This window comes from Streptomyces sp. NPDC002306, from assembly GCF_053593435.1.
The window spans coordinates 283,113-339,255 of sequence record NZ_JBSFCK010000001.1; the positions used below are offsets into that span (position 1 = coordinate 283,113).

A 56,143-nucleotide genomic window follows, 5' to 3' on the forward strand; every position below is an offset into this window, starting at 1 on the left:
CGTACCGGCGACCTTCTCCGTCACCGCGTATCCGGCCGCGCGCAGCCGTCCGGCGAGCAGGTCGGCGGTGCGGTGTTCCTGGAAGGAGAGCTCGGGGTGACGGTGCAGGTCCCGGTAGAAGTCCTCGAGTTCGGCGGTCTTCAGCCCTGAGGTCAGCTCCAGGGCGAGGCGGGCGACGGCGGCGGGCTCGGTCATGCTGCTCCCTCTCGTCGGGGGGTCCGCTGCTGCGCGCAGCTCGACGCGGCCCACCTTGGCACAGGACCGCACCCGCGTGACCACCGCCGGTGACCGCGGGGCCCTGCCGCCCGGCGGCCGGGGCATCCGCGGCCTGGGCGGACTAGCCCCTGGCGACGGGGAGTCCCAGCACGCGGGCGATGGTGCGCAGGACGCCGTTGTCGTTGTTGGAGGGGGCGAGGTGCCGGGCCCGGCGGACGACCTCCGGGTGGGCGTTGGCCATGGCGAACGACCACTCGGCGGTGTCCAGCATCTCCAGGTCGTTGAGGTAGTCGCCGAACACCATGGTCTGCGCGGGGGTGATGCCCAGGTCGCGCTGGAGCCGGCGGACGGCGGCGCCCTTGTCGGCGGTGCGGTTCATCACGTCGACCCAGTGCTCGCCGGACACGACGACCTGGTGGGTCGCGGCGAACGGCGCCAGAGCCGGTGCGGTGGTCCGCTCGGCGGCCCCGAAGTCGAAGAGGGCCACCTTGATGATGTCGTCGTCGACGGCGGTGACGTCCTCGACGATCCGCAGCTCCAGGTAGTACCGGCGCACCTCGGCGAGGAACGCCTCGTCGGTCCGCTCCACGTACGCGGACTTCTTGCCGCACAGCACCGCGCCCATGTCGACACCCTCGGCCACGAGCCGGCGCGCCGCCCGTACGACCTCGTGGGCGACGGCGGTCTCCAGCGGGTCGGAACTCAGCTCGACACCGTCGCGTACGACGTAGGTGCCGTTCTCCGCGATGAACACCATGCCCTCGGCGACCTCGGCGAACTGCCGCTCCAGGGTGGCGTACTGGCGTCCGCTCGCCGGGCTGAACAGCACGCCCCGCTCGCGCAGCAGCGCCAGCGTCTCCCACAGCCCCGCGGGTGGCCGCTTGTCGTCGTCCAGGAGCGTGCCGTCCATGTCCGTGACGATGAGCCGGATGTCGGCGCACGCGGCCGCGGCCGGGGGCTCGGAGGGGGTGACGAGGGGCGCGTGCGAGTACGGCATGTCCTGCTTTCCGGGGCGGGGGCTGTCCTTCCAGCCTACCGGGGCACCCGCCGGGGACTCCCTGCCCCCGGACGGGCACCGCTCGGCCGAATCCCGGGACACGCTGATCACCGGGCGGCACCATGACGGCGGTGTCCGCGGGTGCGGCCGAGGGGGAGCTACGTGAGCGAGGGCGGCGGCCGGCCGGGCGGCGCGTTAGCACTGGACATCCGCGTGGCGTCACCGGCCCCCTCGTCACCGACCACCTCGACACGGACGCGCCCGCCCCGGACGCGTCGCCCGAACGCGGCGTCGCGACGCCGGACTTCACCCCGCCTGTCGCCGCGTTCCCCGACCCGCCCGACCGGGGGCCGGTGCCGTGCCCGCACCGGTGAACCGGCTCCGGCCTGCCGGACGCGGTACCGCTGTTCGGCGCGGTGGCCGTGCGACCCTGACAGGGGCCGCCAGGGCCCCCGGGCCGAGGCCCCCCGAGCAGAGTGTGCCGAGCCGGGCCCGTCGAGCCGGGTCCGCCGAGGAGGACGCCCATGACCACCCTCGCCGATCCCGTCCCGGGCGGGCGTCCCGGTGACGTCGAGCGGGCCACCGCGCTGAGCGCCGAGCTGACCGGCCGGGGCGTGCACGGCGTGGTGCTGGCCTACGTCGACACCGCGGGCATCACCCGGGTGAAGACGGTCCCGACCGCGAAGCTGGCGTCCGCGGTGGCCTGGGGCGTCGGCATGTCACCGGTGTTCGACACCTTCCTGGCCGACGACCACGTCGTCACCACCGACGTCCTCGGCTCCCCCGACGGCGACCTGCGCCTCTTCCCCGACCTCGACCGGGTGGTCGTGCTGTCCAGACAGCCCGGCTGGGCATGGGCCCCGGTGGACCGGATCACCCAGGACGGCGAGCGGCATCCCGGGTGCGGCCGTACGCTGCTGCGCCGGATCGTCGCGGACGCCGAACGCGACCACGGCATCACCTTCCGGGCGGCCGTCGAGGTCGAGTGGGCCGTCGGCCTCGGGTCGGCTCCCGACGGGGAGTTCGTGCCCGCCGTCTCGGGTCCGGCGTACGGCGCCACCCGGCAGGTGGAGCTCAGCGACTGCGCGGCCGACCTGCTGGCGGCGTTCGCGGCGCAGGGCGTCGAGGTCGACCAGTTCCATCCCGAGTACGCGGCCGGGCAGTTCGAGGTCTCCGTGGGCGCGCTGGACCCGGTGGCGGCGGCCGACCGCAGTGTGCTGGTGCGCCAGACGATCCGCGCGGTGACCCTGCGGCACGGACTGCGGGTCTCCTTCGCCCCCGCGGTCTGTGCCGAAGGGGTCGGCAACGGCGGCCATGTCCACCTCTCCGCCTGGCGCGACGGGGCGAACCTGCACGCGGGCGGCGACCGCAGGCACGGTATGACGGCCGACGCGGAGGCGTTCGCGGCCGGGCTGCTCGCCCGTCTCCCGGCCCTCACCGCGGTGACCGCGCCGAGCCCGGCCAGTTATCTGCGGCTCAGGCCGTCCCAGTGGGCGGGGGTGTTCACCGCCTGGGGCCTGGAGACCCGGGAGGCCGCCGTGCGGGTCGTCCGCGGGACGGCGGGACGGCGGGCCCAGCAGGCCAACCTGGAGGTGAAGCCGGTGGACCTGGCCGCCAACCCCTACATCGCCCTCGGCGCGCTGATCGCGGCCGGACTGGACGGGCTGACCGCGGGCGCGGCGCTGCCCGGGGAGATCACCGGGGACCCGGCGAAGCTCACCGCCGAGGAGGCGGCGGCGCGCGGCGTGCGCCGGCTGCCGGTCTCGCTGGCGGAGGCGGTCGCCGAGTTCCGCGAGGACGAGGTGCTGCGCACGGCACTGGGGCCGGTCCTGGCCGACGCGGTGATCGCCGTACGGCAGGGGGAGGTCGCGGCCGCCGACGGACTGGACGACGCCGGGCTGGCGGCGGCCTACCGCTGGAAGTACTGAGATGGGCGCGTCCGAGGGACCCGTCCACGAGGCGCTCGCCGCACTGCCGCTGACGGATCATCACTGCCACGGGGTGCTCACCGGCGCCCCGGACGCCGAGGAGTTCGCGTCCTTGCTCACCGAGGGCGAGGCGTGGCCCGGCAGCGGCATCACGCCGTTCGACAGTCCGGCGGGCATCGCCGTACGCCGCCACTGCGCGCCCCTGCTGGACCTGCCCCGGCACACACCCGCCGAGCAGTACCTGCGGCGCCGCTCCGCACTGGGCCCGCGCGAGGTGAACCGCCGCTTCCTGACCGCCGCGCACACGGACGTGTTCTGCGTCGACACCGGGTTCGCCCCGCAGCCCGTCACCACCGCGGCCGAGCTCGCCAAGTGCGCCGGCGGGGGCGCGGTGGCGTACGAGGTGGTGCGGCTGGAGAGCGTCGCCGAGGCCGTGATGGCGCGGGGTGTGGATCCTGACGGGTACGGGCAGGCGTTCCGGTCCGCCGCGGAGGAGGCCGTGCGGCGGCCGGGCGTGGTGGGGGTGAAGTCGGTGGCCGCCTACCGCACGGGATTCGACCTGGACCCGGCGCGGCCCGGGACGGCGGAGGTCACGGAAGGGGCCCGGCGCTGGTCGGCGCGGGGCGGCCGGCTGGCCGACCCCGTCCTGGTACGCCACCTGCTGTGGACCGCCGTCGACCTCGGCCTTCCTCTCCAGCTGCACACCGGTTTCGGCGACGCCGACATCCGGTTGCACCGGGTGGACCCCACCCGCCTGACCGACTGGCTCCATCTGGTCGCCGGTACCGTGCCGGTCCTGTTCCTGCACTGCTGGCCCTACCAGCGTCAGGCCGGATACCTGGCGACGGTGTTCGAACAGGTTTACCTGGACGTGGGCCTGACCCTGCATCATGTCGGGCCGGCCCGGGCGCGGGCGGTCCTGGAGGAGGCACTGGAGATCACACCACCACGCAAACTGCTGTACAGCTCGGACGCCTACGGTGTGGCCGAGTTCTACTGGCTCGGCGCGCTGGCGTTCCGCCGGGGCCTGGCCGAGCTGCTCCAGGACCGGGTGGACGCCGACGAACTGAGCCTGCCCGACGCGCTGCGGTTCGCGCGATGGGCGGGAGCCGACAACGCCCGCCGGGTCTACCGGCTTTCCGACAGCCACTGAAAGTATGATCGAACAATGTCTGACATGACCGAAACCACGCCCGGTTGGCTGAGTTCCGACGACCTCGAACAGGCGCGTGCCCGCATGCCGATCCTGTACGTCGAGGCCGTGCCCGTCCGCGTCGCCGACAACGGGGAAGTCGTCAGCATCGGACTGCTGTTGCGCATCGGACCGGACGGTACGGTCAGCCGGACCCTCGTCTCCGGCCGGGTGCTGCACCACGAGCGGGTCCGGGACGCGCTGCTGCGCCATCTGGAGAAGGACCTCGGCCCGGTGGCGCTCCCCCGGGTCCCGGTGTCCCTCCAGCCGTTCACCGTCGCCGAGTACTTCCCGACGCACGGCGTCACGCCCTACCACGACCCGCGCCAGCACGCGGTGTCCCTGGCCTACATCGTGCCGGTCACCGGCGACTGCCGGCCGCGTCAGGACGCCCTGGACCTGGTCTGGTTCAGCCCCGAGGAGGCCGCGTCGCCCGCGGTGCAGAGCGAGATGCCCGGCGGTCACGGGTTCCTGCTCCGGCAGGCGCTCGCGCACGCGGGTCTGTCGGCGTCCTGACCGGCCGCGTCGCCGTACGCCGCGGACCCGGCACGGTCCCGCCCCGCCGGCGGGCGGGGCCGGGTCCGGCGCGGGTCAGTGCAGGTCGGCCTCCGCGGGCTTGTCGTGGACGGGCCCGTCACCGACGGGCCGGTCGCCGAGGAAGCCGCCCGACTGGTGCTGCCACAGCTTCGCGTACGCGCCCTCGGCCGTGAGCAGCTCCTGGTGCGTGCCCTGCTCGACGATCCGGCCGCGATCGAGGACGACGAGCCGGTCCATGGTGGCGACCGTGCTCAGCCGGTGCGCCACCACGAGCGCCGTCCGCCCCTCCATCAGCCGCCACAGCGCCTCCTGGACGAGGATCTCGCTCTCGGAGTCCAGGGCGCTGGTCGCCTCGTCGAGCAGCAGGATCGGCGCGTCCCGCAGGATCGCCCGGGCGAGGGCGACCCGCTGGCGCTGTCCGCCGGAGAGCTTGACCCCGCGCTCGCCCACCATGGTGTCGAAGCCGTCCACGAGCCCGTCGACGAACTCCGTGACGTGCGCCGCCTCGGCCGCGCGCCGGATCTCGGCGTCGGTGGCGTCCGGCCGGGCGAAGGCGATGTTGTCCCGCAGGGAGCGGTGGAACATCGCCGGGTCCTGCGGCACGTAGGCGATCTGGCCGCGCAGGTCGGCCTGGCTCAGCCGGCTGATGTCCTGGCCACCGATCAGGATCCGGCCGGCGTCGATGTCCGTCATCCGCAGCAGCAGCCGGGTGAGCGTGGTCTTGCCGCCGCCGGACCGGCCGACGAGACCGATCCTCGACCCGCTGGGGACCGTCAGGTCGAGGCCCTCGAACAGCGTCCCCGCGCCGGTGTGGGCGAACGTCACCTGTTCGTACCGTACGTCGGCGGACCGGGGCAGCAGCGGCTCAGGCGACACCGGGTCGAGCACGGTCGGCGAGGTCAGCAGCAGTTCGGTGAACTGCGCGGCCTCCGTCAGCGAGCTCTCCACGCGGCGGTAGATCTGATTGAACTCGAACATGATCCGGGTCGCGTTGGAGTAGTACGTGAAGGCGACCACGACGGTCTCCACGCTGTGCCCGCCCCCGCCGAGGGCGACCGCGAGCAGCAGACCCAGCGCGTTGGTCAGCACCGACATCGGCGCGACCAGCGTGTCGATGCGCAGGTTGCCGTAGTCCCACGAGCGCAGGGTGAGGCGCCTCGACTCCGCGACGCGGGAGCGGTGTTCGGCGGCCTCGCTCCTCTCGGCGGCGAACGCGCGGACCGTGTCCATGTTCATCAGGCTGTCGGCGACATGCCCGGACACCCGGGCGATCGCCTCCTCGCGCTGGGCGACGAGCGCCTGACGGCGCCGGATGAGGGGCACCACGCACACCGCGGTCAGCGCGATCATCGCCAGGAGTCCGACGACGAGCAGCGGTTCGTAGCGCCACAGCACCACCGATCCGAACAGCAGCGGCACGAAGCTGCCCATGATCTGGAAGGTCACCGTGTCGACGAACTCCTCGAACCGGGAGGCGAAGCTCAGCACCCGCTTGGTGAGCGACCCGGCGAAGTTGTCGTGGAAGAACGCCGCGTCCTTGGCGAACAGTTCGTCCATGCCGATCACGTAGAGGTGCTCGATGCCGAGGGCGTCGAGGCGGTTCAGGCAGTGCAGGCCGGCCCGCCACAGCGCCTCCGCGCCCAGCAGGGCCCCGGCGAACGCGAGGACGTACGGCAGTGTCGAGCCGACGTCCATGCCGGCGCCGGAGCCGTCGGCGATATGGCCGACGAGCTTCGCGACGACCAGCGGCGCGAGGTAGTTGATCCCGATGTTGCCCAGCGCGGGCAGCAGCATCGCGGGCACCGCGAGCAGCCTGAGCCGGACCAACTCCCGTCCGTAGTAGCGAAGGGCGAGCAGCACCGAGCCCTTGCCCGGCGTAGCAGCGCGCGATTCAGGCGATCCCATGCCCACCTCGTGATCACGACGACGGGGCCCTCGCGGCTCGCGGCGGTGCCGACGCGCTCGACGGACCAGGCCAGGAATCGCAGTGTCCCGCGACGTCACCACGAGTCCAAGCGAATTTCCCGCCGGACGGGCCCCGCGCGACAGGATGCGCGAACGCGGACAGCGGGCCCGCCCGTATGGGCAGACCCGCTGTCCGACACCGTCGGGACGACAGGATTTGAACCTGCGACCCCTTGACCCCCAGTCAAGTGCGCTACCAAGCTGCGCCACGTCCCGGTGCCTTCTGACCTGGGGTTTCCCCAAGCCGAACGCGCAGGGAAACAATACCGCACTCGGGTCGGTGGTCGCGCACCCGTTTCTTCGCGCCCTCTTGACCTCACGTTCGGTCGAGGTGGGGTGATCGTCGGTAGGGACGTGATCGCCCGCATGGCCATGCACACGGTGATCCCCCTGGTGCCGGGCACCTCGGTGGCCGGGCGGGTGGTGGTACGCGGGTGAGGTCAGCCGTGTTCGGAGGGCGACGGGCTGCGCGGTTCCGCGGCGGGTCCGGGGACGGCGGGGGTGCCCGGCCTGACGGCGTCGGCGCGGACCAGGTCGCGGATCGCGGGTACGGCGAGCAGGGCGACCGGGACGACGAGACTGACCACTCCGGCCGCGAGAAGCACCTGGTCCGCGCCGAGGGCCGAGGCGGCGGGCCCGGCCAGGGCCTGGCCGACGGGCATCATCGCCAGGGAACCGGCGACGTCGTACGCGTGGATGCGGTTGAGGACGTCGGACGGGACCTGGGTCTGCACGCTGGTCGCCCACATCACGCCCCAGAACGACATGCCCGCCCCGGCCACCGCCGCCCCGAGCGCCATGGCGGAGATGCCCAGACCGGCGCCGACGGCGGCGGGGAACCCGGCGAAGGCGAACAGGGCGACCGCTCCGGCCCGCAGCATCCGGCGGGGGCGCAGCCGCAGGGCGAGCAGACCGCCGACGACGGTGCCGGCGCCGAGGGCGGAGTTGATCAGGCCGTAGGCGCCGGGGCCGTGCCGCTGCACCACCTCCGTCGCCACCAGCGGCACGGTCGGGCCCCATACGGCGACCATGTACAGACACCAGACGGCGATGACGGCCCACAGCCAGGTGCGGGCCCGGAACTCCCGCCAGCCGTCGACGAGATCGGTCCGGAAGGTGCCGGAGCCGGGTGCGGACGCGGCGCCGCCCGGGGCCGGCGGGGGCAGGCGGATCAGCAGCAGGCACAGGGCGCTCACGGCGTACGTGGCGGCATGGGCGGCGAACACCCCGCCCGGCGAGGCGAAGCCGACGAGCACACCGGCCAGCGCGGGCCCGGCGAGCTGCGCGGCGGACTCCGCGATGCGTATGGCGCCGTTCGCGCCCTGGATGTCGGTGGCCAGGCGGGGGACGGTACTGGCGACACCCGGCTGGAACACGGCGCCCGCCACGCCGTTGGCGAAGCCGATCGCGCAGATCTCCCAGAGCACCACGTGATCGGCGAAGAACAGGGCGGCGGCCAGGGCCTGGGTGCCCAGCCGCACCAGGTCGGCGCCGATCATGAGTCTGCGGGTGCTGAAGCGGTCGGCGACGACTCCGCCGAAGACGACGAGCCCGGCGAAGGCGGCGGCCGTCGCGGCCATGGCGAGACCGACCGCGCCCGCGCCGTACCCGTGCTGGAGGAGACCCGCGGCGAGGGCCACCGGCAGCATGGTGTCGCCGAGCCGGGCGACGGCGCGGGCGACGAAGAACAACGCGAAGTCCCGCGACCAGACCGGCCGCACCTTGCCGTACACCCGCTCGCCCTCCCCGACGACCCGCGCGAGCCCCCCGTGCTCCCGCTCCCGCTCCCGCTCCCGCCGACGGATCATGCCACGCGGCACCGGCGATGGCGACGCCTGCCGGCGCTGTCGTCGGCGGTCATGAGTCCGTCGTCGGGCGGCCCAGTCGCGGGTACGTCTCCAGCAGGCCGGGCGGGGCCGCCTGGCGCCAGGAGTCGGCGAGGATGTCGCGCAGTTCGTCCTCGTCCTCCAGCGCGGCGAGCCGGGTCCTGACCCAGGCGAACTGTGCCTCGTGGCCGGCGATCCAGAACTTCTCCGGCTCGGCCAGGACCAGTTCGTCGCGCTCCTCCTTGGGGCAGCGCACGGCGATGGAGGTCTCGTCCTCGGGCAGTGTGGCGAACATCTTCCCCTCGACCCGGAACGTGGGCATGTTCCAGGCGACCTTCTCCGAGGTGTCCGGCAGGGACAGGGCGACACGTCGTACGTCTTCGGCATCCGGCATGAGAGGCACGCTAGCGCCCGCCACCGACACTCACCCGGGGCGAGCGCGCCGCCCACGCGCCGGCAGGACAGGGGGACGACCGCGCCTCAGAGTTGGGCCGCCTCGCCCAGCGCGTCCAGCACCGGGCGGATCAGGGGGTGCTCCTCGGCCCCCCGGCGGACGGCCGCGAAGACGCGGCGGGTGGGGGCCACTCCGTCGACCGGGCGGACCACCACCGCGGTGAGGTCCATGCCGCGCAGCGCCGACCGCGGGACCAGGGCCACCCCGGCGTCGGCCGAAGCCAGCGCCACCACCGCGCGGAAGTCGTCCGAGGAGTGCTCCAGGCGGGGCTGGAAGCCGGCGTTCTCGCAGGCCAGGACGACCACGTCATGGCACGGGTTGCCGGGATAGGGGCCGATCCAGGGGTCCTTGGCGAGCTCCGCGAGGGGGACCTCGGGAACGTCGGCGAGCCGGTGGGTGACCGGGACGACCGCGTCGAAGGGCTCCGCGTACAGCGGGACATGGGTCAGCCGGGGGTCGTCGGCGGCCGGGGCGCCCCGGTACTCCACGGCGACGGCCACGTCGACCTGCCGGTCCAGGACCATGGGAAGGCTGGCGTCGCCCTCGGCGTCCTGGACCCGGATGCGGATGCCGGGCGCCGCCATGGCGAGGCGGGCCACCGCGGGCGCGACGACCTGGGCGATGCCGGTGGCGAAGGCGGCGACGGTGACCGTGCCGGCCGCACCCGAGCCGTAGGCGGCCAGTTCCGCCTCCGCCCGCTCCAGCTGGGCGAGGACCACGTTGGTGTGGCCGAGCAGGATCTCGCCGGCCGGGGTGAGCCGTACGCCCTTGGCGCTGCGCTCCACCAGGCGGTGACCCGTCTCCTGCTCCAGCGCGGCGAGCTGCTGGGAGACCGCCGAGGGGGTCAGATACAGCGCGGCGGCAGCCGCCGTCACCGTGCGGTGGTCGGCCACCGCACGGAGGATGTGGAGCCGCCGCGCTTCGATCATGGGTCGATTCTCTCAAATGACCCCTATGGCGCTGATCAGGCGCCCCCTGCCCGCCGCCGGGGAGCCCGGGGCGCCGCTCTCAGGCCTCCGGCTCGGCCCGGGGCCGTGCTCTCAGGCCCCCGGCCACGCCCCGGGCCGCGCTCTCAGGCCTCCAGCTCGGCCCGCGCCGCCACGAAGGCGTCGACCGCGCGGTTCACGTCGTCCGTGGAGTGCGCGGCGGACAGCTGGACGCGGATACGGGCCTGGCCCTGCGGGACGACCGGGTAGGAGAAGCCGATCACGTACACGCCGCGCTCCAGCAGCAGCTCCGCGAGGCGGGACGCCCGGGACGCGTCGCCGATCATCACCGGCGCGATGGCGTGGTCGCCGGGAAGGACGTCGAAGCCCTCCTCGGTCATCCGGCGACGGAACAGGGCGGTGTTCTCGGCGAGCCGGATCCGCAGGTCGTCCGCCGACTCCAGCAGGTCGAGGACCTTCAGGGAGGCCGCCGCGATCACCGGGGCGAGGGTGTTGGAGAAGAGGTACGGGCGGGAGCGCTGGCGCAGCAGCGCGACGATCTCCGCGCGGGCGGCGACATAGCCGCCGGAGGCACCGCCGAGGGCCTTGCCCAGGGTGCCGGTGATGATGTCGACGCGGTCCATGACGCCGTGCAGTTCGGGGGTGCCGCGGCCGCCGGGGCCGACGAAGCCGACCGCGTGCGAGTCGTCGACCATGACCATCGCGTCGTACCGGTCGGCGAGGTCGCAGATCTCGGCCAGCGGGGCCACGTAGCCGTCCATGGAGAAGACGCCGTCGGTGACGATGAGCTTGCGGCGCGCGCCGCCCTCACCGGCCTCCTTCAACTGCCGCTCCAGGTCCGCCATGTCGCGGTTGGCGTAGCGGAAGCGGCGGGCCTTGGACAGGCGGATGCCGTCGATGATCGAGGCGTGGTTGAGGGCGTCGGAGATCACCGCGTCCTCGGCGCCGAGCAGCGTCTCGAAGACACCGCCGTTGGCGTCGAAGCAGGAGGAGTACAGGATGGTGTCCTCCTGGCCGAGGAACGCCGACAGCCGCGCCTCCAGCTCCTTGTGCACCTCCTGCGTACCGCAGATGAAGCGCACGGACGCCATGCCGTAGCCCCAGCGGTCGAGCGCCTCGTGGGCGGCGGCGACCACCTCCGGGTGGTCGGCGAGGCCGAGGTAGTTGTTCGCGCAGAAGTTGAGGACCTCGCCGGGACGGCCGCCCGCGGTGACGCTCACGGTCGCGGACTGCGGGGTGCCGATCACACGCTCGGGCTTGTGCAGACCGGCGGCGCGGATCTCGTCGAGGGTGGCGCGCAGGTCGTCACGCACGGAGTCGAACATGGGGAAAGCTCCTAGGAATGCTTGCGCCGGAAGGACGTCAGACGGTCCAGTCGAGGATGATCTTGCCGCCGCGGCCGCTCGCCGCGTCGGCGAAGGCCTCCTCGAAGTCGCGGTAGCCGTAGCGGCCGGTGACCACGGGGGCGAGGTCGAGGCCGCCCTCCAGCAGCACCGACATCGCGTACCAGGTCTCGAACATCTCACGGCCGTAGATGCCCTTGATGGTGATCATCGAGGTGACGATCCGGGCCCAGTCGACCGCGAACTCCTGGGACGGCAGGCCGAGCATGGCGATCCGGCCGCCGTGCGTCATGTTGGCGATCATGTCGCGCATGGCCTCGGGGCGGCCGGACATCTCCAGGCCGATGTCGAAGCCCTCGCGCAGGCCGAGGGTGCGCTGGCCGTCGGCGATGGTGGCGTCGGAGACGTTCAGCGCGAGGCTGACGCCTATCTTGCGGGCGAGCTCCAGGCGCTCCTCGCTGACGTCCGTCACCATGACGTGCCGGGCGCCCGCGTGCCGGGCCACCGCAGCCGCCATCAGGCCGATCGGACCGGCACCGGTGATCAGTACGTCCTCGCCGACCAGCGGGAACGACAACGCGGTGTGCACGGCGTTGCCGAACGGGTCGAAGATCGCGGCGATGTCGAGGTCCACCGGGACGCGGTGCACCCAGACGTTGGACGCGGGCAGGGCGACGTACTCGGCGAAGGCCCCGTCGCGGCCGACGCCGAGACCGACGGTCGCCCGGCACAGGTGGCGGCGTCCGGCCAGGCAGTTGCGGCACTTGCCGCACACCAGGTGGCCCTCGCCGCTGACCCGGTCGCCGGGCTTGATGTCGGTGACGTCGCGGCCGGTCCCGACGACCTCGCCGACGAACTCGTGCCCGACCACGAGCGGGGTGCGGATGGCCTGCTGCGCCCAGCCGTCCCAGGCCCGGATGTGCAAGTCGGTGCCGCAGATGCCGGTCCGCAGGACCTTGATCAGTACGTCACCGGGCCCGACGACGGGCTCCGGGACGTCCGTGAGCCACAGCCCGGGCTCCGCCTTCTCCTTGACCAGCGCCTTCAACGGTACGGCTCCTGTGGGTGAGGTCCCGGCCGCGGGAATGCCGAAGGCGTCCGTATCCGGGGAGAGGAGTGGAATCGCCTAGCAATCTGCCGTACCGCGGGGCCCTTGGCCATCGAGGTTTTCTTAAGCGGAACCGCAGCTTTCCTTCACGCCCGGCCGTCCGGCCAGCACCCGCACGCCCCCGCGGCCCGGTCCGCCGGGCCCGTCCGGTCCCCCGGTCGGCCCAGTCCGGGCGTCCCCCTGTCGGCCCAGCCGCCCGGCCGACGGGGGCCGGCCCCCGCGTGCCCGGCCCGGTCCGCTCAGAGCGGGAGGCCGCCGCGCTCGCACCGCTCCAGGCGGGCCGCCAGCTCCGCCGCCGTCGACTTGATCGTCTCCAGCCCGGTCCTGCCCCAGGTCCGGGGCGCCGCGTCGGCCACGCAGACGGTGCCCAGCACCATCCCGGTGGTGTCGAGCAGCGGGGCGCCGAGATAGGAGTGGATGCCGTACTCGTAGACGATCGGGTTGCCGGCGAACCGCGGGTAGTCGCGGACGTCCTCCAGCACCAGCGCCTTGCGCCGGACGACGACGTGCGGGCAGTAGCCGTGGTCGCGCGGCAGCCAGCGGCCGACCTCGGGCCGGCCGGCCGGGACGGCCCGGCGGAGCTCCGGGAGGTGCAGGCCCGCGAAGAACTGCCGGTCCTCGTCGATGAAGTTGACCATGGCGTACGGCGCCCCGGTGAGGTGGGCGAGGCGGTCCGCGAAGGCGTCCAGCGCGGGTTCGGGCCGCTCCCCCAGTCCCAGGCCGCGAAGCCGCCGGGTACGGGCGGGGGCCTCCTTGTCCTCGGGGGTGAGCAGCAGCCGTCCCGCCAGGCGAGGTGGGTCGTAGCTCATGGCCGGACTCCGGCCGGTCGGGCGTGGGTCATCTACGGGCTCCGTGGGCGGTGTGGGTCACATGTGGGCGCCGCGGCTGGGCTCGGGGGCGGCCGGGGCATGGGCGATGAGATGGCGTACGAGGGTCAGCAGGGTCTGCACGCCGGAGGCGGAGATCCGGGCGTCGCAGCGCACGACGGGGATCGCGGGGCCGAGGTCGAGCGCGGCGCGGACCTCGTCGGGGGCGTAGCGGTGGGCGCCGTCGAAGTCGTTGATCGCCACGATGAAGCCGAGGCCGCGCTCCTCGAAGAAGTCGACGGCCGCGAAGCACTCCTCCAGGCGCCGGGTGTCGGCGAGGATGACCGCGCCGAGCGCGCCCTCGGAGAGCTCGTCCCACATGAACCAGAACCGCTCCTGTCCGGGTGTGCCGAACAGGTACAGGACGTGTTGCGGGTCGAGGGTGATGCGGCCGAAGTCCATCGCCACGGTCGTCTCGACCTTGTTCTCGATGCCGTCGAGGTTGTCGGTCGCGGCGCTGACGGTGGTGAGCAGTTCCTCCGTGCTGAGCGGCGCGATCTCGCTCACCGTGCCGACAAAGGTCGTCTTGCCGACGCCGAAGCCGCCCGCCACCAGGATCTTCAGCGCGGTGGGGAAGGGGTCGGGTCGGTCCGCGTACTCAGAGCTGTCGTCGTAGTCCATCGAGCACTGCCTCCAGAAGGGCCCGGTCGGTGGGGTTGTGGTGGAACTCGGGTGGCTTGGTGGTGAGTACCCCGCAGTCGACCAGGTCGGACAGCAGCACCTTGGTGACCACCGCCGGCAGTTTCAGATGGGCGGCGACCTCGGCCACCGAGACGGGTGCGCGGGACAGGGCGAGAGCCTGCGCGTGCTCGGGGCCGAGATAGCCGAGGGGGGTGACTCCGGTTGCCCTGACCTGCGAGATCAGGTCGAGCGCGATGCTCGGCCTGGTGCGGCCGTTGCTGACCGTGAAGGGTCGCACCAGCCGTCCGGCCGCGTCGTCGAGCCAAGGCCCGTCGCCGGCCGTCGCCATGCTCAACGCCTCATCACCGGAGGTTCGACGGCGTGCTGCCGGGGCGCGGTCACCAGGTACGGGCGGACGCTCTTGACCAGCATCGACATCTCGTACCCGAGCACCGCCGCGTCGGCCTCGCGGCCGGCGAGCACCGCGAGACACGTACCGGAGCCCGCGGTGGTCACGAACAGCAGGGTCGAGTCGAGTTCGACCACCACCTGCCGTACGTCGCCGCCGTCGCCGAAGCGGATACCGGCGCTGCGCCCGAGGGAGTACAGGCCCGAGGCCAGGGCGGCCATGTGGTCGGCGCTGTCGTGGTCGAGGCCGTGGACGGACTTCACGAGGCCGTCGCAGGAGAGGAGGACCGCACTGGTGGTGTGCGGCACGCGCTGCACGAGGCCGCTCATCAGCCAGTCGAGATCGGATACCTGACCGGTCGGCGCATCGCTCGCCATGGTGGATCGACTCCTTGGGGTACGAGGGTCCGCGGGAGCGGTGGGGGTGGACGTGGGGGTGTGCGCGGAGGTGGTCATCCGGCTGGTGCGCTCCCGTCGTGCCGGGTGGTGTGGTGGTCGGGTGCCGGAGCGGGCCGGCTGTCGCGCGCGCCGTGCGCCTCGGGGGACGCGGGCGCGTGTGCGGGGTACGCCTGGGCTATGGCGGTCGTGTCCAGGAAGGACCGGGGTACGGCGGCGGGGGGCGGCGTCGGCACGAGCGCCACGTCGCTGAGGGACGCGCCGGGGGGCGCCGCCGACTCCAGGCTCTGCTGCGCCTCGGCGAGGCCGACGCCCCGTTGGAAGGCGGCCATCAGACCGGGGTCGTGTCCCGCGACGAACTCGGTGTCCTGGCGCGGCGCGGGGCCGCCGCGCAGCTGGGGTGCGATGTGCTCCTGAGCGCGGCGGCGGGGCAGCTGGGGCTTGCCCATGGTGCCGCGCACGGCGCCGTTGCGCGGGGCGGGCAGGCCACCGGCCGTGTTCTGCGCGACGGTCCGGCGTTCGTCGGGGCGGATCCCGGGGACGGCCGACGCGGGGGTGGACCGCTCCCCTCGCGGGCCGCGGACGGGGAGGGGGGCGGGGGCGGCTCCGTCGGGCTGCGCGGCGGGGCCCTCGTCGGTGTGGAGAGCGACCGGTCCGGATCCGGCTCCGGTCCCGAACGGCACCGCTTCGCCGCCGTTCGGCGGGGTCGGGGCCGACGCGGTGCCGTTCGGTGGTGTCGTCGCGCGCGTCCCGCCGTTCAGCGGCGGGGCCGAACCGCCGCCGGGCGCCGCGTCGGACGGCCCGGCGCCGGACGGGGTCGTGGAGGAAGAGGAAGGGGAGGAAGGGGAACCACCACGACGGGAGACCGGCACCGGGCCGCTGATGCCCGACACGGGGACCGAGCCGCCGACCCCCGGCAGGGTGGTGGAGCCGGTCGCGGCCATCCGGACCGGCTCGCTGACGCCCGGCGCGGGAGGCAGAGGGCCTGCGGCCGAAGCCGAGATCTGAGGCGGAGCCGGTGCCGGACCTCCACCGGTCCTGGTCGGTGCCGGACCTCCGCCGTTCCTGGTCGGTGCCGGTCCCCCGCCGTTCCGGAGCGGTGCCGGACTCCCGTCCCCCGGCCGCGTGGCCGGTCCCCCGCCGTGCGCCGGGGCGCCCTGGACCTGCTCCCCGCCGCGTGGTTGGCGGTGCCGGGCTCCCGACGGCGCGGCGCCGGGGCGCGGGGGCGGTCCGCCCGGGCCGGCCGCCCGGGCCCGCGGCTGTGGTCCCGTCGAACCGTCCGTCAGGGCCTGTTGCGGTCCTGTCCCGCCGTCCGGCGGCGCCTGCTCCGGCGGTACGGCACCGACCGCGCCGACGGCGCCCGGCATCGTGCCGAGCAGCGCCTGAGGTACGACCAGGACGGCCTGGACCCCGCCGTAGATGTTGGTCTGGAGACGGACCCTGATGCCGTGCCGGCGGGCGAGTTGGGACACCACGAACAGTCCGATGCGGCCGTCGGCCAGCAGCCGGGCGACGTTGACCTGGTCGGGGTCGGCCAGCAGCGCGTTCATCCGGCCCTGTTCCTCGACGGGCATGCCCAGTCCGCGGTCCTCCACCTCGACGGCGAGCCCGGAGGTGACGAGGTTGACGCGCATCAGCACCTGGGTCTGCGGCGCGGAGAACACCGTGGCGTTCTCGACGAGTTCGGCGAGCAGGTGGATGACGTCGGCGACGGCGTGCCCGCGCAGCTCGCCGTCGATCGGCGGGACGAGCTTGACCCGGGAGTACTGCTCGACCTCGGCGATCGCGGACCGCAGCACCTCGGTCATGGAGACCGGGTTGCTCCACTGCCGGCGTGAGACCGCTCCGCCGAGCACGGCGAGGTTCTCGGCGTGGCGGCGGATGCGGGTGGCGAGGTGGTCGACGTGGAAGAGCCCCTTGAGCAGGTCGGGGTCCTCGATCTCGTTCTCCAGCTCGTCGAGGATCGAGATCTCGCGATGGACGAGTGACTGGAGCCGCCGGGCGAGGTTGACGAAGACTTCGAGCTTCTGCTCGCTGCCGGTCTGGCTGGACAGCTGGGCGGCCTGCACGACGGCGGTGACGGCGCCGTCGTGCGCGCGGGCCAGGTCCGCGGCGAGCAGTTCGAAGTCGTCGGCGTCCGCGGGCGGGCCGCCGCGCGGCTTGCGCTGGGGCGCGTTCTCCCCGCGGCGCAACGCCTCCACCACGGCGCGCAGTTCGGCCTCGCCGCGCGCGCTGCTGCGGCGCAGTGCGCCGACACGGTCGTTCACCGAGCGAGCGGCGCGGTCGGCGGCCACGGCGGCGATCACGATGCCGGCGACGGTGACCGTGAGGGCCGCGGTCAGCACCGCCCACAGGGTGAGACCGTGTTCCCCCCCGGCGGTGCGGGCGGTGACCAGGATCGCCGCGCACGCGCTGAGGGCGACCGCGACCGGCGGAAGCACGGCGAGGCGCAGGAGTTGGGACCGTATGTGGGTCTCGGGCAGCGGAGGGGCGGTGCGGGATACCGGCCGGCCGTGCCGCCCGCCGCCCTCACGGCGGTCTGCTCGTGCGGCCGGTGCGCGGAGGTGAGACATCGGTGTCCTCGTACTGGTCCGTCGGGCCTGGTTGCTCGCGCGGGGTGCGCAGCTCGGGCATACGCCATCGCGGTGTCGCTGTCGTTGTCGGTGCCGGTCGCGAGAGACCGGGAATTCGGCCCTGCGTCGCCCGACGGACACTCACAGTAGTCGCCACCGCATCACGTGCGGTGGGCAGTTGACAAAGTCCTACGGCGAGCGTCCCGCTCTGGTATGAGGCGTCGTACGACAGACCGATAACCCCCTCAGACCTCCGCTCGCGAAGGGCATCCGAAGGGGTGGTGAACGGTCTCACCCGATCAAAAACAGTCACTGTCGGTAAGGTGCCGGCTGACGGCTCGACCGCGGGGCGGCGCGACACGGCCTGCCCGCGGCGTGGCAGGACACGGCCCGACCGAGGCGCGGCACGCGACGGTCCACTGCGGCGTGGCAACGGCAGACCGGTGCCCGGCCCCTGGCGTCCTGGACGGCGATGGCGTCCACACGCCACCCGCGACACGACGACACCGCCCGACCGCCCCGCGTGCACCGCGCACGGGGTCCCGGCGGCCGCCGAGGGAAGCCGCCCCGGACCGGCCTCCGCCGCTCCCCGACTCCCCCTGCTCCCCTGGCTTGCCCTACTCCCCCGGCTTCGCTCGCTCCCCCGACTCCCCTTTACGGCCCGGCTTCCCTTGCCCCCCGGTGCACCGCCTCCCCCGCGAACTACTCCCCCGCGAGAGCCGGTTCCGGACCGGACGACGCGACCGGCGGCCAGGTCGGCCAGCCCTCGACGGGCGGCTTCGCGACGGCGCGCCACCACGGGTTCGCGGGCGACGCCTCGGTCGGCTCGAACGGCTCCCCGGCCCGCGGCGCCGCCAGCCTCGCACCCGCCGCGTGCAGGGCGCGCATCGTGCCCTCGCCCGGCTCCGCCCAGGGATGCGGGGCCAGGTTGAAGGTGGCCCAGTGGATCGGCAGCATGACCCCGGCCGCCGGGTCGCCGGACTGGAGGTCGAGGTGGGCCCGGACGCCTTCCTCCGGTGTCATGTGGATGTCGGGCCAGAACTCCGAATACGCGCCGATCTGGATCATCGTGGCGTCGAACGGGCCGTGGTCCGCGCCGATGTCCTTGAAGCCGTCGAAGTAACCCGTGTCACCGCTGTGGTAGACCCGGTGCCGCTCGCCGGCCACGACCCAGGACGCCCACAGCGTGTGCTGGGTGTTGCGCAGCCCACGCCCGCAGAAGTGGCGGGCCGGGGTCGCGGTCAGGGTGAGCCCGCCGATCCTGGTCGACTCGTGCCAGTCCAGCTCGCGCAGCCGGTCGGGGGACACACCCCAGCGCTCCAGATGGGCGCCGACCCCGAGCGGCACGGCGAACAGGGTGTCCGTGCCGGCCAGTTCCCTGATCGTGGGCAGGTCGAGATGGTCGTAGTGGTCGTGGGAGATGACGACGACATCGACCGGGCCGAGCGCGGCCAGCGGCACGGGCACCGGGTGCAGCCGCTTGGGTCCGGCGAAGGCGAACGGCGAACAGCGCTCGCCCCAGACCGGGTCGAACAGCACCCGGTGCCCGTCGATCTCGGCGAGCACGCTGGAGTGTCCCATCCAGGTGAGCCGCAGTCCGGTGGCCGGCGGCCGGGCGAGGTCGGCGAGGGTGGTGGCGTGGACCGGGATCGTGCCGCTGGGGGCGCGGCGGGACTTGGACTCCTTGTCGAAGTAGGCCTTCGCCAGGGTCGACGCCGAGCCCGAGGGCCGGATCCGCGAGGCACCGCCGGGGTTCTGGAAGACCCCGTCCTTGAAGTGGGGTGATCTGCGGATGCGCGCCATGCGCTCACCGCTCGGGTCCGCGCCGAAGGCCGCGGGCCGCAGTGCGCGGAGCCCGGAGCTCGGGGAACGGAAACCGGTCACGGCACCTCCAGGTGGGGTCGGGGCGTTCCATTATGGTCGGCTCCTGCGACAACACCGGATCCAGGTCGTCCCTTCCCGTCCGGCCGGGCCGCTCGCGTGTCCGCCATCACGCGCCGAGCCGCGTTGACAGGCCGTGAGGGCCCTCCCGATACTGACTCATCATTCAGTAACTCGCCGGCTTCGGCACCCCCGCTCCCCAGGAGTCCGCATGACCTCCCCCCTGCTGTCGCTCACCTGGACCGACCACGTCACCGGTCGCGAGGGCTTCCTGGTCGTCGACCGGCTGGTGCGCGGCGTCTCCAGCGGCGGCCTGCGGATGCGCGAGGGCTGCACCCGGGACGAGATCGCCGGACTCGCCCGTGGCATGACCATGAAGGAGGCCCTGCACTACAACCCCGAGGGCCGGTACATCCCGCTCGGCGGCGCCAAGGGCGGCATCGACTGTGACCCGCGCGACCCCGGGGCGTACGGACTCCTGGTGCGCTACCTGCGGGCCATGCGGCCGTACATCGAGAGCGTGTGGACCACCGGCGAGGATCTCGGCCTCACCCAGGACCTGGTGGACAGGGCCGCGGCCGAGGCCGGTCTGGTCTCCTCCGTACAGGCCGTCTATCCGCTGCTGGAGGACGAGGCCGCGGCCCGGCGGCGCCTCGCGGACGCGTTCGCGACCGATGTGGACGGCATCGGCCTGGACGAACTCGTCGGCGGCTGCGGCGTCGCCGAGTCGGTGCTCGCGGCCCTGGACCGGGCCGGTGTGCCCCACCGGGGGACGCGGGTCGCCGTGCAGGGGCTGGGCACCATGGGCGGCGCCACGGCCCGCTTCCTCACCCGCGCGGGACTGACGGTGGTGGCCGTCGCCGACGTCAAGGGCACGATCGCCAACCCGGCGGGGCTCGACGTGGAGGCGCTGCTCGCGGGACGGGACGCGTACGGGACCGTGGACCGCGGTGTGCTGCGCCCGGCCGACCGTGAACTGCCGGGCGACGCCTGGCTGTCCGCCGACGCCGAGGTGCTCGTACCGGCGGCCGTCTCGTACGCGATCGACAGCGCCGGCCAGGAGCGGATCACGGCCCGCTGGATCGTCGAGGCGGCCAACATGCCGGTCCTGCCGGAGGCGGAGGAACTGCTGGCCGCGCGCGGGGTGACGGTGCTGCCGGACGTCGTGGTCAACTCCGGGACGAACGCCTGGTGGTGGTGGACGCTCTTCGGCGACATCGGGCCGGACGCCGACGAGGCGTTCGCGTACACGCGCCGCTCGATGCGTGACCTGGTGGAGCTGATGCTGACCCGCGCGCAGGCCGACGGGACGACCCCGCGGGCCGCGGCGCACGCCATCGTCGCGGACCGGCTGCCGGTGATCGCGGAGCGGTTCGGCTGGTACCGGTGAGCGGTGCCGCCCGGGACGACCGACTAGGGTGACCGGGTGGCGAGAGTCCGGTTGAGCGTGGCGCAGCGGCGGGAGGAGCTGCTGCGGGCCGCCGTGGAGCAGATCGAGGCACGGGGCGTGGCGGCGGTCAGGATCGCCGACGTGGCCTCGGCGCTCGGGGTGAGCAACGCGCTGGTGCTCTACCACTTCTCGACCAAGGAGAAGCTGGTCGCCGCCGCCTTCACCCACGCCGCCGAGGAGGACCTGGCTCAGCTGCGCAAGCTGCTCGGCCGCCGTACGACGGCGGTACGGCGGCTGCGGTCGGCCGTGCGCTGGTACGCCCCCACGGGACAGGCCAAGGGCTGGCGGCTGTGGATCGAGGGCTGGGCGGTGGCCCTGCGCGAGCCCGCGCTGCAGGAGGTCACACGGGACCTCGACCGGCAGTGGAAGGCGGCCATCGCCGAGGTCATCTCGGCCGGCGTGGCGGGCGGCGAGTTCGTCTGCCCGGACCCGGGCGGCACGGCCCTGCGCCTGACGGCGCTGCTCGACGGGCTCGCCGTACAGCTGACGTCGTACGCCGGTGCCGTGTCCCGGGCCCGCGCGCAGGAGTGGGTGGACGAGGCGCTGGCCCGCGAACTGGGGCTCGCCCGGGAGGCGTTGACGGCATAGCGGTGGGGCCGGCGCGCACACCGGCCCCCTCCGTACCGCGTGCCCGCTCAGGCCACGGCCGCGATCCGCTCCTTGATGTCGTGCGGGGACAGCGCGCCCTTGGCGGTCACGTGGTCACCCGAGGACTCTCCGCGCAGCCGGCGTCCGATCCACGGCACCAGGTACTCGCGCGCCCAGTGGACGTCGTCGCGCCGGACTTCGAGGGTGCCGCGCGGCGGGAGCGCCGGCCAGAGCTGCTCCGGGTCGGCCGGCACGTCCAGGCCGAGGGCCAGGCCCGCGCGCAGGGCCACCCGCGTGTGCCCCTCGGGCGAGAGGTGCAGCCGGTCGCCGTCCCAGGCCCGCCGGTCCTGGACGGACTTCAGGGACCACAGGTCGAGCACCGGGCAGCCGTACCGGTCCGCGACGGCGCGGACATGCCCGTTGTAGGTCGCGATCTTGCCGCGCAGGTGCTTGAGCAGGGGCACACCGCGGGTGTCGAAACCGGTCGTCACCATGACCGTGCCGGATACGGCGGTCAGCGCGGCGATCGCGTGCTCGAACCGCTCGGCCACCTCGTCGGGGTCGGTCCCGGGGCGGAGGATGTCGTTGCCGCCCGCGCAGAAGGAGACCAGGTCCGGCGCCAGTTCGACGGCCTGCGGAAGCTGGTCGGCCACGATCTGGTCGAGCAGCTTGCCCCGCACGGCGAGGTTCGCGTACGTGAAGTCGCCCTCGGGCCGCCGGTCCGCGAGAAGCACCGCGAACCGGTCGGCCCAGCCGACGAACGCCCCGTCGGGGCCGGGGTCGCCGACGCCCTCGGTGAAGCTGTCCCCCAGCGCCACGTACGACCCGATCACTGATCTGTTGTCACTCTTCGAATCGTCTGCCACATCGGCCCATGATTCCCCTTCGAATGTGACCTACGCGACCGTAGGCAGGGGTTGACGGACGGTGAGATAAGCCACTGCTAAAGAGTTGGCCAACCAGGGAATAAGGACGTCGGGGGCGACGGCTCTCCGGTCAGCCGACGGCCACGCCGTGCGCGCGGAGGTAGGCGACCGGGTCCACGTCGGAACCGTAGCCGGGCGTGGTGCGGATCTCGAAGTGCAGGTGCGGGCCGGTCACGTTGCCCGTCGCGCCCGAGAGACCCACCTGCCGGCCCTCGCCCACGGTCTGCCCGGCCCAGACGGAGAGCTGGGAGAGGTGGGCGTACTGGGCGTAGTAGCCGTCGGCGAGCCTGATGACGACCTGGTTGCCGTACGCGCCGCTCCAGCCCGCGGAGACGACGGTGCCGGCGCCCACGGCCTTGAGCGGGGTACCGGTGGGGACGACGAAGTCGACGCCCGTGTGGTAGCCGCTGGACCACATGCCGCCCGCCACGCGGTAGCCGGTGCCGACGGCGCCACCGGCGACCGGGAGGGTGTAACCGGTGCCGGTGGAGGCGCTGGGCGCGGTGCCGGCGGACGTGCCGGGAGCCCCGTCGGTGGTGGCGGCGGCCAGCGCGAGGTCGGGCGCCGGGACGGAGGGGGTGTCCGTGGACGACGACTTCGCCGACGAGGACTCCACAGCCGACCCTGCGCGGGCCTTCGCGCCGATGCTGAGCTTCAGGCCCGGGTGGATCAGCGACGGGTCGGCGCCGACGGCCGCGCGGTTGTCCTGGTAGAGCCGGTGCCAGCCACCGCTGACGTGCTGGGCGTCGGCGATCTTCGAGAGGTAGTCGCCGGAACGGACCGTGTAGGTCCGGGCACCCGCGCCCTTGTCGGCCGTCTTCTTCTGGACGGCCTTCTTCTCGACGGACTGCTTCTCGGCGACCTGCTGGTGGACCACCGGGGCGGACTGCGCGGCCTGTCCGGAGACGGACCCGGCGGGGATCTGGGGCGTCGCCGCGTGCGCGCCGACGGCCCCCATGAGCGGAAGGGCGAGTGCGGCGCCGCCGGTTCCGGCGACGGCGATCGTGCGTGTGAAGCGCTGGGCCTTGGGGCGGCGGTGCTTACCCTTCGCGGGCATGACGAATTCCTCTCCGGCGCCTGCGAGGTGAGCTGTCGGGTGCGGGCTGGAGATGCCCGGCCGCGCTCGCCGCGCGGCTGTACCCCAAGCCTGTTCCGGAGACCGGAACAGGCGGTGATGCCTGTGGGTCCCCCGCTCCTGCCGGACACGGGTGAGTGTGCGGGAACCGGGCGCCGGCAGGACTGGGCGTCCGCCCGGATTGGTGGGGAAGTTAGGCGAGTGAGACGCGAGGGGACAAGCGTCCGTTTCCGGAAGTGCCCGAATTGCTTGATCCGTGACGGGATTTACCGGTCACGCTCCGTCATCCCCGCGCCCCTCATTCACTGATTCCCTGGGAAAACACCTGAATTACGTGAACATGCCGGGCGACACACGGTCACCGGTATGACGCTCCTCACGCCTCGCCCGACAACTTCCCCCATTCCGGAGTGATTCAGAACTAAATTCGCGATTCGGGCATTTCACTCAGACGCGACGGAGACGGATGACCGTCGCGTCGAGGTCGCCCCGCAGCCCCGTACGCATCCCGTGATGCAGCAGCACCGCACCTCGGTGAACTTCGCCCGTTTCATGGCATTTGTACGAAGCCTCCGGATCGAGCCCTCGCAGCCGCAGCGCGGGCACGGGCTCGCCGTACCGCTGCGCCTGGAGGCAGGCGAGGACGACGGTCTCGTCCCCCCGGACGTACTGCACGGCGCTGAGTCCGCCCTGCGGCGCCCGCAGCCGGTAGAGGTCGCCGTGCTGCACGAGCGGGCGGATCTCCTTGTAGAGAGCGACCCAGTCCGCCGCCTCGGCGAGCTCCTCCTCGGTCCACCGGGTGAGGTCCCCGCCGACGCCGAGCACGCCGGCCATGGAGCTCACGAACCGGAACCGCAGCGAGCTGGCGCGGCCGTTGAGCTGGACGTTGGGGCTGTCGGTGACCCAGGCGGCCATGACCCGCGCGGGATGGATCTGGGTGAAGCCGTGCTGGATGGCCAGCCGGTCGAGCGGATCGGTGTTGTCGGAGGTCCACACCTGGTCCGTACGGCTCATGATCCCCAGGTCGATCCGCCCGCCGCCGCCGGAGCAGGACTCGAAGGCGACGCCCGGATGGGCCGCCCGCAGCCGGTCCAGCAAGGCGTACAGGGCGCGCACGTGGTCGACCCACAGCCGCTGGGGATAGGGCTCGCCGGGCCAGCCGGCGTCGGTGAAGCAGCGGTTGAAGTCCCACTTCACGTAGTCGATCGGGGCACTGTTGAGGAGGGTGTCGAGCCGCTCCCAGAGGTACTCCTGGACATCCTCGCGCGCGAGGTTCAGTACGAGCTGATTACGCAGTTCCGTCCGCTTTCGCCCCGTCTGGTACTGCACCCAGTCGGGGTGCGCCCGGTACAGGTCGCTGTCCGCGTTGACCATCTCGGGCTCGACCCAGATCCCGAACTGCATGCCGAGGGCGTGCACATCGTCGGCGAGGGGCTTGAGGCCGGCCGGGAAGCGGTCGGGGTTCGGCGTCCAGTCGCCGAGCCCGGCCCGGTCGCTGGTGCGGGCTCCGAACCAGCCGTCGTCGACCACGAACAGCTCGACGCCGATCCCGGCGGCGTGCCGCGCCAGCGCCCGCTGCTGCTCCTCGGAGATGTCGAACTCGGTGGCCTCCCAGGAGTTGAACAGCACCGGCCGGTCCTGGTCCGCCAGCGGGACGATGTACGTCCGCTGGTAGGCGTGCCAGGCACGACTCGCGCCGCCGAAGCCGCCGTCGCTCCACAGACCGGCGAAGACCGGCGTGGTGAAGGACTCCCCCGCCGCCAGCCGCAGCAGGCCCGATTCGTCGTAGCCCGCGCCGCCGGTGATCTGCACGCGCGCGTCGGGGAGTTGCGCCACGGCTATCCGCCAGGACCCCGACCAGCCCAGCGCGCAGCCGTAGACCTCGCCGCGTTCCTCGGTGGCGTCGGTGTCGAGCGCGACCCAGGGCAGGTGCTGGTGTCCGGTGTGGCCGCGGCGGCTGCCGATGACCTGCTCGCCGTAGGTGAGGTCGGAGCGCGTCAGCCGGGACTCGGCGGCCCACCGGCCGTGCAGCTGGGACAGGCGCCAGCCGTCCCGGTCGGGCAGGGTCCAGGCGGCGGAGTCGGCGCGCAGCACCTCCAGCGGCGCCGACCCCTGGTTGTCCAGGGTCGTCCAGCGCTCGACGACGTCGTCACGCGTCCGGTAGTGCAGCGTGACCACCACCCCCGCGTCCTGGAACCGCAGCCGCAGCTCCTCGCCCTCGGTCTCGTACCCGTCGAAGCGCCACTCGGTGCCCCGCCGCTCGTCGGTGCGCAGGGACAGGGCGGGCCGGACGAAGCGGGCACCGCCCTCGACGGGGTACTCCTCGCGTCCGTCGAGCGGGGACTCGAAGGGCCAGTAGTCGGGCAGCGGACGGGTCGCGAGGGCTTCCGCGTCGGCGAGCCGGATCCTGGGGCCCCAATGCAGGTGCAGAAGTTCGTCGTCCTCGGTGAGATGGACGGCGTAACTGCTCTGCGGTCCCGACAGCAGCCAGGTACGGCCGTTTCCCGCGATCTCCAGCATCAGTGCCTCACAGAGTCGAACAGACGTGAACAGGTACCAACAGGTGTGGTCAGACCCCAACATCATCAAGGTCTGGGTGCCTCTCGGGCAATGTCCAGCGGACAAGTCGTCGCCACGGACCGCCGCACCCGCGCGGGCCCATGGACAGATCGTCGCCGAGAGCCGCCGCCCTCGCCCCGGCCTGTGGACAAGTCGGCGCCCGCGTCCGCCCTGGCCGCCCCGCCTGTGGACGACCCGTTGCCCCAGGAATCCATGTCGTATCGTCGAGAGCGCATCCCCGTCGGCCACCCGCCGAGCCGCGCCGCCGGGGCGAGCGGGAGGAGCCCCCCTTGACGCAGCAGGTCCCGTCGACCGAACCCGAACTGGCCGGAGTGCGCAACTTCCGTGACGTGGGCGGGCTGCCCACCGTCGACGGACGGCGGGTGCGGCACGGCGTGCTCTACCGCAGCGGCCATCTCGCGCACGCGACCGACGAGGACGCCGCGTTCCTCTCCTCCCTGGGACTGCACACCGTCTTCGACTTCCGCAACGCGGCGGACCAGAAGCTGGAGGGCCCGGACGTCGACCTGCCCGGCGTGCGCAATGTGAACCTGCCGCTGTCGGACCCGGCCGACGGCGCCGAGTTCTGGAAGATGGTCCGCGACGGCGAGATCGAACAGCTGCGCGGTCTCCTCAGCGACGGCAAGGCCGCACACCGGATGGTCACGTCCTACCGCACGATCGTCCGGGAGCGCACCCGGGAGCACTCGCAGGTGCTGCACTCGCTCGCCGAGGACAGCGTCCCCGCCCTGATGCACTGCGCGGCGGGCAAGGACCGCGCCGGACTGTCCATAGCCGTGACGCTGCTCGCCCTGGGCGTGGAGCGCGAGGCGATCCTGGCCGACTACCTGGAGTCCAACGCCAAGCACCGCCGGTACAAGGTGCGCCGCAGCGGCTCCTCCTCGGCGGGGTACTCGCCCGAGGTCATGGAGTTGCTCAGTCCCCTGTTCGACGCGCGCGCGGAGTATCTGAGCGCGGCCCTCGAGACCGTCGAGGAGACCTGGGGCGGCGTCGACGCCTACCTGGAGCAGGGGCTCGGACTGACGCCGCGGACCCGGGAGCGGCTGCGCGAGCGGCTGCTCGACTGACGCCGTCCCCGCGGGCCCGCGGCGGCTCCTACTGCTGGGCCCCGACCTCGAAGAGCAGCCAGATGAACGCCGCCAGGACATGCCCCACGGCGATGTAGATGATCAGCCGGATCCAGAGGGAACGGGGGAACTTCTCCTCCATGTCGCTCATGGCGTCACTCCAGGGGTCGGGCCGAGGCACAGCGCGGCCGTCGGGCTCTGCAACAGGGTGTGGACGAACAGGAGCTCCAGACCTTCCGGATCCTGTGCGGCGATGCGGTGCGGGGTCAGCGAGTCGAAGTGCGCGCTGTCGCCCGGTTCCAGCAGGTGCGTGGCGTCGCCCAGGCGCAGCCGCAGCCGTCCGGCGAGGACGTACAGCCACTCCTCGCCGGGGTGCACGCGCACGATGTCGCCCTGGGAGCCGTGGGGCACGTGCACCCGCAGGGCCTGCATCCCGCGTCCCGGCGACCCGGCCTGGCGGTAGGTCCAGCCGCCCGCCAGGGTCGGCTCCATGTCACCGGCCCGCAGGACGGCGTCCCGGTCGGGGACCGTCTCGCCGAGCAGTGCCGAGACCGTCGTACTGTAGATACGGGCGAGCGCGAGCAGCATCGGCAGCGAGGGCTGGCGCTGTCCGGTCTCCAGACGGGAGAGGTGGGCGGGCGACAGCCCGGCGGCGCGGGCCGCCGCCTCCAGGGTCAGGGAGGCCCTCTTGCGCAGGTCGCGCAGCTGCGGCGCCACCGCCGGCAGGGTGTCGGCCTGCCCGAGCGGTGACTCGGGCACGGCGTCGGAGGAGGTCATGCCTCCATTGAGCCGGAATTTTGCCCCAGCGGCAAATTGTTTGCCTCAGAGGCAAATCCCTCCCGTCCGCAGAGGCGGATCTCTCGGTCCACAGAGCAGATCTCTCCGCCGGCCTCCTCGTCCGCCGGTCCGCCTACCGGTTGGCTACCGGTTGGCCACCGCCTGCTTGACCAGCGTCTTGCCGAAGTCCCACATCAGACCGCCGCCGCTGTGGGCGTCGTCCATCACCTCGGTGAAGGCGTCGACGAACCGGTCCACCTCCCGCTCGCCGACGATCAGCGGCGGGATCAGCTTGATCACCTCCAGATGATCTCCGGAGACCTGGGTGAGGATCCGGTGCCGCTGGAGCAGCGGCACCACCACCATCTGCGCGAACAGACCCTTGCGCGCGGCCTGGAGCATGGTCCAGCGGCTGCGCAGCTTCAGCGACTTCGGCCTGCCGAACTCGATACCGATCATCAGACCCCGGCCGCGGACGTCGGCGAGCAGCTCGTACTTGTCCGTCAGCGCGGCGAGCCGGGACCTCAGCAGGTCGCCGGTGGCGCGGGCGTTCGCGACGATCTGCTCGTTCTCCATGACCGACAGCACGGCGAGCCCGGCTGCCATCGCCTGGGCGTTGGACCCGAAGCTCGCCGAGTGGACCAGCACCCGGTCCATGGACGAGTAGACCTTCTTGAAGATCCAGTCCTTGCCGAGCGTGGCGCCCACCGGCACATAACCGCCGGAGAGCGCCTTGGCCACGCACACGAGGTCCGGCTCGACGCCGTCCTCGTGCTGGTAGGCGTAGAAGTCGCCGGTCCTGCCGAGCCCCGTCTGCACCTCGTCGGCGATGAGCAGCGCCTTGTGCCGGTGCAGCAGTTCCTGCGCGGCGCGCAGATAGCCGGGGGGCGCCTCGTGGACGCCCTTGCCCTGGATCGGCTCGACGACGAGGGCCGCCACGTCCCCCTTGCGCAGCTCCCGGGCGAGCGCGTCGAGGTCGCCGAGCGGGACGGCCGTGTCGGGCAGCAGGGGTGCGAACCCGTCCCGGAAGCCGGACTCGCCGTTCACGGAGAGCGAGCCGGTGGTCAGCCCGTGGAAGGCGTGGTCGCAGTACAGGACGCGCTGCCTGCCCGTGGCGTACCGGGCGAACTTCAGCGCGGTCTCGACCGCCTCCGTGCCGCTGTTGCCGAAGAACACCCGGTCCAGGTGCGGGCTGTGCGCGAGCAGCTTCTCGGCCAGCAGTCCGGGCAGCGGCTGGCAGTCGAAGCGGGTGAGGTCGGCGAGGCCGGCGTCCAGGACGTCGTGCAGCGCCTTGCGGACCACCGGGTGGTGGCGTCCCAGGCCCATCACGCCGAACCCGGCGAGCATGTCCAGGTAGTCGTCGCCGTCCGCGTCCCAGAAGTACGCGCCTTCGGCCCGCACGTAGACCCGGTCGAAGCCGATGGTGTGCAGCATGCGCGGGAGCTGGTGGTTGAGGTGCTTGGTGTGCAGCTCGTAGCGCTCGGCTCCGCGCTCGGCCAGCAGCGCGGCGAGGTCGAACTCCTCGGTCATTCGGGTTTCTCCTTGACTGCCAGGCTTGCGCTGATCCGTCCGGCGACCTCGACCGGGGTGAGGCCGATGTCGGCGAGCACCTCGCCGCGCTTGGCATGGGCGAGGAACTGTTCCGGGATGCCGAACCGCCGCACGGGTACGTCGACGTCGGCGTCGCCCAGCGCGAGCGCGACCGCTCCGCCGACGCCGGCCGCGCGGCTGTTGTCCTCGACGACGGCCACCAGCCGGTGAGCGGCGGCGAGGCCGGGGAGCGCCGGGTCGACGGGCTTGACCCAGCGCGGGTCGACCACGGTGCAGCCGATGCCGCGCGCTTCGAGGAGCTCGGCGGCCTGGAGGCAGACCGGCGCCATGACGCCGACGGCCACCAGCAGCACCTCGGGCGTCTCCGGGCCGTGGTGCAGGATGTCCAGGCCGCCCACGTGGCCGACGGCCGGGATCCGTGGGCCCACCGACTCCTTCGGGAAGCGCACCAGCGTCGGCGCGTCGTCCACGGCGACGGCCTCGCGCAGCTGGGCACGGAGCTGGTCGGCGTCGCGCGGCGCGGCGATCCTGAGGCCCGGGACGACCTGGAGCACGGACATGTCCCACATGCCGTTGTGCGAGGCGCCGTCCACACCGGTGACGCCGGCCCGGTCGAGGACGAAGGTGACTCCGCAGCGGTGCAGCGCGACGTCCATGAGCAGCTGGTCGAAGGCGCGGTTGAGGAAGGTGGCGTAGACGGCCACGACGGGGTGCAGGCCGCCGGTCGCCAGACCCGCCGCCGAGACGACCGCGTGCTGCTCGGCGATGCCGACGTCCCAGACCCGGTCCGGGAAGCGGGCGGCGAACTTGCCGAGGCCCACCGGGTGCAGCATGGCCGCGGTGATCGCCACGATGTCGTCCCGCTCCTCGCCGATCCGGACGATCTCCTCGCCGAACACCGAGGTCCAGGACGGTCCGCCGGCCGGTGTGAGCGGCTCGCAGGTGAGCGGGTCCATCACGCCGACGGTGTGGAAGCGGTCCTCGTCATGGGCGAGGGCGGGTTCGTAGCCGCGTCCCTTCTCGGTGAGGCAGTGGACGAGGACCGGTCCGTGGAAGCGCTTGGCGCGGCGCAGCGCGGACTCGACGGCCTTGAGGTCGTGCCCGTCGATCGGTCCGACGTACTTCAGCCCCAGGTCCTCGAACATGCCCTGGGGCGCGAAGGCGTCCTTGAAACCCTTCTTGGCGCCGTGCAGCGACTCGTAGAGCGTGTGGCCGACGACCGGGGTCCGTTGCAGTACGTCCTTGCCCCAGGCCAGGACCTGTTCGTAGCCGTCGGTGGTGCGCAGGGTCGCCAGGTGGTTGGCGAGACCGCCTATGGTCGGCGCGTAGGAACGTTCGTTGTCGTTGACGACGATGATCAGCGGCTGGTCCTTCGCGGCGGCGATGTTGTTGAGCGCCTCCCAGGCCATACCGCCGGTGAGCGCCCCGTCGCCGATGACCGCGACGACGTGGCCCTTCTCCCCCCGCACCTGGCGGGCCTTGGCGAGGCCGTCCGCCCAGCCGAGCGCGGTGGAGGCGTGGCTGTTCTCCACGATGTCGTGCTCGGACTCCTCGCGCGACGGATAGCCGGACAGGCCGCCCTTGCCGCGCAGCTTCGAGAAGTCCTGACGCCCCGTCAACAGTTTGTGCACATAGCTCTGATGGCCGGTGTCCCAGACGATGCGGTCGACCGGTGACTCGAAGACCCGGTGGAGCGCGATGGACAGTTCCACCACCCCCAGGTTGGGTCCGAGGTGCCCCCCGGTCCTGGCGACCGCGTGCACCAGGAACTCCCTGATCTCCTCGGACAGTTCGCCGAGATCCGCCTCGGACAGCGCCTTAAGGTCGCGTGGTCCCCGGATGCTCTCCAGAATCGTCACGCTCGGGCCCCCTTCGGTCCGTGCTGTTCAGCTCACGGTGACGGCCGGCTCCCCCGCCGCGACGCCGTCCTGCTCCAACTGTTCGGCGATCTTCATGGCCTCTTCGATCAGGGTCTCCACGATCTTCGACTCGGGGACGGTCTTGATGACCTCGCCCTTCACGAAGATCTGCCCCTTGCCGTTGCCGGAGGCGACACCCAGGTCGGCCTCACGGGCCTCGCCCGGACCGTTCACCACACAGCCCATGACCGCCACACGCAACGGGACCTCCATGCCCTCAAGACCCGCCGTGACCTCCTCGGCCAGCTTGTAGACGTCGACCTGGGCACGGCCACAGGACGGGCAGGAGACGATCTCCAGGCCGCGCTGCCTGAGGTTGAGGGACTCCAGAATCTGGTTGCCGACCTTGACCTCCTCCACGGGAGGCGCCGACAACGACACGCGGATGGTGTCGCCGATGCCCTGGGAGAGGAGCGCGCCGAAGGCGACCGCCGACTTGATCGTGCCCTGGAAGGCGGGACCCGCCTCCGTCACGCCCAGGTGCAGCGGGTAGTCGCACTGCGCGGCCAGCTGCCGGTACGCCTCGACCATGATGACCGGGTCGTTGTGCTTCACCGAGATCTTGATGTCCCGGAAGCCGTGCTCCTCGAACAGCGACGCCTCCCACAGCGCCGACTCCGCCAGCGCCTCCGGCGTCGCCCTGCCGTACTTCTGCAGCAGACGACGGTCCAGCGAACCCGCGTTCACCCCGATCCGGATCGGCGTCCCGTGGTCCTTCGCCGCCCGCGCGATCTCCTTGACCTTGTCGTCGAACTGCTTGATGTTGCCCGGGTTCACCCGCACCGCCGCGCAACCCGCCTCGATCGCCGCGAACACGTACTTCGGCTGGAAATGAATGTCCGCGATCACCGGAATCTGCGACTTGCGCGCGATCGTCGACAACGCGTCCGCGTCATCCTGCGTCGGACACGCCACCCGCACGATCTGACACCCCGACGCCGTCAGCTCCGCGATCTGCTGCAACGTCGCACCGATGTCCGACGTACGCGTCGTCGTCATCGACTGCACCGAGACCGGCGCGTCCCCGACGGCCACCGGCCCGACCTGGATCCGCCGCGACTCGCGTCGCTCGGCGATCGGCCGGGCCGGCACCTCGGGAACGCCCAAGGAGACGGCCGTCATGCCGTCACTCGCGGTTTCCCGAGATGGTCTCGCGCATGGCGCGCAGCGACTCCTTCAGCGATCCCATGGTGGCGAGGACGGCGGTGGGTTCGTAGCCGCAGTGCGCCATGCAGTTGGCGCAGCGCGGGTCCTTGCCGCGGCCGTACTTGTCCCAGTCGGTCTCCTCGATCAACTCGCGGTACGTCGGCACGTATCCGTCGCTCATCAGGTAGCAGGGGCGCTGCCAGCCGAAGAGCGAGTAGTTCGGGATCGCCCACGCCGTGCACGGGAAGTCGACCTTGCCCTCCAGGAAGTCCAGGAAGAGCGGGGAGTGGTTGAGCCGCCACTTGCGCCGGTTGCCGCCCGCGAAGGCCTTCTTGAACAGCTCACGGGTCTGCTCCACGCCCAGGAAGTGCTCCTGGTCGGGCGCCTTCTCGTAGGCGTAGGCGGGAGAGATCATCATCTCGTCGACGCGCAGGTCGTCGTTGAGGAAGTTGAGCACCTCGATGATGGTCTGCGGGGTGTCGGTGTTGAAGAAGGTCGAGTTGGTGGTCACCCGGAAGCCGCGCCGCTTGGCCTCCTTGATGGCCGCCACGGCCTCGTCGAACACGCCCTCCTTGGCCACCGACTCGTCGTGCCGCTCGCGCAGCCCGTCGATGTGCACGGCGAAGGCGAAGTAGGGAGAGGGCGTGAACTTCTCCATCTTCTTGCGCAGCAGGATGGCGTTGGTGCAGAGGAAGACGTACTTCTTCTTGGCCACCAACTGGCGCACGATCTCGTCGATCTGAGGGTGCATCAGCGGCTCGCCGCCGGCGATGGAGACCATGGGGGCACCGGATTCGAGCACCGCCCCGACAGCCTGGGCGACCGGCATGCGCTGCTTGAGGACACCCGCCGGATGCTGGATCTTGCCGCAGCCCTCGCACTTCAGGTTGCACGCGAAGAGCGGTTCCAGCTCCACGATCAGAGGGAACTTTTCCCGCTTGCGGAGCTTCTGTTCAGCCAAGTATGTAGCGACCTTGATGGACTGACGCAGCGGCATGGCCATCTGGGCTCACCTCCTGGGGAGCAGCAAAGAACGGTGCCATTCGAAGAAAGCGGGAAGAACGGAACGAAGAACGCGGAAAGCCGATATTCCACCGCGCACCGTGCCGATCCGGACCAGTTCATGTTCAGGAGCGTCCACGACCACCCGTACGGCCGCAACCGGGCGTTCCCCGGCCTGTACGGCACTCAGCAGCGTGGCGGCCGATTCCATGTCGACCGCGATGGCGCCGGTCGCGAGCAGATCGGACCGCTCCGGTCCGCGCACGACATGGTCGGAACCGATGAGGGGCCCGGTGTGGACGGTGCGCCCGGGCAGAGTGCGCACGAGTTCCTTGACGAGCAGTTCGGTGCCGAGGCACGGAACGTTTCCGCGCGGGTCCCGGGTCTCCTCGGCGACCACCAGGTCGCCGGGGTGCATGCCCGGGGCGAGTCCCGCGCAGAAGCCGGTGGCCAGCACGGCGGCCTCGGTGAGCGGCGGGTCGGCCAGCACCCGCGCGACCGAGCGTTCGGCCGCCCTGGGCCCCATGCCGGTACGCAGGACCGTGACCGGGCCGTCCGCGCCGCCGCGGTCGCCCAGGCGCAGCGCGAGGTGTTCGATGCCGAGCGCGCAGGCGATCAGCAGCGGGGCCCCGGCCGGCTTGGCGCTCATCAGCCCTCCTTGGCGGCGGCGAAGGGCTCCCCGTGCACGTAGCGGCCGAGCGCGGTGAGCGGGAAGACCTGACGGTAGAGGTGGTAGTTGATGGAGAAGTCCCAGGGGAAGCCGGTCCCGGTGAAGTACGGCTCGTCCCAGGAGCCGTCCGCCCGCTGGGTGGTCACCAGCCACTCGACGGCGCGTTCCACGGCCTTGGAGGCGCGCTCCCCCGCCGCCAGCAACGCCATCAGCGCCCACGCGGTCTGCGAGGCGGTGGAGTCGCCTCTGCCGCTCCATCGCGCGCCGTCCTGGTAAGAGCGCAGATCCTCGCCCCAGCCGCCGTCGTCGTTCTGGACCGACTCCAGCCAGTTCACGGCCCGGCGGATCGCCGGGTGCGAGGCGGGCAGTCCGGCGGCGGTCAGGGCCGGCACCACCGAGCCGGTGCCGTAGATGTAGTTGACGCCCCAGCGGCCGAACCACGAGCCGTCGGACTCCTGTTCGGCCAGCAGCCACTCGATACCGCGCCGGGTGCGCGGGTCGTGGGACATGCCCTCGACGGCGAGCATCTCGACGACGTGCGCGGTGACGTCGGCGGACGGCGGGTCGATGACCTCCCCGAAGTCGCAGAACGGCAGCCGGTTGGGGAACGGGCTGGTGTTGTCGACGTCGAAGGCGCCCCACGCCCCGTTCTTCGACTGCATGCCGAGGTTCCAGCGCACCCCGCGCCCGATCGCCTTCTCCATGCGCTCCGGGTCGTGGTGCTTGATCCGGCGCAGCGCGAGGACGACCTCGGCGGTGTCGTCGATGTCGGGGTAGTTGTCGTTGTGGAACTCGAACGCCCAGCCGCCCGGCGGGAGTCCGGGCCGCTTGACCGACCAGTCGCCGGGCCGCACGATCTGCTCGCCGAGCATCCAGTCGGCGGCCTTGACGAGCTGCGGGTGGTCGGCGGGCAGCCCCGCGTCGGCGAGCGCGATGGCCGCCAGGCAGGTGTCCCACACCGGGGACTGGCAGGCCTCGATCATCCGGGCGCCGTCCTCGCGCCAGACGGCGAACCGGTTCAGCGACTCCAGTCCCGCGCGCATCACGGGGTGTTCGAGGTCGTAGCCGAGCAGGGAGAGCGCGATGACCGAGTACACGGCCGGCGGCTGGATACCGCCCCAGCAGCCGTCGTTCTCCTGCCGCTCGACGATCCAGCGGCCCGCCGAGTTCAGGGCCGCCCGGCGCAGTCCGCGCGGCGCGACCTTGCGCAGCACGTGCAGCGCCTTGTCGAGCCGCTGGAAGGCGCCGTTCCAACTCGCCACCGGGGCGAGGGGCTTGGCGGGGTTGGGCTGGGCGGGGTCGGTGTGCAGCTCGTCGAGCGCGAAGGGCGCGGGGCGCACCGGGCGCTTCGCCGAGACGATCGTCAGCGGGACGATGGTCTGGCGGGCCCAGCAGCCGAAGTCGTAGATGTTGAGCGGGACCCACTTGGGGAAGTAGATGATTTCCGGCGGGAGTTCGGGCAGGTCCTCCCACTTCCACCAGCCGAACAGGGCCAGCCAGATCCGGGTGAAGACCCGGGCGGCGGCGATACCGCCCCGGGCGCGGATCCAGGCCGACGCGCGCGCCATGTGCGGTGCGTCCGGGGCGTCACCGGCCAGGCGCAGGGCGACGTACGCCTCGATGGTGGTGGAGAGTTCGCCGGGGCCGCCGTAGAAGCCGGCCCAGGTGCCGTCCTCGCGCTGCTCGCCCCGGATGAAGAGGCCGGCCGCGCGGGTCGTCGTCTCGTCGCCGATGCCGAGGAACTGGCGCAGCAGCAGGTCCTCGGCGTCCATGGTGACGTTGGTCTCGAGGTCGCCCTTCCACCAGCCCTCGGCGTGCTGCCGGGACAGCAGGTAGTCGGTGGCGCCGCGCACCGCGCGCTGGGCGGCTTCGGGTACCCCGGCCGCCGCGGGGGTGCTGATGTCGGTGTCGCTGGCCGCGGCAGCGCGGGGCGGCAGGGCCCCGGTGCTTCCGTCGGTCGTCGCTGTCATGGCTTCCCCTTCGTGCAGTCGTTCGAGTCGTGCTGCTGTGGGTCCGCCGTCGGCCGGTGTGCCACTACCCGCGACACCGGCCGGCGACTACGCGAGGGCTATTCGACCGATAGTGATCATCTCTTTCGTACGACGACGAAGTCGGCGAGCGCGGTGAACCGGGCCCGTACCTGCTCGGGCATGTCGACGGCGTGCAGTGCCTCGATGGCGACGGTGTGCTGCCGGCGTGCCTCCTGGGCGGTCCACTCGCGGCCGCCCGCCTCCTCGATGAGCGCGGCGCGGGCCGCGAACTCCTCCTCGGAGAAGGTCGCGAAGTCGCTGCTCTTGGCGTCGGCGGCGAGGATCTCACCGAGCCGCGTGGAGGCGGGGCCGCCCGCCGCGAGCGCGGCCACCACGGGCAGGGACTTCTTGCGCTGGCGCAGGTCGCTCCAGGTCTGCTTGCCGGTGGCGTCCGGGTCGCCCCAGATGCCGAGAAGGTCGTCGACGGCCTGGAAGGCCAGACCGAGGTGGTAGCCGTACTTCTCCAGGGTGTCGGCGGTGCGGTCGTCCGCGCCGCCGAGCACGGCGCCGATGGAGCTGGCGCAGGCCAGCAGGGCGCCGGTCTTGTTGCCCTCCATCTCCAGGCACTCCTCGACACTGACGCGGTCGCGGTGCTCGTAGGAGATGTCCTGCGCCTGGCCGTCGATCAGGGCACGGGTGGCGGTGGTCAGGCGGCGGGTGGCGCGGCCCGCCTCGACGGTGCCGAGCTCCAGCAGGACCTCGTTGGCGAGGGCGAACAGGGCGTCGCCGACCAGGATCGCCTGGGCCGGGCCGTGCACCTTCCAGACGGTGTCACGGTGGCGGCGCTGTTCGTCGCCGTCCATCAGGTCGTCGTGCAGGAGCGAGAAGTTGTGGACCAGTTCCACGGCGACCGCGCCGGGGATGCCGACCTCGGGGGCGGCTCCGGTGACCTCGGCGGAGAGCACGGCGAGCGCGGGGCGGACGGCCTTGCCGCCGTCGCCGGCCGTGGGGTTGCCCGCCGCGTCGATCCAGCCGAAGTGGTAGGCGGAAACGGTGTCCATGGGAGGCGCCAGGCGGTCGACGGCCGCGCGCAGTACCGGTGTGGCCAGGGTCCGGCCGCGCTCCAGGAGCGCGGTCACGTCCACCGCGTCGGCAGCCGTCGAGGCCGGGGGCACAGTGGGCACAGTTTCTCCTCTTGTTGCGGTGCCAGGGGTGCGGGGGCCTGCCGGGCCGTGCTGATCGAGCATCAGGCCGCCTCCTCGAGGGCGAAGAGGTGGTGGGGGCGGGGCCGGCCCAGGGCGCTGAGCGCGGCGTCCGCCGCGCTCACACCGCTGCGGACCGCACTCTCCATGGTCGCGGGCCACCCTGTGGCGGTCCACGCGCCGGCCAGGTAGAGGCCGGGGGCTCTGGTGCGGGCGCCGGGGCGCAGCCGCCCGACGCCGGGGGTGGGAGCGAACGTGGCCGTGCGCTCCCGGGTCACGAAGAAGTCGCGCACGTGCGCTTGCCGGGCGTGCGGCAGCAGCCGCTCCAGCTCGGGCAGGTAGCGCTCGCGCAGCACGGCGACGGGCTCGTCGATCTCGTCCTGCGCGGCCGACTGGGACAGGGCGAGGTACTGGCCCGTGCGCAGCCCGGAGGCCGCCGTGCGGTCGAAGACCCACTGCACCGGGGTGCCGAGGCCGGCGAAGAAGGGCTTGTCGAGCACCTTGCGGTCGTAGACGACGTGGACGTTGAGGATCGGCGCGGTGCCGATCTCCAGCAGTCGTCCGGGGGCGTCGAGGGCGCCGGGCGGCAGCAGGTCGTGCGTCTCGCGCTGCGGTACGGCGAGGACGACCGCGTCCGCCCGCAGTGTCTCGCCGGGAACCTGAACGCTCCACCGCCCGTTGTCGTTTGAGGAGACGGAGGTGACGCGTGTACGGACTTCGGTACGGACGCCCGCGGAGTCGAGCGCCTTGCGGGCCAGGCGGTCGTGCAGTTCACCCAACGGGACATGCGCCCAGCCGATGTCGGCGGCGCCCGGGTCGGACAGCAGACCGGTCTTGAACACCATCGCGGCGAGCCCGAGGGACGCGTCCTCGGCCACCGCGTTGAGGGTGGCGACCCCCACCAGGTCCCACAGTGCCTCGATGGCCCGCGCCGACTGACCGTGCGCGGCCAGCCAGCTGCCGAAGTCCTGTGTGTCCAGGGCCGGATCGGCGAGGTCGAGTCTCTTGAGCGCCAGTGCGACACGTCCGACCGCGGCGCGTTCGGCGAGCGAGAGATGCGGGTAGGTCGCGAGGCTGCGTCCGAGGTGCAGCGGCACCGGGAGGGCGTCGCGGCGGAGCCTGCCGAGCCGTCGGCCCGCGGGCCGGTCCACGTCGAGTACGGGCACGTCGAGACGATCCTGCAAGGGAGCGAGCGCGGAGCCCTCGATGCGGTCGAGGAACCAGCGGTAGGCCGTGCAGCAGCGCAGGTACACGTGCTGGCCGTTGTCGACGGTCAGTTCGCCGCGCTGGAAGGAGAAGGCCAGTCCGCCGAGTCTGGGCCGGCTCTCGACCAGGGTGACGCGGACACCGGCGTCGGCGAGTGCGAGCGCGGCGGTGACCCCGGCCAGCCCGCCGCCGACCACGACGGCGTGCCGTCCGGCCGCGGCCGTGGCGTCCGCGGGCAGCGCGGGCTGCTGTGCGTCGCTCATCGTGCACCCTCCCCTGCGGACCTGTCGTGCCGCTCGAACCGTGCACGACAGGCCGTTGCAGTCAGGGACGCCGCCCCCGACCGGAGGGTTGCGTGCCGCATTTCTCCGGTGGAATCACCTTGGCCCACATTGTCCATCAGGCGCGCCTCCGGATGGTCCGCCGGGACACGTGCCGGGTGTCGAGTCCGGACAGTCCGCGCACGGCGACGTAGGCCTTCTCGCGTCCGGGCAGCGAGACCCGGCCGCGCAGCACGGCCTCCGGGTCGCGCTCGATGCGGTCGAGCAGACGGCGGTAGATGCCGGCCATGGCGGCGACGCAGGCGCCGCTGCGCCGGTCGAGCATGGGCAGCAGCCCGTAGCCCTCGGCGAAGAGGGCCCGTGCCCTGCGTACCTCGAAGTGCACGAGGCCCGCGAAGTCGGAGCCCTCCGGCGGCTTGGGTCCCTTGAACCCGGCCGAGCAGCCGAACTTGGCGAGGTCGTCGGCGGGCAGATAGGTACGGCCGCCCTCGGCGTCCTCGCGGACGTCTCTGAGGATGTTCGTGAGTTGGAGCGCGAGCCCGAGTGTGTCGGCATACTCCGGCGCGCGCTCGGCACCGCGCGCCCCTCGCTCGGTACCGAACACCCCGAGCGACAGCCGCCCGATGGCGCCGGCCACGCACCGGCAGTAGACCTTCAGGTCGTCCCAGGTCTCGTAGGTCTCGCCGCGCACGTCCATCTGCACGCCGTCGATGAGCTCGTCCAGGCCGCCGAGCGGGATCGGGAAGGCCTCGGCGGCATGCGTGAGGGCGACGGCGACCGGGTCGGTGTCGTCCTCGTCGACCCCGCCGTCCCGGATCCGGGCCAGCAGCGCCCGGGTGTCCTCGAGCCTGGCCACCTTGACGTCGTCGGCCAGCGTGCCGTCGCCGATGTCGTCGACACGGCGCGAGAACGCGTACAGCGCCGACATCGCGCGGCGCTTGGGCGTGGGCAGCAGCCTGATGCCGTACGCGAAGTTACGGGCCTGCTGCCCGGTCACGGCCTCGCAGTAGCTGTAGGCGGCGAGTACCGGTGCGGACACGTGCTGTTCCGACTCCACGGTCCGGATCACCCCTCTCCTCGCAGAGTCACGCCCACCTCGCGCAGCAACTGGAGCTTGCCGGGCTTGGGCGGGCCGGGAAGTACGTCGTATTCGGCGGCGGCGATCGCGCGGACCGCCGCCCTTCCCCCCGCCACGAACCCCGCGAGCAGCAGCTTGAGCCTGCCGTGGACGCTACCCACGAGGGGGGCGCCTTCATTCAGGAGTTCGCGGGCGCGTTGTGCTTCGTATGCGACCAGTGCGCGCACCGACGCGCCCGCGGTGGGCGTGGCGAGATCCGCTTCCTGGACGTGAAAGCGCTTCATGTCCTCGGCGGGCAGGTAGATGCGGTCGCGGCCGAGATCCTCGGCCACGTCCTGGAGGTGCTCGACGATCTGGAGCGCCGTGCAGACCGCGTCGGAGAGACGGATCCGCTCGGGCGTCGAGGTGCCGGTGACGGCGAGGACGAGGCGGCCGACGGGGTTGGCGGACAGCTCGCAGTAGGCCAGCAGGTCGTCGTAGGTCTCGTAGCGCCGCACGAGCTGGTCCTGGCGGTTGGCGGCGATCAGGCCGAGAAAGGGCTCGCGGGCCAGCGAGCGGCGGCGGACGGTCGGCTGGAGCCGGCGCAGCAGGGGATGGCGCGGGGCTCCGTCGAAGACCCGGTTCAGGTCCGCCTCGAAGGCGTCGAGCAGGACGAGCCGGTCCTCGGCCTCCGTGGCCGACACGCCGAGCAGTCGGGCGTCCGCGCCGCCGGGGGCCAGGTCGCCGTCGCCGATGTCGTCGACGAGCCGGGCGAAGCCGTAGACGGCCATGAGGTCGGCGCGCCAGTCCCTGGGCAGGAAGAAGGGGGCCACGGGGAAGTTCTCGCTCGCGGCCTTGTCGAGCGTGCCGCGCTCCGGGTCACCAGTGCGGGCCGGGTCGGTTCCCGTCACCGCGGGCTGCCCTGGGCGGGGACGGCACATGCTGCGCTGAGCTGGGGAGTTTCCGTAGCCATTGCCGTCACATCTCCCGTTCTACACCGCCGACCCAATGCACACTATTTCGGACACGCCGCCCGGCTGTCCGCGCGGCGACCCTGAGGGTGGGTGTCGCGCATTATCGCCCCACTTGCCGTGTTTCGGGACCAGTACAGCTTACGTTGTACAACGCAGTGAGGTTCTCGGGGGTGTCCTGCACATCACAACAACACACCGATTGGTGTCAAGATTCCTAGGCCGGGCAGGAGTTGACGTTTCCTTTGCAGACGCGGGGCCCCGCCGGAACAGTTCCGGCGGGGCCCCGGGCGATTCGGGCTACTTGCCCGTGAACTTCTCGTACTCCTTGAGGACCTCGTCGGTGGGTCCGTCCATGCGCAGCTCCCCGCGTTCCAGCCACAGCACGCGGTTGCAGGTGTCACGGATGGACTTGTTGCTGTGACTGACCAGAAACACCGTGCCGGCCTCCTTGCGCAGCTCCCGGATCCGCTCCTCGGAGCGGATCTGGAACTTGCGGTCACCGGTGGCGAGCGCCTCGTCGATCATGAGGACGTCGTGGTCCTTGGCGGCCGCGATGGAGAACCGCAGGCGGGCCGCCATGCCGGAGGAGTAGGTGCGCATCGGCAGGGTGATGAAGTCGCCCTTCTCATTGATGCCGGAGAAGTCGACGATGCTCTGGTAACGCTCCTTGACCTCCTCCCGGGACATGCCCATGGCGAGGCCGCCCAGGATGACGTTCCGCTCGCCGGTGAGGTCGTTCATCAGGGCCGCGTTGACGCCGAGCAGGGAGGGCTGGCCGTCGGTGTAGACCTTGCCGCTCTCCGGCGGCAGCAGACCGGCGATGGCCCGCAGCAGCGTGGACTTGCCGGAGCCGTTGGAGCCGATCAGGCCGATTGCCTCGCCACGGTAGGCGACGAAGGAGACGCCGCGCACGGCGTGCACCTTGCGCACACCCCGCTCCTCGCCGCGCTTGACGATCCGGCTCAGGGCGGCGGTGGCGCTGCCTTTGCCGGCCTTGGCTCCGTTGACGCGGTACACGATGTGCACGTCGTCCGCGATCACGGTGGGGCGCGTGTCGCGCTGCGGCTGCTCAGCCACGGCCGTACCTCTCCTCCGCCTGCCAGAAGTAGATGAACCCGCCGATGGCGAACAGCGCCGCCCAGCCGCCCGCGGCCGCCCAGACGTGGTCGGGCAGGTTCTCGGAACCGTATTCCTCGATCAGGGCGAAGCGCATCAGGTCCATGAAGATCGCCGCGGGGTTCCACTGGAGGACGGTGGCGACCCACTGCGGCTTGTCCGCGAGCATGATCGGGATGGAGAACATCACGCCGGACGCGTACATCCACGTCCGCATCACGAACGGCATCAGCTGCGCCAGGTCCGGCGTCTTGGCACCGGCCCGGGCCATGATCAGCGCCAGGCCGGTGTTGAAGAGGAACTGGAGGGCGAGGACCGGCACGATCAGCAGCCAGGACAGACTCGGGTAGCTGCCGAAGCCGATGGCCACGATGAACAGCACGAGCATCGAGTACAGCAGTTGCTGAAGTTGCTGGAGCGCGAAGGAGACCGGGAGCGCGGCCCGCGGGAAGTGCAGGGCGCGGACCAGGCCGAGGTTGCCGGAGATCGCGCGCACGCCCGCCATCACCGAGCTCTGCGTGAACGTGAAGACGAACACACCCGTGACCAGGAACGGGATGTACACGTCCATGGGCATGCCGCGGCTGGCCTTGAGGATCAGGCCGAAGATGAAGTAGTACACGGCCGCGTTCAGCAGCGGGGTGGCCACCTGCCAGAGCTGGCCGAGCTTGGCCTGGCTGTACTGGGCGGTCAGCTTCGCCTGGGAGAAGGCGAGGATGAAGTGCCGGCGTCCCCACAGCTGGCGGACGTACTCGCCGAACGACGGCCTGGCGCCGCTCACGGCCAGTCCGTACTTCGAGGCGAGCACTGCCGCCGTGAGGCCCTCGTCGGGCGACGGGGCCGCGCTCACCGCGACTCCGCCGTCATGCGTTGTCTCACTCACAAGTGGAAACTTTCGTCTTCGAGATGCTCGGCCTGTGTGTGCCTGGCACGAGCCCGGGCCGTGGCACAGCCCGCATGTTCTCAGGAACGAGCCTGTCAGATGACCGGGGGGCGGCCCAGTCGGGTCAGCCGCCACACCGTACGCCACTTCATGGGCCGGCGGGGTCCGCAGGATGTGGTCCATCCCTCCCTGAACCCGCCGAACCAGGCCCGCAGAGCCGAGCGCGAGGGCCGGCGCAGCAGCGTCAGCAGCAGCCAGACGCCGAGGTACACCGGGACCAGGGGGGCCGGCAGGTTGCGCCGGGCCAGCCAGACGCGGTTGCGGGCGACCATCCGATGGTAGACCGCGTGCCGCGAGGGCGCCGTCGTCGGGTGGTGGAGCACCATGTCGGACCGGTAGTCGATCATCCAGCCCGCGTCGAGGGCCCGCCAGGCCAGGTCGGTCTCCTCGTGGGCGTAGAAGAACGCGTCCGGCAGGCCGCCGACCTCGGCGAAGACCTTCGTACGGACCGCGTTGGCGCCGCCGAGGAAGGTGGTGACCCGGGAGGAGCGCATCGGGTCGGCGGCGCGCAGCCGCGGCACGTGCCGGCGCTGGGTGACACCGGTCTCGGGGTCGGCGATGCGGAAGCTGACGATGCCGAGGTCGGGGTCGTCCTCGAAGGTCCGCCGGCACAGTTCGGCGGTGTCGTGGTGGGCGAGGAGGCCGTCGTCGTCGAGGAAGAGCAGTATGTCGACGTCGCGGCCGCCGGGGCCGAAGGCCTCGATGCCGACGTTGCGGCCACCGGGGATGCCGAGGTTCTCGGGCAGCTCTATGGTGCGCACGCCCTCGGGGACGTCCGGGACGGGTGAGCCGTTGCCGACGACGACCATCTCGACGGGGTCGCCGTCCTGCTTGGCGACCGAGTCGATCAGGGCCCTGAGCTCGTCGGGGCGGTTGCCCATGGTGATGATGACCGCGCCGATCCTCATGCCGCTCACCGCAGCCTGCTCGACGCGAGGATGGACACCAGGTGCAGCAGGGTCTGGAGCAGCGCGATGCCGGCCAGCACGGCGACACCGAGGCGGGAGAAGAAGAGGTCGCCGCGGACCTGGTCCAGTACGGCCAGGACCAGGATCAGCAGGGACGCCTCGATGCCCAGCACCAGCCGGTGGAACTTGAGCGCCCCGGCGGCCCGGCGGGCCAGCGCCATGCCGGACGAGCGCGGCTCGGACGCCGACTCCTTGACGGGCGGCAGGCCGCCCTGGTGCCGGGCGACGCCGACGAGGTCGGTCTCGGCCTTGATCAGGATCGCGCCGAGGGCGGCCAGGGTGCCCAGGAACGCCCAGAGCCAGTCGATGCGGCCGGAGCCCCACAGGTCGGCGGCGCGCAGGCCGAAGCCGACCAGCACCGCCGCGTCGGTCAGATAGGCGCCGACCCGGTCCAGGTAGACGCCGCCGAGCGAGAACTGCTGCTTCCAGCGGGCGACCTCGCCGTCGACGCAGTCCAGCAGCAGGTACAGCTGGACGCACACCACACCGAGGACGGCGCCCGTGATCCCCGGCACCAGCAGGGCCGGGGCCGCGAGCACGCCGAAGACGGTCATCAGGTACGTGAGCTGGTTGGGCGTGACCCTGGTGTTCACCAGATAGCGGTCGACGCGCAGGGACACCTCTCGCATGTAGAGGCGCCCCATCCAGTGCTCACCGCTGCGCCGGTCCTTCACCCCCGCGGGGTGGACGACCGGACGGAGTTCAGCTACCGATGGCCTTGACATAGTCGGCGTAGATGTCCTTGATCTGTTCGGTCTTGAGGTCGAGGTGTTCGAGGATCGTGTAGCGGCCGGGCCGGGTCTCGGGAGCGAACGCCACGACCCGGACGAACTCGTCCGTGGTGAAGCCGATCTCCTCCGGGAGCACCGGCAGCCCGTGCCGGCGCAGCACCTCGGCCATGTACGCCGACTCCTCGTGGGCTCCGCGCAGGTACATCGCGAAGGTCGCGCCCAGGCCGCACTGCTCGCCGTGGCTGGCCGCGCGCTTGGGGAAGAGCAGGTCGAAGGCGTGGTTGATCTCGTGGCAGGAGCCCGAGGCGGGCCGTGAGTCGCCCGAGATCGACATCGCGACGCCGGTGAGGACCAGCGCCTCGGCGAGGACCTGGAGGAAGTCGTTGTCCCCGATGCCTCCGGGGTGCCTGAGCACCGCTTCTCCGGCCTGGCGGGCCATCGCGGCGGCGAGACCGTCGATCTTCTCGCCGTTGACGCGGTTGGCCAGCTCCCAGTCGGCGATCGCGTTGATGTTGGAGACCGCGTCGCCGATGCCCGCCCGTACATAACGCGCGGGCGCGTCGCGGACCACGTCCAGGTCGATGACGACCGCGATCGGGTTCGGCACACCGTAGGAGCCGCGGCCCGCGTCGTTGTCGAGGGTGGCGACCGGCGAGCAGAGCCCGTCGTGCGCGAGGTTCGTCGGGACCGCGACCAGCGGAAGGCCGACGCGCGCCGCGGCGAACTTGGCACAGTCGATGATCTTGCCGCCGCCGAGCCCCACGACCGCGTCGTAGTGTCCGGCCTTCATGTCGCCGGCCAGCCGGATCGCGTCGTCGAGGGTGCCGCCGCCGACCTCGTACCAGGTGGCGCCGGGCAGCGAGGGGGCGACGCGCTCGCGCAGCGTGGCTCCCGAGCCGCCGCTGACGGCGACGGCGAGCCGGCCGGAGTGCGAGATGCGCTCGTCCGCGAGCACACAGCCGAGGTCGTCGAGGGCACCCGGGCGGATGTCCACGACGACCGGTGAGGGGATGAGCCTCGTCAGTACCGGCACGCGATCTCCCGTCCCCTGGCCAGATCGTCGTGGTTGTCGATCTCGACCCAGTCGACGTCGCCGATCGGTGCCACGTCGATCCGGAAGCCCCGGTCCACGAGTTCCTGGTAGCCGTGCTCGTAGAACTGCTGCGGGTCGGTCTCCCAGACCGTCTTCAGCGCGTCGGCAAGCTCGGGGGCGGCGTCGCCCTCGATGAGGGTGACGCCGATGTACTCGCCGGTCGCCTCGGCGGGGTCCATCAGCTTGGTGATCTTCGTCATGCCCTTGTCGGCGTCGACGACGACCTTCATCTCCTCGTCGGCCAGGGACTTCACGGTGTCCAGCGCGAGGATGATCCGCTTGCCCTCGCCGCGGGCGGCGAGCAGCGTCTTCTCGACGGAGACCGGGTGCACGGTGTCGCCGTTGGCGAGGATCACGCCGTCCTTGAGGGCGTCACGTCCGCACCACAGGGAGTAGGCGTTGTTCCACTCCTCGGCCTTGTCGTTGTCGATGAGGGTGAGCTTGAGGCCGTACGTCCGCTCCAGGGCCGCCTTTCGCTCGTAGACGGCTTCCTTGCGGTAGCCGACGATGATCGCGACCTCGGTCAGACCGATCTCGGCGAAGTTGCCGAGCGTGAGGTCGAGGACGGTCGGTTCGCCCTCTATGCCCGCGGGCCCCACCGGCACCAGAGCCTTGGGAAGGCTGTCGGTGTAGGGGCGCAGGCGCCGTCCGGCGCCGGCCGCCAGCACGAGGCCGATCATGCGGGTTCTCCTTCGTCGTGTACGGCGGGTGCGCCGCCCTGGTGGGCGGACACCCAGAAGCGGATGCTCTCGACGAGCACCAGCAGGGCGACGGCCACGGCCAGGGCCGTGAGCGCGACCGTGAACTGCGCACCGGTGAGCAGCGCGGCCAGCACGCTGACCAGCAGCGTCCGTCCTTCCTGCCCCCCGATCGCGCGCACCAGCCAGGCCGGGGGCGCTCCGGCGTCACCGCGGATGCGGTACACCGTGTCGTAGTGATGGTAGGCGACGGCGGCCACCAGCCCGAAAGCCGCAGGAAGTGCTCCGTTCACGTCGGCTTTGGCTGCCAGCACCAGAACGGTGCCGTATTCGGCGGCGCGGAAGAGCGGCGGGACCAGCCAGTCGAGGGCGCCCTTGAGGGGCTGGGAGAGGGCCAGTCCCGAGGTGACGGCATAGACGAGGGCGCCCGCGACGGCGGCCCAGGGCTCGCCGGAGGACACGGCCGAGGCGAGGACCATCACGCCGATGACCGCGAGCAGCAGCGGGGACTCGGAACGGAAGCGCGTGTGGGGGCTGCGGAACCTGCCCACCGCCGCGGCCAGCGGCCCGTTGTCCGCCAGGTCCGCCAGCGCCTTCGCGGCCCGGTCCGTGCGCCGCGCCTTGCGGGTCAGCGACCGCAGCACGCGCCCGGCCGTGGTGTACGTCGCGGCGAAGGCGCAGCCGGCGAGCAGCACGTAGAAGGTGATCCGGGGTGTCGTCAGTGCCGTGAGAACAGCGATCATCGCCCATCGTTCACCGATGGGCAGGACTATCATCCGGCGCGCCCAGACCGTCCAGCCGACGCTGTCGAGCTTGCCGGAGAGGGCGGCGGTGGGGCTGGTGTTGGCGTCGGCGTCGTGGTTGGCCTCGTTGAAGGAGAAGTCCACGACGTGCCGGCAGGTCTGGAGGATCATCGCGCCCAGGGCGAGGGCCCACACGTCGTCGCCGCCGCGCGCCGCGCCCAGGGCGAGACCGGCGTAGTAGGCGTACTCCTTCGCCCGGTCGAAGGTGGCGTCCAGCCAGGCGCCGAGGGTGGAGTACTGGAGCGAGTAGCGGGCGAGCTGGCCGTCGGTGCAGTCCAGGACGAAGGACGCGATCAGCAGCACGCCGGCCGCGACGAAGCCGCCGCGGGTGCCGGTGGCCGCGCAGGCCGCCGCGATCAGCGCGGTGATCAGGGAGGCCGTGGTGACCTGGTTCGGGGTGAGGCCCCGGCGGGCGCACCAGCGGGCGAGGTAGCGCGAGTACGGGCTGATGAAGAACGTGGTGAAGAACCCGTCGCGGGCCTTCACGGCCGACTTCAGGCGTACGGCCTCGTCGTCGACGGCCGCGACGGCCTGCCGTGCCTCGTTGCGGGCCTGCGGGTCGGCGGGGACCGCGGCGACGAGGGTGCCGAGCTCGGGACGGCGCAGGTCGGCGCCGTCGGCGTCCAGGGCGGTCGCGATGCGGTCGGCGAGGCTGTCGCCGGGCGCCGTCGCGCCGTCGTCCGCGGAGCTCTCCCGGGCCATGGCGCGGGTCAGCGCCTCCCGGCCCGCGGGCTGGGCGGTCACGGCACCCGGCACCGCGGCGAGCGGGAAGCGGGGGTCGGTCAGGCCGAGCCGCAGCGCGTGCGGGTGGCCCACGAAGCGGGCGTCGACGACGGCGACCCGCTCCTCACCCGGTGTCCGGGCGAGCAGTGTCTCGGCCTCGGCGGTGTCGGCGGCGATCCGGACGTCGAAGCCCAACGACCGCAGATCGGTCTCGATCGACGATCCGGGGACCGGCTGGCCGGTGAGGATGGCGGTCGACAACCGAACTCACTCCCTGGGTGCCGGCGCGTTGGCGCCGGTCATGTACACGATGGGGGCGCCCCTTGCCTGTGCCAGGCGGGCGGCATGTCGGCAGAGGCTATCCGATGCCGGGAGGGCTGTGTTCACCGCCCGTTCATGGTCCGATCAACGCGGCCTGTCCTGGCCTTTGCCCGCCTCTGCCGAGATCATCATGGGTGATGGGCCGCCCGGCCCACAAACCCGCGCCCGCGGACCGGGCCCCGGGACAGCGCCGGGAGGCCGTGGCGTGCGGCATAGGGTGGTCGACCATGACATGGCTGATCACCGGCGGAGCCGGATACATCGGGGCGCATGTGGCACGGGCCATGGCCGAGGCCGGGGAGCCCGTGGTGGCCCTCGACGACCTCTCGGCGGGGGTGCCCGCGCGGCTTCCGGCGGGCATCCCGCTCATCGAGGGTTCGGCGCGCGACGGCGGCCTGCTGAAGCGGGTCCTCGCCGAGCACGCGGTCACCGGTGTGGTGCATCTCGCGGCCCGCAAGCAGGTGGCCGAGTCCGTCGCGCAGCCGACCCGCTATTACCAGGACAACGTGGGCGGGCTCGCCACGCTGCTGGAGGCGGTCGCGGGCGCCGGGATCGGACGGTTCCTGTTCTCGTCGTCCGCGGCCGTCTACGGCAACCCGGATGTGGACCTCATCACGGAGGACACCCCGTGCGCCCCGGTGAACCCGTACGGCGAGACCAAGCTGGCCGGGGAGTGGCTGGTACGGGCGGCGGGCCGGGCGCACGGCATCGCGACGACCTGTCTGCGCTACTTCAACGTGGCGGGCGCCGCGGCGCCGGAACTGGCCGACACCGGTGTCTTCAACATCGTCCCCATGGTGTTCGACCGGCTCACCCGGGACGAGGCCCCGCGGATCTTCGGCGCCGACTATCCGACGCCGGACGGCACCTGTGTCCGCGACTACATCCACGTCGCCGACCTGGCCCAGGCGCACCTCGCGGCGGCCCGCCGGCTGTCCGCGCCGGGGGCGTCGGGCGACCTGACGGTGAACATCGGCCGGGGCGAGGGCGTCTCGGTACGTGAGCTGGTCACCCTCATCGGCGAGGTCACCGGCGACACCCGTGCGGCGGTCGTCGAGGCACGGCGGCCCGGGGACGCCCCGCGCGCGGTCGCCTCGGCCGAGCGAGCCGCCGCGGAGCTCGGCTGGACGGCCCGGCTCGGGGCGCGCGAGATGGTGGAGTCGGCGTGGCAGGGGTGGTCGGCGCACCACGGCGGCTGAGCGGCCGCCGCACCTCCACAGGTCCTGACCTGCGCTTCGTTTACGCAGGTCAGGACACATGACAACGGTGTTCAGTGCCGCGTTGCCGGATACCCCCCACCCGTAGTTGACTGTGATCCCGGGCGGATCACAGGAGGCGTTTTTCATGGGGGCAGGGCACGATCACGGCCACGCGCACGGCGCGCCGGTCACCGGGACGGCGGCCGCGGCGTACCGGGGCAGGCTGCGCGTCGCGCTGTCGATCACGCTCGCCATCATGGTGGTGGAGATCGTCGGCGGGGTGCTCGCGGACTCCCTCGCGCTGGTCGCGGACGCGGCGCACATGGCGACGGACGCGCTGGGGCTCGGCATGTCCCTGGTGGCCATCCATGTCGCGAACCGCCCGCCGAGCGCCCGCCGCACCTTCGGCTACGCCCGCGCCGAGATCCTCGCCGCGCTGGCCAACTGTCTGCTGCTGCTCGGCGTCGGCGGCTACGTCCTGTTCGAGGCGGTCCAGCGCTTCGTGACGCCCGCCGACACCGAGGGCGGGCTGATGATCGTGTTCGGCCTGATCGGTCTGGTCGCCAACATGGTCTCGCTGACCCTGCTCATGGGCGGGCAGAAGGAGAGCCTGAACGTGCGCGGCGCGTTCCTGGAGGTGGCGGCGGACGCGCTGGGGTCCGTGGCGGTGCTGATCTCGGCGGTGGTCATCCTCACCACCGGCTGGCAGGCGGCCGACCCGATCGCCTCGATCGTCATCGGCCTGATGATCGTGCCGCGGACCGTGAAGCTGCTGCGCGAGACCCTCGACGTGCTGCTGGAGGCGGCCCCCAAGGACGTCGACATGGCTGAGGTGCGGGCGCACGTCCTGGCGCTGGACGGCGTCGAGGACATCCACGACCTGCACGCGTGGACGATCACGTCCGGGATGCCGGTGCTGTCCGCGCATGTCGTCGTGCGCTCCGAGGTCCTGAACGCGATCGGCTACGAGAAGATGCTCCACGAGCTCCAGGGCTGCCTGGGCGACCACTTCGACGTGAACCACTGCACCTTCCAGCTGGAGCCGGGCGGACACGCGGAGCACGAGGCGCGCCTGTGTCACTGAGCACGAGCCGATAACCCGACGTTTGCCCGCCCCCGGTCCGGGCGGTTCCGCGGCCGGACCGCCGGGCACGATCAGCTACCGGGCCCCGGCTCCCGGTGTCCGGCCGGTGACGGCCGCGCCCCGCGCCTCGCGCGGGACATGCGGTCATGCCGCGAAGTGCCGGGAGTGCCGGATTCGTACGGCAGACTTGGGGTGCGAGGACCGATGCTAAGGATGGGTATGCCGATCACACCTGCCACCGCGACGCACAGCTCGTCGAACGGCGCCGCGGACGCGATTCTGCTGGAACTGGTCGACGAGAACGGCGTGACGATCGGTACCGCCGAGAAGCTCGCCGCCCATCAGCCGCCGGGGCAGCTGCACCGCGCGTTCTCGGTGTTCCTCTTCGACGAGCAGGGCCGGCTGCTGCTCCAGCAGCGGGCGCTGGGCAAGTACCACTCCCCCGGTGTGTGGTCCAACACCTGCTGCGGCCACCCCTACCCCGGCGAGGCGCCGTTCGCGGCCGCCGCCCGGCGGACGTACGAGGAGCTGGGCGTCTCCCCGACGCTCCTCGCGGAGGCGGGCACGGTCCGCTACAACCACCCGGACCCGGCCTCGGGCCTGGTGGAGCAGGAGTACAACCACCTGTTCGTCGGCCTGGTGCAGTCTCCGCTGCGGCCGGACCCGGAGGAGGTCGGCGCGACCGCCTTCGTGACCCCCGCCGAGCTGGCGGAACGGCACACGAAGGACGCGTTCTCCTCCTGGTTCATGACGGTGCTGGACGCGGCCAGGCCCGCGGTCCGGGAACTGACGGGACCGTCGGCCGGCTGGTGAACCCCGCGGTCAGAGCGGGCGGGCGGGTTTGAGCGGCAGGGCGGCCCAGATCACCTTGCCCCCGCTCGACGTGTGCTCGACGTCGCACACCCCGCCCGCCTCCCGGGTGATCTCGCGGACCAGGAGCAGTCCGCGGCCGCCGACCTGAGCGTGGTCGGCCTCCAGGGCGGTCGGGCGGTAGGGGTGGTTGTCCTCCACCGACACGCGCACCCACTCCGCCCCGACGGCCACCTCCACCGCGAGCATCGGCGACAGCAGCGCCGCGTGCTTGACGGCGTTGGTCACCAGCTCCGAGACGATCAGCAGGAGCCCCTGGACGAGGTCGTCCGAGGCCGGCACGCCCTGCCGGTACAGCAGGTCCCGCACGGCGTGTCGCGCCTGCGGCACCGAGGCGTCCACGGCCGAGGCGGTGAACCGCCAGACCCCCTCGTACGGCAGCGGATCCGGCGCTCTCGCCTCGAGGGGTTCGACGACCGCGCCGTCCGGTGTGTCTTCTGGGCGTGGGCCGGTCCCGCGCCCGTGGTTGTCCATCGTCCGGTCGCCACCCTTGCGCTCGATTGTCACCACACGTCGAGTGTTGGTAACGCAGCGCTCGGCGCCGGAGGACTGAACAGAAGTCAGCGCTTATCGAGCACTTCTGGCTCTCTGTGTCCGACCAGATCGGTCGCACGACCGAACCTGTCCAGCTCGTGCCGACTTCGCGAACCTTTCGGCCGGTACGGGTTTGCCGCCCGCGACAGCGCGACGGTACGGCACGCCCGACCGGACCCGGCCGGTCACCGGTGCCCCTCCGACGGCTAGCATCCGCCGCATGGAGCCCCAGCTGCTGCACGGTGTCCACGAGTCGGTCGCCACCGTCGTCATCCACCATCCGGCCAAGCGCAACGCCATGACGGCCGCGATGTGGCGGTCGCTGCCCCCGCTGCTGGACACCCTGGCCGCCGATCCGGACGTCCGGGCCCTGGTGCTGACCGGGGAGGGCGACACGTTCTGCGCGGGGGCCGACATCTCCACGCTCCAGGGTTCGCCCGCGCGGGCCCAGCGGCTGGCCGTGCTCGCCGAGGAGGCGCTCGCCGCCTTCCCCAAGCCGACGCTGGCCGCGGTGCGCGGGCACTGCGTGGGCGGGGGCTCACAGCTCGCGGCGGCCTGCGACCTGCGGTTCGCGCAGGAGGGCGCGCTGTTCGGGGTGACCCCGGCGAAGCTCGGGATCGTGTATCCCGCCTCCTCCACCAGAAGGCTGTCGTCGCTGGTCGGCCCGTCCACCACCAAGTACCTGCTGTTCTCCGGCGAACTGCTCGACACCGAGCGGGCCCTGCGCACCGGCCTGGTCGACGAGGTGGTGCCCGCGGGCGAACTCGACAAGCGGGTCGCGGAGTTCACCCGGATCCTGGCGTCACGCTCGCAGCTGACGCAGGCCGCGGCGAAGGAGTTCGCGAACGGGCACACCGACCGGGACACGTACTGGGAGCAGCGGGCGCGCGACAGCGGCGACACCGCGGAGGGGGTCGCCGCGTTCCTGGAGCGCAGGCAGCCGCGCTTCACGTGGACTACGTCAGGCTGAAGCGGCTGCCGCGGCGGAACTCCTCGACGAGGTGCGCGGGCGCCTTGCGCGGGGACCCCGCGTCGTAGGGCGGCTGCGGGTCGTACTCGGTCATCAGCTGTACCGCCTGGGCGTGCTCGTCGCCCGCGATCCGGCCCAGCAGGGTGAGCCCCATGTCGATGCCGGAGGAGACACCGGCGGCGGTGACGTACTTGCCGTCGAACACCACCCGTTCCTCGGTGGGCTCGGCGCCGAAGCGGCTCAGGTGCTCCAGCGCCAGCCAGTGCGAGGTGGCCCGGCGGCCCCGGAGCAGTCCGGCGGCGGCCAGCAGCAGGGAGCCGGTGCACACGGACGTCGTCCAGGTGCTGGTCGCGTCCGCAGTGCGCAGCCAGTCCAGCAGTGGCTCGTTCTCCATCTGCGGGGTCTGTCCCGGTCCGCCCGGGACGACCACGATGTCGGGGTGCGGCACCTCGGCGAGGGTCCGGTCGGCGGTGAGCGCGAGGTGCCCGGTGTCGGTGCGGACGGGTCCGGTGCGCTCGGCCACGAACACGGTCCGCGCGTCCGGGAGCCGGCCGAGGGTCTCGTACGGCCCCACGGCGTCGAGGGCGGTGAAGCGGTCGAAGAGGACGATGGCGATCTGCATCGGGATCCTTTCGGCGGTGACGGGTGAGTCGTGGTGGGGCGTGGCCGATGGCGGGCGTGACCGATGGCGGCGTGACCGATGCCGTCGGCCCGCCGGGCGGACGGCGGTGGCGGATGGTCCGGTGGCGGACGGGTCCGATGGCGAACGGTCCAGTGGCGGACGGGTCCGGTGGCGGGCGGGGCCCCGATGTCCCTTGGGCGCGGGGTACGGCCGTCAGGGGGTGGTGGGGCAGGGGGCGGCGGGGGCGGGGCGGAAGCGGCGGCGGTATTCGGCCGGGGACGACCCGAGCGCCCGCACGAAGGCGCGCCGCATCGCCTCGGGGGTGCCGTAGCCGCTGGTGCGGGATATCTCCTCGACGCCGTCGCCGGTGTCCTCCAGCAGGCGGCGGGCGTGTTCCAGGCGGACCCGGTCGACGTACCGGCCGGGTGTCATCCCGGTCTCGGTCCGGAAGGCGCGGGCGAAGTGGCGCGGTGACAGGGCCGCGCGGGCGGCGAGCGACTCCACGCTCAGATCGCCGTCCGGATGCTCGGAGATCCACTGCTGGACGTCGCGCAGGGGCTCGCGCCGTGCCGTCTGCGCGGCGAGCTGGACGCTGAACTGGGCCTGGTTCCCCGGCCGGCGCAGGAAGACCACCAGGTGGCGGGCGATGCTCAGCGCGACCTCCCGCCCCAGGTCCTCCTCGACCAGGGCGAGCGCGAGATCGATGCCGGAGGTGACACCGGCCGACGTGGAGACCGCTCCGTCCCGTACGTAGATGGGGTCGGCGTCGACCTCCACCGCCGGATGGTCGCGGGCGAGCTTGTCGCAGTAGGCCCAGTGCGTGGTCGCGCGGCGGCCGTCCAGCAGGCCCGCCGCGGCGAGCAGGATCGCCCCCGTGCAGACGGAGACGAGGCGCTCGGCACGCGGGCCGTGCGCGCGCAGCCAGCCGACCAGGCGCGCGTCGGCGGCCCGGGTGCCCTGCCCGCCCGGGACGAGCAGCGTGTGCGGGGCGCGGGCGTCCGCGAGGGCCCCGTCGGGTACCAGGGTCAGGCCGCTGGAGGTGCGCACGGGGGCGCCGTCCAGGGAGGCGGTACGGATGCGGTAGGTGCCCGGGGCGTGGTGCTCGGCCCCCGCGAAGACCTCCACGGGGCCGGTGACATCGAGGCTCTGCACGCCGTCGAAGACGACGACGAGAACGGTTCGCTGCGCCATGGAACCGATTCTTCGCGGACCGGCGCACGGCCGCAACGACGGGTTCCCCACCTTTCCTGCCACGGCCCGGCCGGCGCGAACGCGACGCAGCGCCGCTCCGGCACCCCGCCCTGATCCCCTGTTGTCGGTGTCACCTGCCACAATTGCCGCGCAACCTCAGTGGAGAAGGCGGTACGGGATCGTGACGACACCCGGGTCCCTCGAAGTAGGGTCCATCGAAGGCAGGATCGCCGAGGAGCTCGGCGTACGGGAGCGGCAGGTCAAGGCTGCCGTGGAGCTGCTCGACGGCGGTTCGACGGTGCCCTTCGTCGCCCGCTACCGCAAGGAAGCGACCGAGATGCTCGACGACGCGCAGCTGCGCACGATCGAGGAGCGGCTGCGCTATCTGCGGGAGCTGGAGGAGCGACGGACGGCGATCCTGGAGTCGGTGCGCGAGCAGGGCAAGCTCACCGATGAACTTCAGGCGCGGATCCTCGCCGCCGAGACCAAGGCGCGGCTGGAGGACATCTACCTGCCGTACAAGCCCAAGCGGCGCACCAAGGCGCAGATCGCCCGCGAGGCGGGCCTCGAACCGCTCGCCGAGGGTCTGCTGGGCGACCCGACCGTGGAGCCGCTCGCCGCGGCCGCCGCGTTCGTCGACGCCGACAAGGGCGTGGCCGATCCGCAGGCGGCGCTGGACGGCGCCCGCGCGATCCTCACCGAGCGGTTCTCGGAGGACGCCGACCTCGTGGGCGAGCTGCGCGAGCGCATGTGGGTGCGCGGGCGTCTGGCCGCCAAGGTGCGCGAGGGCAAGGAGGAGGCCGGCGCCAAGTTCGCCGACTACTTCGACTTCGCCGAGCCGTTCACCGCGCTGCCCTCGCACCGGATCCTGGCGATGCTGCGCGGCGAGAAGGAGGACGTCCTCGACCTCGTCCTGGAGCCGGAGGAGCCGGCCGAGTCGCCTTCGGCTCCGTCGTCGTACGAGGGGATGGTCGCCCACCGCTTCGGCATCGGCGACCGCGGCCGCCCCGGCGACAAGTGGCTCACGGACACGGTCCGCTGGGCCTGGCGCACCCGTCTCCTCGTCCACCTCGGCATCGACCTCAGGCTGCGGCTGCGCACGGCCGCCGAGGACGAGGCGGTCGACGTCTTCGCGGCGAACCTGCGGGACCTGCTGCTGGCCGCCCCGGCCGGCACCCGCGCCACGCTGGGCCTGGACCCCGGTTTCCGTACGGGCGTGAAGGTGGCCGTCGTCGACGCGACCGGCAAGGTGGTGGCGACCGACGTCATCTACCCGCACGTGCCGGCCAACAAGTGGGACGAGGCCATCGCGAAGCTCGGGCGGCTCGCCCGGGAGCACGCGGTCGAGCTGATCGCCATCGGCAACGGCACGGCGTCCCGCGAGACGGACAAGCTCGCCGGTGAACTGATCACCCGGCACCCGGAGTTGCAGCTCACCAAGGTGATGGTGTCCGAGGCGGGCGCGTCCGTGTACTCGGCGTCCGCCTTCGCCTCGCAGGAGCTGCCCGACATGGACGTGTCGCTGCGCGGCGCGGTCTCCATCGCGCGCCGGCTCCAGGACCCGCTGGCCGAGCTGGT

51 protein-coding genes, 1 tRNA gene and 1 riboswitch (2 of these 53 only partly in view) are annotated in these 56,143 nt (G+C 72.2%); of the genes, 11 read left to right on the top strand and 41 right to left on the bottom strand.

Annotation, left to right across the window (positions count from 1 at the left end; translation table 11 throughout):
* On the bottom strand, positions 1–195 hold the 5' end (the start) of the coding sequence (locus ACWCQK_RS01230; RefSeq protein WP_451150531.1) for an amidohydrolase. 1,050 nt of this gene lie to the left of the window's left edge; only the first 195 of its 1,245 coding nucleotides appear in the window; its start codon is at positions 193–195; its stop codon lies beyond the left edge, outside the window.
* 142 nt (positions 196–337) lie between these two features.
* Positions 338–1,213, bottom strand: a complete 876-nt coding sequence (locus ACWCQK_RS01235; protein WP_451150533.1) for a Cof-type HAD-IIB family hydrolase — start codon at positions 1,211–1,213, stop codon at positions 338–340.
* 524 nt (positions 1,214–1,737) lie between these two features.
* Between ACWCQK_RS01235 and ACWCQK_RS01240 the strand changes: the two genes are divergently transcribed.
* From ACWCQK_RS01240 to ACWCQK_RS01250, 3 genes are read left to right on the top strand one after another with little or no spacing between them, the layout of a single operon-like run.
* Complete coding sequence (locus ACWCQK_RS01240; RefSeq protein ID WP_451150535.1) at positions 1,738–3,141, top strand: glutamine synthetase; 1,404 nt, start codon at positions 1,738–1,740, stop codon at positions 3,139–3,141.
* A 1-nt stretch (position 3,142) separates the two neighbouring features.
* Complete coding sequence (locus ACWCQK_RS01245) at positions 3,143–4,294, top strand: amidohydrolase family protein (RefSeq protein WP_451150537.1); 1,152 nt, start codon at positions 3,143–3,145, stop codon at positions 4,292–4,294.
* A 24-nt stretch (positions 4,295–4,318) separates the two neighbouring features.
* The gene (locus ACWCQK_RS01250) at positions 4,319–4,849 is read left to right on the top strand and encodes an NUDIX hydrolase family protein (protein ID WP_385786845.1); all 531 of its coding nucleotides are present in this window, start codon (positions 4,319–4,321) and stop codon (positions 4,847–4,849) included.
* 75 nt (positions 4,850–4,924) lie between these two features.
* Here ACWCQK_RS01250 and ACWCQK_RS01255 read toward each other — a convergent pair whose 3' ends face one another.
* From ACWCQK_RS01255 to ACWCQK_RS01315, 13 genes are all read right to left on the bottom strand, one after another.
* On the bottom strand, positions 4,925–6,775 hold the full coding sequence (locus ACWCQK_RS01255; RefSeq protein ID WP_451150540.1) for an ABC transporter ATP-binding protein: 1,851 nt from the start codon (positions 6,773–6,775) through the stop codon (positions 4,925–4,927).
* Positions 6,776–6,977: 202 nt separating this feature from the next.
* Positions 6,978–7,051 (bottom strand) — tRNA-Pro (locus ACWCQK_RS01260).
* 224 nt (positions 7,052–7,275) lie between these two features.
* Complete coding sequence (locus ACWCQK_RS01265) at positions 7,276–8,643, bottom strand: MFS transporter (protein ID WP_451150542.1); 1,368 nt, start codon at positions 8,641–8,643, stop codon at positions 7,276–7,278.
* Between the two features lie 49 nt (positions 8,644–8,692).
* A complete protein-coding gene (locus ACWCQK_RS01270; protein ID WP_451150544.1) occupies positions 8,693–9,055 on the bottom strand; it encodes an MmcQ/YjbR family DNA-binding protein in 363 nt (120 codons plus the stop codon).
* A gap of 86 nt (positions 9,056–9,141) precedes the next feature.
* A complete protein-coding gene (locus tag ACWCQK_RS01275; RefSeq protein WP_451150546.1) occupies positions 9,142–10,044 on the bottom strand; it encodes a LysR family transcriptional regulator in 903 nt (300 codons plus the stop codon).
* Positions 10,045–10,187: 143 nt separating this feature from the next.
* Positions 10,188–11,387 (bottom strand): glycine C-acetyltransferase, encoded by a 1,200-nt coding sequence (locus ACWCQK_RS01280; protein ID WP_451150548.1) that lies wholly within the window; start codon positions 11,385–11,387, stop codon positions 10,188–10,190.
* A gap of 37 nt (positions 11,388–11,424) precedes the next feature.
* A complete protein-coding gene (gene tdh, locus ACWCQK_RS01285; protein ID WP_451150550.1) occupies positions 11,425–12,453 on the bottom strand; it encodes an L-threonine 3-dehydrogenase in 1,029 nt (342 codons plus the stop codon).
* A gap of 299 nt (positions 12,454–12,752) precedes the next feature.
* Complete coding sequence (locus ACWCQK_RS01290; RefSeq protein WP_451150552.1) at positions 12,753–13,322, bottom strand: GAF domain-containing protein; 570 nt, start codon at positions 13,320–13,322, stop codon at positions 12,753–12,755.
* A 57-nt stretch (positions 13,323–13,379) separates the two neighbouring features.
* Positions 13,380–14,000, bottom strand: a complete 621-nt coding sequence (locus ACWCQK_RS01295) for a GTP-binding protein (protein WP_451150554.1) — start codon at positions 13,998–14,000, stop codon at positions 13,380–13,382.
* On the bottom strand, positions 13,978–14,349 hold the full coding sequence (locus ACWCQK_RS01300; protein WP_451150556.1) for a DUF742 domain-containing protein: 372 nt from the start codon (positions 14,347–14,349) through the stop codon (positions 13,978–13,980). Before ACWCQK_RS01300 ends, ACWCQK_RS01295 begins: the two co-directional genes overlap by 23 nt.
* A 2-nt stretch (positions 14,350–14,351) precedes the next feature.
* On the bottom strand, positions 14,352–14,786 hold the full coding sequence (locus ACWCQK_RS01305; RefSeq protein WP_451150558.1) for a roadblock/LC7 domain-containing protein: 435 nt from the start codon (positions 14,784–14,786) through the stop codon (positions 14,352–14,354).
* Positions 14,787–14,860: 74 nt separating this feature from the next.
* Entirely contained in the window at positions 14,861–17,377 is a 2,517-nt protein-coding gene (locus ACWCQK_RS01310; protein ID WP_451150560.1) for an ATP-binding protein, read from the bottom strand.
* Between the two features lie 702 nt (positions 17,378–18,079).
* Positions 18,080–19,261 (bottom strand): MBL fold metallo-hydrolase, encoded by a 1,182-nt coding sequence (locus ACWCQK_RS01315; protein WP_451150562.1) that lies wholly within the window; start codon positions 19,259–19,261, stop codon positions 18,080–18,082.
* Between the two features lie 208 nt (positions 19,262–19,469).
* On the opposite strand from ACWCQK_RS01315, the gene ACWCQK_RS01320 reads away from it, so the two are divergent.
* A complete protein-coding gene (locus ACWCQK_RS01320) occupies positions 19,470–20,648 on the top strand; it encodes a Glu/Leu/Phe/Val dehydrogenase dimerization domain-containing protein (RefSeq protein ID WP_451150564.1) in 1,179 nt (392 codons plus the stop codon).
* A gap of 36 nt (positions 20,649–20,684) precedes the next feature.
* The gene (locus ACWCQK_RS01325) at positions 20,685–21,296 is read left to right on the top strand and encodes a TetR/AcrR family transcriptional regulator (RefSeq protein ID WP_451150566.1); all 612 of its coding nucleotides are present in this window, start codon (positions 20,685–20,687) and stop codon (positions 21,294–21,296) included.
* Positions 21,297–21,343: 47 nt separating this feature from the next.
* Here the strand turns inward: ACWCQK_RS01325 and ACWCQK_RS01330 are convergent, their stop codons facing one another.
* From ACWCQK_RS01330 to ACWCQK_RS01340, 3 genes are all read right to left on the bottom strand, one after another.
* Positions 21,344–22,129 (bottom strand): SGNH/GDSL hydrolase family protein, encoded by a 786-nt coding sequence (locus ACWCQK_RS01330; protein WP_451151764.1) that lies wholly within the window; start codon positions 22,127–22,129, stop codon positions 21,344–21,346.
* A gap of 163 nt (positions 22,130–22,292) precedes the next feature.
* On the bottom strand, positions 22,293–23,279 hold the full coding sequence (locus tag ACWCQK_RS01335) for a M23 family metallopeptidase (RefSeq protein WP_451150568.1): 987 nt from the start codon (positions 23,277–23,279) through the stop codon (positions 22,293–22,295).
* A 4-nt stretch (positions 23,280–23,283) separates the two neighbouring features.
* Positions 23,284–23,440: riboswitch (cyclic di-AMP (ydaO/yuaA leader) on the bottom strand.
* 304 nt (positions 23,441–23,744) lie between these two features.
* Positions 23,745–25,817, bottom strand: coding sequence for an alpha-galactosidase (locus tag ACWCQK_RS01340; RefSeq protein ID WP_451150570.1), 2,073 nt, complete (start codon positions 25,815–25,817; stop codon positions 23,745–23,747).
* A gap of 329 nt (positions 25,818–26,146) precedes the next feature.
* On the opposite strand from ACWCQK_RS01340, the gene ACWCQK_RS01345 reads away from it, so the two are divergent.
* Complete coding sequence (locus ACWCQK_RS01345) at positions 26,147–26,944, top strand: tyrosine-protein phosphatase (RefSeq protein ID WP_451150572.1); 798 nt, start codon at positions 26,147–26,149, stop codon at positions 26,942–26,944.
* Positions 26,945–26,972: 28 nt separating this feature from the next.
* On the opposite strand, the gene ACWCQK_RS01350 is transcribed toward ACWCQK_RS01345, so the two are convergent.
* From ACWCQK_RS01350 to ACWCQK_RS01445, 20 genes are all read right to left on the bottom strand, one after another.
* Positions 26,973–27,095, bottom strand: coding sequence for a DUF6126 family protein (locus ACWCQK_RS01350; protein WP_451150574.1), 123 nt, complete (start codon positions 27,093–27,095; stop codon positions 26,973–26,975).
* On the bottom strand, positions 27,092–27,721 hold the full coding sequence (locus ACWCQK_RS01355; RefSeq protein WP_451150576.1) for a helix-turn-helix domain-containing protein: 630 nt from the start codon (positions 27,719–27,721) through the stop codon (positions 27,092–27,094). The genes ACWCQK_RS01350 and ACWCQK_RS01355 overlap by 4 nt, the downstream gene beginning before the upstream one ends.
* A 144-nt stretch (positions 27,722–27,865) precedes the next feature.
* Positions 27,866–29,251 (bottom strand): aspartate aminotransferase family protein, encoded by a 1,386-nt coding sequence (locus tag ACWCQK_RS01360; RefSeq protein ID WP_451150578.1) that lies wholly within the window; start codon positions 29,249–29,251, stop codon positions 27,866–27,868.
* Positions 29,248–31,131: a 1-deoxy-D-xylulose-5-phosphate synthase gene (gene dxs / locus ACWCQK_RS01365; RefSeq protein WP_451150580.1), complete on the bottom strand. Its 1,884-nt coding sequence runs from the start codon at positions 31,129–31,131 to the stop codon at positions 29,248–29,250. Before dxs ends, ACWCQK_RS01360 begins: the two co-directional genes overlap by 4 nt.
* A 27-nt stretch (positions 31,132–31,158) precedes the next feature.
* On the bottom strand, positions 31,159–32,313 hold the full coding sequence (gene ispG, locus ACWCQK_RS01370) for a flavodoxin-dependent (E)-4-hydroxy-3-methylbut-2-enyl-diphosphate synthase (RefSeq protein WP_451150582.1): 1,155 nt from the start codon (positions 32,311–32,313) through the stop codon (positions 31,159–31,161).
* Between the two features lie 4 nt (positions 32,314–32,317).
* Complete coding sequence (gene hpnH, locus ACWCQK_RS01375) at positions 32,318–33,340, bottom strand: adenosyl-hopene transferase HpnH (RefSeq protein ID WP_451150584.1); 1,023 nt, start codon at positions 33,338–33,340, stop codon at positions 32,318–32,320.
* 6 nt (positions 33,341–33,346) lie between these two features.
* On the bottom strand, positions 33,347–33,988 hold the full coding sequence (locus ACWCQK_RS01380; protein ID WP_451150586.1) for a phosphorylase family protein: 642 nt from the start codon (positions 33,986–33,988) through the stop codon (positions 33,347–33,349).
* Positions 33,988–35,979 carry a squalene--hopene cyclase gene (gene shc, locus ACWCQK_RS01385; RefSeq protein ID WP_451150588.1) on the bottom strand — a complete coding sequence of 664 codons (1,992 nt, stop codon included), beginning with the start codon at positions 35,977–35,979 and terminating at the stop codon, positions 33,988–33,990. Before shc ends, ACWCQK_RS01380 begins: the two co-directional genes overlap by 1 nt.
* Before the next feature lie 116 nt (positions 35,980–36,095).
* Positions 36,096–37,226, bottom strand: a complete 1,131-nt coding sequence (locus ACWCQK_RS01390) for a polyprenyl synthetase family protein (RefSeq protein ID WP_451150590.1) — start codon at positions 37,224–37,226, stop codon at positions 36,096–36,098.
* A complete protein-coding gene (gene hpnE / locus ACWCQK_RS01395; RefSeq protein ID WP_451150592.1) occupies positions 37,226–38,650 on the bottom strand; it encodes a hydroxysqualene dehydroxylase HpnE in 1,425 nt (474 codons plus the stop codon). The genes ACWCQK_RS01390 and hpnE overlap by 1 nt, the downstream gene beginning before the upstream one ends.
* Positions 38,647–38,787 (bottom strand): DUF6380 family protein, encoded by a 141-nt coding sequence (locus tag ACWCQK_RS01400; protein WP_451150594.1) that lies wholly within the window; start codon positions 38,785–38,787, stop codon positions 38,647–38,649. The genes hpnE and ACWCQK_RS01400 overlap by 4 nt, the downstream gene beginning before the upstream one ends.
* On the bottom strand, positions 38,787–39,737 hold the full coding sequence (gene hpnD / locus ACWCQK_RS01405; RefSeq protein ID WP_451150596.1) for a presqualene diphosphate synthase HpnD: 951 nt from the start codon (positions 39,735–39,737) through the stop codon (positions 38,787–38,789). Before hpnD ends, ACWCQK_RS01400 begins: the two co-directional genes overlap by 1 nt.
* On the bottom strand, positions 39,734–40,666 hold the full coding sequence (gene hpnC / locus ACWCQK_RS01410; RefSeq protein WP_451150598.1) for a squalene synthase HpnC: 933 nt from the start codon (positions 40,664–40,666) through the stop codon (positions 39,734–39,736). The genes hpnD and hpnC overlap by 4 nt, the downstream gene beginning before the upstream one ends.
* Before the next feature lie 330 nt (positions 40,667–40,996).
* Positions 40,997–41,776 (bottom strand): ABC transporter ATP-binding protein, encoded by a 780-nt coding sequence (locus ACWCQK_RS01415; protein ID WP_451150600.1) that lies wholly within the window; start codon positions 41,774–41,776, stop codon positions 40,997–40,999.
* Positions 41,769–42,698 carry an ABC transporter permease gene (locus tag ACWCQK_RS01420; protein ID WP_451150602.1) on the bottom strand — a complete coding sequence of 310 codons (930 nt, stop codon included), beginning with the start codon at positions 42,696–42,698 and terminating at the stop codon, positions 41,769–41,771. The genes ACWCQK_RS01415 and ACWCQK_RS01420 overlap by 8 nt, the downstream gene beginning before the upstream one ends.
* Positions 42,699–42,793: 95 nt before the next feature.
* Entirely contained in the window at positions 42,794–43,666 is an 873-nt protein-coding gene (locus ACWCQK_RS01425; RefSeq protein WP_451150604.1) for a glycosyltransferase family 2 protein, read from the bottom strand.
* A 5-nt stretch (positions 43,667–43,671) separates the two neighbouring features.
* Positions 43,672–44,451: a CDP-alcohol phosphatidyltransferase family protein gene (locus tag ACWCQK_RS01430; protein WP_451150606.1), complete on the bottom strand. Its 780-nt coding sequence runs from the start codon at positions 44,449–44,451 to the stop codon at positions 43,672–43,674.
* On the bottom strand, positions 44,429–45,490 hold the full coding sequence (locus ACWCQK_RS01435; protein ID WP_451150608.1) for an iron-containing alcohol dehydrogenase family protein: 1,062 nt from the start codon (positions 45,488–45,490) through the stop codon (positions 44,429–44,431). The genes ACWCQK_RS01430 and ACWCQK_RS01435 overlap by 23 nt, the downstream gene beginning before the upstream one ends.
* On the bottom strand, positions 45,478–46,230 hold the full coding sequence (locus tag ACWCQK_RS01440) for a phosphocholine cytidylyltransferase family protein (RefSeq protein ID WP_451150610.1): 753 nt from the start codon (positions 46,228–46,230) through the stop codon (positions 45,478–45,480). Before ACWCQK_RS01440 ends, ACWCQK_RS01435 begins: the two co-directional genes overlap by 13 nt.
* A complete protein-coding gene (locus tag ACWCQK_RS01445) occupies positions 46,227–48,035 on the bottom strand; it encodes a DUF5941 domain-containing protein (RefSeq protein WP_451150612.1) in 1,809 nt (602 codons plus the stop codon). Before ACWCQK_RS01445 ends, ACWCQK_RS01440 begins: the two co-directional genes overlap by 4 nt.
* 287 nt (positions 48,036–48,322) lie before the next feature.
* Here ACWCQK_RS01445 and galE point away from each other — a divergent pair, with 287 nt between their 5' ends.
* The 3 genes from galE to idi all read left to right on the top strand — a co-directional run bounded on the left by galE (position 48,323) and on the right by idi (position 51,191).
* Positions 48,323–49,294 carry a UDP-glucose 4-epimerase GalE gene (gene galE, locus ACWCQK_RS01450; RefSeq protein ID WP_451150614.1) on the top strand — a complete coding sequence of 324 codons (972 nt, stop codon included), beginning with the start codon at positions 48,323–48,325 and terminating at the stop codon, positions 49,292–49,294.
* A 145-nt stretch (positions 49,295–49,439) separates the two neighbouring features.
* Positions 49,440–50,378 carry a cation diffusion facilitator family transporter gene (locus ACWCQK_RS01455; RefSeq protein WP_451150616.1) on the top strand — a complete coding sequence of 313 codons (939 nt, stop codon included), beginning with the start codon at positions 49,440–49,442 and terminating at the stop codon, positions 50,376–50,378.
* Positions 50,379–50,597: 219 nt separating this feature from the next.
* Positions 50,598–51,191 carry an isopentenyl-diphosphate Delta-isomerase gene (idi, locus tag ACWCQK_RS01460; RefSeq protein ID WP_451150618.1) on the top strand — a complete coding sequence of 198 codons (594 nt, stop codon included), beginning with the start codon at positions 50,598–50,600 and terminating at the stop codon, positions 51,189–51,191.
* Positions 51,192–51,200: 9 nt separating this feature from the next.
* Here idi and ACWCQK_RS01465 read toward each other — a convergent pair whose 3' ends face one another.
* Positions 51,201–51,722 (bottom strand): ATP-binding protein, encoded by a 522-nt coding sequence (locus tag ACWCQK_RS01465; RefSeq protein WP_451151766.1) that lies wholly within the window; start codon positions 51,720–51,722, stop codon positions 51,201–51,203.
* A gap of 280 nt (positions 51,723–52,002) precedes the next feature.
* Between ACWCQK_RS01465 and ACWCQK_RS01470 the strand changes: the two genes are divergently transcribed.
* Positions 52,003–52,752 carry an enoyl-CoA hydratase/isomerase family protein gene (locus tag ACWCQK_RS01470; RefSeq protein ID WP_451150620.1) on the top strand — a complete coding sequence of 250 codons (750 nt, stop codon included), beginning with the start codon at positions 52,003–52,005 and terminating at the stop codon, positions 52,750–52,752.
* Here the strand turns inward: ACWCQK_RS01470 and ACWCQK_RS01475 are convergent.
* Together ACWCQK_RS01475 and ACWCQK_RS01480 are read right to left on the bottom strand one after the other, a co-directional pair.
* Positions 52,739–53,374 (bottom strand): DJ-1/PfpI family protein, encoded by a 636-nt coding sequence (locus ACWCQK_RS01475; RefSeq protein WP_451150622.1) that lies wholly within the window; start codon positions 53,372–53,374, stop codon positions 52,739–52,741. The two genes, ACWCQK_RS01470 and ACWCQK_RS01475, sit on opposite strands and share 14 nt — an antisense overlap.
* Positions 53,375–53,587: 213 nt before the next feature.
* The gene (locus ACWCQK_RS01480; protein WP_451150624.1) at positions 53,588–54,565 is read right to left on the bottom strand and encodes a GlxA family transcriptional regulator; all 978 of its coding nucleotides are present in this window, start codon (positions 54,563–54,565) and stop codon (positions 53,588–53,590) included.
* A gap of 181 nt (positions 54,566–54,746) precedes the next feature.
* On the opposite strand from ACWCQK_RS01480, the gene ACWCQK_RS01485 reads away from it, so the two are divergent.
* Positions 54,747–56,143, top strand: partial view of a Tex family protein gene (locus ACWCQK_RS01485; protein WP_451150626.1) — the 5' portion only. The gene runs 1,075 nt beyond the window's last position; the window shows 1,397 of its 2,472 coding nt (coding positions 1–1,397); it begins with the start codon at positions 54,747–54,749; its stop codon lies beyond the right edge, outside the window.

What these genes read in the sequence shown, in the direction of transcription:
- ACWCQK_RS01340 (WP_451150570.1), bottom strand. Translation starts at nt 25,817, where the DNA reads ATGCTGGAGATCGCGGGAAACGGCCGTACCTGGCTGCTGTCGGGACCG.
- ACWCQK_RS01360 (WP_451150578.1), bottom strand. Translation starts at nt 29,251, where the DNA reads ATGACCGAGGAGTTCGACCTCGCCGCGCTGCTGGCCGAGCGCGGAGCC.
- ACWCQK_RS01380 (WP_451150586.1), bottom strand. Translation starts at nt 33,988, where the DNA reads ATGAGCGCCAAGCCGGCCGGGGCCCCGCTGCTGATCGCCTGCGCGCTC.
- ACWCQK_RS01390 (WP_451150590.1), bottom strand. Translation starts at nt 37,226, where the DNA reads ATGCTCGATCAGCACGGCCCGGCAGGCCCCCGCACCCCTGGCACCGCA.
- ACWCQK_RS01265 (WP_451150542.1), bottom strand. Translation starts at nt 8,643, where the DNA reads ATGATCCGTCGGCGGGAGCGGGAGCGGGAGCGGGAGCACGGGGGGCTC.
- ACWCQK_RS01305 (WP_451150558.1), bottom strand. Translation starts at nt 14,786, where the DNA reads ATGGCGAGCGATGCGCCGACCGGTCAGGTATCCGATCTCGACTGGCTG.
- ACWCQK_RS01240 (WP_451150535.1), top strand. Translation starts at nt 1,738, where the DNA reads ATGACCACCCTCGCCGATCCCGTCCCGGGCGGGCGTCCCGGTGACGTC.
- ACWCQK_RS01300 (WP_451150556.1), bottom strand. Translation starts at nt 14,349, where the DNA reads ATGGCGACGGCCGGCGACGGGCCTTGGCTCGACGACGCGGCCGGACGG.
- ACWCQK_RS01475 (WP_451150622.1), bottom strand. Translation starts at nt 53,374, where the DNA reads ATGCAGATCGCCATCGTCCTCTTCGACCGCTTCACCGCCCTCGACGCC.
- ACWCQK_RS01275 (WP_451150546.1), bottom strand. Translation starts at nt 10,044, where the DNA reads ATGATCGAAGCGCGGCGGCTCCACATCCTCCGTGCGGTGGCCGACCAC.
- ACWCQK_RS01440 (WP_451150610.1), bottom strand. Translation starts at nt 46,230, where the DNA reads ATGATCGGCCTCGTGCTGGCGGCCGGCGCCGGACGGCGCCTGCGCCCC.
- hpnE (WP_451150592.1), bottom strand. Translation starts at nt 38,650, where the DNA reads ATGAGCGACGCACAGCAGCCCGCGCTGCCCGCGGACGCCACGGCCGCG.
- ACWCQK_RS01280 (WP_451150548.1), bottom strand. Translation starts at nt 11,387, where the DNA reads ATGTTCGACTCCGTGCGTGACGACCTGCGCGCCACCCTCGACGAGATC.
- ACWCQK_RS01465 (WP_451151766.1), bottom strand. Translation starts at nt 51,722, where the DNA reads ATGGACAACCACGGGCGCGGGACCGGCCCACGCCCAGAAGACACACCG.
- ACWCQK_RS01455 (WP_451150616.1), top strand. Translation starts at nt 49,440, where the DNA reads ATGGGGGCAGGGCACGATCACGGCCACGCGCACGGCGCGCCGGTCACC.
- ACWCQK_RS01255 (WP_451150540.1), bottom strand. Translation starts at nt 6,775, where the DNA reads ATGGGATCGCCTGAATCGCGCGCTGCTACGCCGGGCAAGGGCTCGGTG.
- ACWCQK_RS01400 (WP_451150594.1), bottom strand. Translation starts at nt 38,787, where the DNA reads ATGGACAATGTGGGCCAAGGTGATTCCACCGGAGAAATGCGGCACGCA.
- galE (WP_451150614.1), top strand. Translation starts at nt 48,323, where the DNA reads ATGACATGGCTGATCACCGGCGGAGCCGGATACATCGGGGCGCATGTG.
- ACWCQK_RS01235 (WP_451150533.1), bottom strand. Translation starts at nt 1,213, where the DNA reads ATGCCGTACTCGCACGCGCCCCTCGTCACCCCCTCCGAGCCCCCGGCC.
- ispG (WP_451150582.1), bottom strand. Translation starts at nt 32,313, where the DNA reads ATGACGGCCGTCTCCTTGGGCGTTCCCGAGGTGCCGGCCCGGCCGATC.
- ACWCQK_RS01335 (WP_451150568.1), bottom strand. Translation starts at nt 23,279, where the DNA reads ATGCCCGCGAAGGGTAAGCACCGCCGCCCCAAGGCCCAGCGCTTCACA.
- ACWCQK_RS01290 (WP_451150552.1), bottom strand. Translation starts at nt 13,322, where the DNA reads ATGAGCTACGACCCACCTCGCCTGGCGGGACGGCTGCTGCTCACCCCC.
- ACWCQK_RS01480 (WP_451150624.1), bottom strand. Translation starts at nt 54,565, where the DNA reads ATGGCGCAGCGAACCGTTCTCGTCGTCGTCTTCGACGGCGTGCAGAGC.
- hpnH (WP_451150584.1), bottom strand. Translation starts at nt 33,340, where the DNA reads ATGGCCATGCCGCTGCGTCAGTCCATCAAGGTCGCTACATACTTGGCT.
- ACWCQK_RS01320 (WP_451150564.1), top strand. Translation starts at nt 19,470, where the DNA reads ATGACCTCCCCCCTGCTGTCGCTCACCTGGACCGACCACGTCACCGGT.
- idi (WP_451150618.1), top strand. Translation starts at nt 50,598, where the DNA reads ATGCCGATCACACCTGCCACCGCGACGCACAGCTCGTCGAACGGCGCC.
- ACWCQK_RS01250 (WP_385786845.1), top strand. Translation starts at nt 4,319, where the DNA reads ATGACCGAAACCACGCCCGGTTGGCTGAGTTCCGACGACCTCGAACAG.
- ACWCQK_RS01355 (WP_451150576.1), bottom strand. Translation starts at nt 27,721, where the DNA reads ATGACCTCCTCCGACGCCGTGCCCGAGTCACCGCTCGGGCAGGCCGAC.
- ACWCQK_RS01270 (WP_451150544.1), bottom strand. Translation starts at nt 9,055, where the DNA reads ATGCCGGATGCCGAAGACGTACGACGTGTCGCCCTGTCCCTGCCGGAC.
- ACWCQK_RS01350 (WP_451150574.1), bottom strand. Translation starts at nt 27,095, where the DNA reads ATGAGCGACATGGAGGAGAAGTTCCCCCGTTCCCTCTGGATCCGGCTG.
- ACWCQK_RS01425 (WP_451150604.1), bottom strand. Translation starts at nt 43,666, where the DNA reads ATGAGGATCGGCGCGGTCATCATCACCATGGGCAACCGCCCCGACGAG.
- ACWCQK_RS01295 (WP_451150554.1), bottom strand. Translation starts at nt 14,000, where the DNA reads ATGGACTACGACGACAGCTCTGAGTACGCGGACCGACCCGACCCCTTC.
- ACWCQK_RS01470 (WP_451150620.1), top strand. Translation starts at nt 52,003, where the DNA reads ATGGAGCCCCAGCTGCTGCACGGTGTCCACGAGTCGGTCGCCACCGTC.
- ACWCQK_RS01430 (WP_451150606.1), bottom strand. Translation starts at nt 44,451, where the DNA reads ATGTCAAGGCCATCGGTAGCTGAACTCCGTCCGGTCGTCCACCCCGCG.
- shc (WP_451150588.1), bottom strand. Translation starts at nt 35,979, where the DNA reads ATGACAGCGACGACCGACGGAAGCACCGGGGCCCTGCCGCCCCGCGCT.
- ACWCQK_RS01245 (WP_451150537.1), top strand. Translation starts at nt 3,143, where the DNA reads ATGGGCGCGTCCGAGGGACCCGTCCACGAGGCGCTCGCCGCACTGCCG.
- hpnC (WP_451150598.1), bottom strand. Translation starts at nt 40,666, where the DNA reads ATGTGCCGTCCCCGCCCAGGGCAGCCCGCGGTGACGGGAACCGACCCG.
- ACWCQK_RS01310 (WP_451150560.1), bottom strand. Translation starts at nt 17,377, where the DNA reads ATGTCTCACCTCCGCGCACCGGCCGCACGAGCAGACCGCCGTGAGGGC.